General features: G+C 59.3%; 57 protein-coding genes and 7 pseudogenes (1 of these 64 running past the window's edge). 34 read left to right on the top strand and 30 right to left on the bottom strand.

Annotated elements, in window-relative coordinates; translation table 11 throughout:
• Positions 1-1025, top strand: the 3' portion of a protein-coding gene (locus FHX16_RS28060; protein ID WP_183758603.1) for an indolepyruvate oxidoreductase subunit beta family protein. Its footprint begins 523 nt before the window's first position; 1025 of the gene's 1548 nt are visible here — the last part of the coding sequence; its start codon lies off the left edge, out of view; it ends in the stop codon at positions 1023-1025.
• A 12-nt stretch (positions 1026-1037) separates the two neighbouring features.
• Here the strand turns inward: FHX16_RS28060 and FHX16_RS28055 are convergent, their stop codons facing one another.
• The 3 genes from FHX16_RS28055 to FHX16_RS28045 form a co-directional block, all read right to left on the bottom strand.
• A complete protein-coding gene (locus tag FHX16_RS28055) occupies positions 1038-1544 on the bottom strand; it encodes a MarR family winged helix-turn-helix transcriptional regulator (RefSeq protein WP_016558305.1) in 507 nt (168 codons plus the stop codon).
• A 25-nt stretch (positions 1545-1569) separates the two neighbouring features.
• Positions 1570-3159 (bottom strand): NAD(P)/FAD-dependent oxidoreductase, encoded by a 1590-nt coding sequence (locus FHX16_RS28050; protein WP_183758605.1) that lies wholly within the window; start codon positions 3157-3159, stop codon positions 1570-1572.
• 65 nt (positions 3160-3224) lie between these two features.
• A complete protein-coding gene (locus FHX16_RS28045; protein WP_183758607.1) occupies positions 3225-4010 on the bottom strand; it encodes a cyclase family protein in 786 nt (261 codons plus the stop codon).
• Positions 4011-4340: 330 nt separating this feature from the next.
• Here FHX16_RS28045 and FHX16_RS28040 point away from each other — a divergent pair, with 330 nt between their 5' ends.
• Together FHX16_RS28040 and FHX16_RS28035 are read left to right on the top strand one after the other, a co-directional pair.
• The gene (locus tag FHX16_RS28040) at positions 4341-5912 is read left to right on the top strand and encodes an NAD(P)/FAD-dependent oxidoreductase (RefSeq protein ID WP_183864846.1); all 1572 of its coding nucleotides are present in this window, start codon (positions 4341-4343) and stop codon (positions 5910-5912) included.
• An 87-nt stretch (positions 5913-5999) separates the two neighbouring features.
• Entirely contained in the window at positions 6000-6509 is a 510-nt protein-coding gene (locus tag FHX16_RS28035) for a MarR family winged helix-turn-helix transcriptional regulator (RefSeq protein WP_183758611.1), read from the top strand.
• A 17-nt stretch (positions 6510-6526) separates the two neighbouring features.
• On the opposite strand, the gene FHX16_RS28030 is transcribed toward FHX16_RS28035, so the two are convergent.
• The 6 genes from FHX16_RS28030 to FHX16_RS28005 form a co-directional block, all read right to left on the bottom strand.
• Complete coding sequence (locus FHX16_RS28030; RefSeq protein WP_183758613.1) at positions 6527-7201, bottom strand: amino acid ABC transporter permease; 675 nt, start codon at positions 7199-7201, stop codon at positions 6527-6529.
• Between the two features lie 77 nt (positions 7202-7278).
• Complete coding sequence (locus FHX16_RS28025) at positions 7279-8076, bottom strand: ABC transporter substrate-binding protein (RefSeq protein ID WP_183758615.1); 798 nt, start codon at positions 8074-8076, stop codon at positions 7279-7281.
• Positions 8077-8156: 80 nt separating this feature from the next.
• The gene (locus FHX16_RS28020) at positions 8157-9365 is read right to left on the bottom strand and encodes a pyridoxal phosphate-dependent aminotransferase (RefSeq protein WP_183758617.1); all 1209 of its coding nucleotides are present in this window, start codon (positions 9363-9365) and stop codon (positions 8157-8159) included.
• A gap of 161 nt (positions 9366-9526) precedes the next feature.
• Positions 9527-10810 (bottom strand): cysteine desulfurase-like protein, encoded by a 1284-nt coding sequence (locus tag FHX16_RS28015; RefSeq protein ID WP_183758619.1) that lies wholly within the window; start codon positions 10808-10810, stop codon positions 9527-9529.
• Between the two features lie 118 nt (positions 10811-10928).
• Entirely contained in the window at positions 10929-11621 is a 693-nt protein-coding gene (locus tag FHX16_RS28010; protein WP_183758621.1) for a GntR family transcriptional regulator, read from the bottom strand.
• A gap of 93 nt (positions 11622-11714) precedes the next feature.
• Positions 11715-12806, bottom strand: a complete 1092-nt coding sequence (locus FHX16_RS28005) for an LLM class flavin-dependent oxidoreductase (protein ID WP_183758697.1) — start codon at positions 12804-12806, stop codon at positions 11715-11717.
• Positions 12807-12935: 129 nt separating this feature from the next.
• Between FHX16_RS28005 and FHX16_RS28000 the strand changes: the two genes are divergently transcribed.
• Positions 12936-13703 carry an HpcH/HpaI aldolase/citrate lyase family protein gene (locus tag FHX16_RS28000; RefSeq protein WP_183758623.1) on the top strand — a complete coding sequence of 256 codons (768 nt, stop codon included), beginning with the start codon at positions 12936-12938 and terminating at the stop codon, positions 13701-13703.
• Positions 13704-13784: 81 nt separating this feature from the next.
• Here FHX16_RS28000 and FHX16_RS27995 read toward each other — a convergent pair whose 3' ends face one another.
• Positions 13785-14720 carry a HEPN domain-containing protein gene (locus FHX16_RS27995; protein WP_183758625.1) on the bottom strand — a complete coding sequence of 312 codons (936 nt, stop codon included), beginning with the start codon at positions 14718-14720 and terminating at the stop codon, positions 13785-13787.
• A 172-nt stretch (positions 14721-14892) separates the two neighbouring features.
• Here FHX16_RS27995 and FHX16_RS27990 point away from each other — a divergent pair, with 172 nt between their 5' ends.
• Entirely contained in the window at positions 14893-15633 is a 741-nt protein-coding gene (locus FHX16_RS27990; RefSeq protein WP_183758627.1) for a tetratricopeptide repeat protein, read from the top strand.
• A gap of 531 nt (positions 15634-16164) precedes the next feature.
• Here FHX16_RS27990 and FHX16_RS27985 read toward each other — a convergent pair.
• The 7 genes and pseudogenes from FHX16_RS27985 to FHX16_RS27955 all read right to left on the bottom strand — a co-directional run.
• Positions 16165-16605, bottom strand: a pseudogene (locus FHX16_RS27985) (hypothetical protein); the annotation flags it as partial.
• Positions 16606-16681: 76 nt separating this feature from the next.
• Positions 16682-17560 (bottom strand): SIS domain-containing protein, encoded by an 879-nt coding sequence (locus FHX16_RS27980; protein WP_183758629.1) that lies wholly within the window; start codon positions 17558-17560, stop codon positions 16682-16684.
• Positions 17561-17651: 91 nt separating this feature from the next.
• Entirely contained in the window at positions 17652-18515 is an 864-nt protein-coding gene (locus tag FHX16_RS27975) for an MBL fold metallo-hydrolase (protein WP_183758631.1), read from the bottom strand.
• An 8-nt stretch (positions 18516-18523) separates the two neighbouring features.
• A complete protein-coding gene (locus tag FHX16_RS27970; RefSeq protein WP_183758633.1) occupies positions 18524-19453 on the bottom strand; it encodes a phosphoglycerate dehydrogenase in 930 nt (309 codons plus the stop codon).
• 2 nt (positions 19454-19455) lie between these two features.
• A complete protein-coding gene (locus tag FHX16_RS27965) occupies positions 19456-20409 on the bottom strand; it encodes a shikimate dehydrogenase (RefSeq protein ID WP_183758635.1) in 954 nt (317 codons plus the stop codon).
• Complete coding sequence (gene eda / locus FHX16_RS27960) at positions 20406-21059, bottom strand: bifunctional 4-hydroxy-2-oxoglutarate aldolase/2-dehydro-3-deoxy-phosphogluconate aldolase (RefSeq protein WP_183758637.1); 654 nt, start codon at positions 21057-21059, stop codon at positions 20406-20408. Before eda ends, FHX16_RS27965 begins: the two co-directional genes overlap by 4 nt.
• A 29-nt stretch (positions 21060-21088) precedes the next feature.
• A complete protein-coding gene (locus tag FHX16_RS27955; protein WP_183758639.1) occupies positions 21089-21712 on the bottom strand; it encodes a glucose-6-phosphate isomerase in 624 nt (207 codons plus the stop codon).
• A gap of 201 nt (positions 21713-21913) precedes the next feature.
• On the opposite strand from FHX16_RS27955, the gene FHX16_RS27950 reads away from it, so the two are divergent.
• The 8 genes from FHX16_RS27950 (at position 21914) to FHX16_RS27915 (ending at position 30354) form a co-directional block, all read left to right on the top strand.
• On the top strand, positions 21914-22885 hold the full coding sequence (locus FHX16_RS27950) for a substrate-binding domain-containing protein (protein WP_183758641.1): 972 nt from the start codon (positions 21914-21916) through the stop codon (positions 22883-22885).
• Positions 22886-23015: 130 nt separating this feature from the next.
• Positions 23016-24527 (top strand): sugar ABC transporter ATP-binding protein, encoded by a 1512-nt coding sequence (locus tag FHX16_RS27945; protein ID WP_183864848.1) that lies wholly within the window; start codon positions 23016-23018, stop codon positions 24525-24527.
• Between the two features lie 12 nt (positions 24528-24539).
• Positions 24540-25517, top strand: a complete 978-nt coding sequence (locus FHX16_RS27940) for an ABC transporter permease (protein ID WP_405049331.1) — start codon at positions 24540-24542, stop codon at positions 25515-25517.
• A 30-nt stretch (positions 25518-25547) separates the two neighbouring features.
• Positions 25548-27050, top strand: coding sequence for an FGGY-family carbohydrate kinase (locus FHX16_RS27935; RefSeq protein WP_183758645.1), 1503 nt, complete (start codon positions 25548-25550; stop codon positions 27048-27050).
• A complete protein-coding gene (locus FHX16_RS27930) occupies positions 27047-27742 on the top strand; it encodes an HAD family phosphatase (protein WP_183758647.1) in 696 nt (231 codons plus the stop codon). Before FHX16_RS27935 ends, FHX16_RS27930 begins: the two co-directional genes overlap by 4 nt.
• On the top strand, positions 27729-28505 hold the full coding sequence (locus FHX16_RS27925; protein ID WP_183758649.1) for an SDR family NAD(P)-dependent oxidoreductase: 777 nt from the start codon (positions 27729-27731) through the stop codon (positions 28503-28505). The genes FHX16_RS27930 and FHX16_RS27925 overlap by 14 nt, the downstream gene beginning before the upstream one ends.
• A complete protein-coding gene (locus FHX16_RS27920) occupies positions 28496-29587 on the top strand; it encodes a glycerol dehydrogenase (RefSeq protein WP_259131569.1) in 1092 nt (363 codons plus the stop codon). The genes FHX16_RS27925 and FHX16_RS27920 overlap by 10 nt, the downstream gene beginning before the upstream one ends.
• A gap of 20 nt (positions 29588-29607) precedes the next feature.
• Positions 29608-30354: an SDR family NAD(P)-dependent oxidoreductase gene (locus tag FHX16_RS27915; protein ID WP_183758653.1), complete on the top strand. Its 747-nt coding sequence runs from the start codon at positions 29608-29610 to the stop codon at positions 30352-30354.
• A gap of 240 nt (positions 30355-30594) precedes the next feature.
• Here the strand turns inward: FHX16_RS27915 and FHX16_RS27910 are convergent.
• Positions 30595-30690 (bottom strand): annotated as a pseudogene (locus FHX16_RS27910) (LysR family transcriptional regulator); the annotation flags it as partial.
• Between the two features lie 2 nt (positions 30691-30692).
• On the opposite strand from FHX16_RS27910, the pseudogene FHX16_RS27905 reads away from it, so the two are divergent.
• The 6 genes and pseudogenes from FHX16_RS27905 to FHX16_RS31715 all read left to right on the top strand — a co-directional run.
• Positions 30693-31348, top strand: a pseudogene (locus tag FHX16_RS27905) (DUF1612 domain-containing protein); the annotation flags it as partial.
• Between the two features lie 936 nt (positions 31349-32284).
• On the top strand, positions 32285-32803 hold the full coding sequence (locus FHX16_RS27900; RefSeq protein WP_183758655.1) for a Dps family protein: 519 nt from the start codon (positions 32285-32287) through the stop codon (positions 32801-32803).
• 30 nt (positions 32804-32833) lie between these two features.
• Entirely contained in the window at positions 32834-33301 is a 468-nt protein-coding gene (locus FHX16_RS27895; RefSeq protein ID WP_183758657.1) for a DUF992 domain-containing protein, read from the top strand.
• Between the two features lie 21 nt (positions 33302-33322).
• On the top strand, positions 33323-34303 hold the full coding sequence (locus tag FHX16_RS27890; RefSeq protein WP_183758660.1) for an alpha/beta fold hydrolase: 981 nt from the start codon (positions 33323-33325) through the stop codon (positions 34301-34303).
• Between the two features lie 136 nt (positions 34304-34439).
• A complete protein-coding gene (locus FHX16_RS27885; RefSeq protein WP_281412093.1) occupies positions 34440-34691 on the top strand; it encodes a zincin-like metallopeptidase domain-containing protein in 252 nt (83 codons plus the stop codon).
• Positions 34681-34902 (top strand): hypothetical protein, encoded by a 222-nt coding sequence (locus tag FHX16_RS31715; protein ID WP_405049332.1) that lies wholly within the window; start codon positions 34681-34683, stop codon positions 34900-34902. Before FHX16_RS27885 ends, FHX16_RS31715 begins: the two co-directional genes overlap by 11 nt.
• A gap of 542 nt (positions 34903-35444) precedes the next feature.
• Here the strand turns inward: FHX16_RS31715 and FHX16_RS27880 are convergent.
• The 3 genes from FHX16_RS27880 to FHX16_RS27870 form a co-directional block, all read right to left on the bottom strand.
• Complete coding sequence (locus tag FHX16_RS27880; protein WP_259131566.1) at positions 35445-36446, bottom strand: NmrA/HSCARG family protein; 1002 nt, start codon at positions 36444-36446, stop codon at positions 35445-35447.
• The gene (locus FHX16_RS27875) at positions 36430-37389 is read right to left on the bottom strand and encodes an NAD(P)-dependent alcohol dehydrogenase (protein ID WP_183758662.1); all 960 of its coding nucleotides are present in this window, start codon (positions 37387-37389) and stop codon (positions 36430-36432) included. The genes FHX16_RS27880 and FHX16_RS27875 overlap by 17 nt, the downstream gene beginning before the upstream one ends.
• Positions 37390-37519: 130 nt before the next feature.
• Complete coding sequence (locus FHX16_RS27870) at positions 37520-37930, bottom strand: DoxX family protein (protein WP_183758664.1); 411 nt, start codon at positions 37928-37930, stop codon at positions 37520-37522.
• A gap of 113 nt (positions 37931-38043) precedes the next feature.
• On the opposite strand from FHX16_RS27870, the gene FHX16_RS27865 reads away from it, so the two are divergent.
• On the top strand, positions 38044-38949 hold the full coding sequence (locus FHX16_RS27865) for a LysR family transcriptional regulator (RefSeq protein ID WP_183758666.1): 906 nt from the start codon (positions 38044-38046) through the stop codon (positions 38947-38949).
• A gap of 267 nt (positions 38950-39216) precedes the next feature.
• On the opposite strand, the pseudogene FHX16_RS27860 reads toward FHX16_RS27865, so the two are convergent.
• Positions 39217-39338: pseudogene (locus FHX16_RS27860) on the bottom strand (bifunctional methylenetetrahydrofolate dehydrogenase/methenyltetrahydrofolate cyclohydrolase); the annotation flags it as partial.
• Positions 39339-39401: 63 nt separating this feature from the next.
• On the opposite strand from FHX16_RS27860, the pseudogene FHX16_RS27855 reads away from it, so the two are divergent.
• Positions 39402-39666 (top strand): annotated as a pseudogene (locus FHX16_RS27855) (type II toxin-antitoxin system RelE/ParE family toxin).
• 139 nt (positions 39667-39805) lie between these two features.
• Here the strand turns inward: FHX16_RS27855 and FHX16_RS27850 are convergent.
• The 3 genes from FHX16_RS27850 to FHX16_RS27840 are packed head-to-tail and all read right to left on the bottom strand — an operon-like array spanning position 39806 to position 41303.
• On the bottom strand, positions 39806-40153 hold the full coding sequence (locus FHX16_RS27850) for a nuclear transport factor 2 family protein (RefSeq protein WP_259131561.1): 348 nt from the start codon (positions 40151-40153) through the stop codon (positions 39806-39808).
• A 4-nt stretch (positions 40154-40157) separates the two neighbouring features.
• Positions 40158-40547: a VOC family protein gene (locus FHX16_RS27845; RefSeq protein ID WP_183758668.1), complete on the bottom strand. Its 390-nt coding sequence runs from the start codon at positions 40545-40547 to the stop codon at positions 40158-40160.
• Positions 40548-40562: 15 nt separating this feature from the next.
• On the bottom strand, positions 40563-41303 hold the full coding sequence (locus tag FHX16_RS27840) for an SDR family NAD(P)-dependent oxidoreductase (protein ID WP_183864850.1): 741 nt from the start codon (positions 41301-41303) through the stop codon (positions 40563-40565).
• 1021 nt (positions 41304-42324) lie between these two features.
• Between FHX16_RS27840 and FHX16_RS27835 the strand changes: the two genes are divergently transcribed.
• Both FHX16_RS27835 and FHX16_RS27830 read left to right on the top strand, forming a co-directional pair.
• The gene (locus FHX16_RS27835; protein ID WP_015633362.1) at positions 42325-42603 is read left to right on the top strand and encodes a DUF1778 domain-containing protein; all 279 of its coding nucleotides are present in this window, start codon (positions 42325-42327) and stop codon (positions 42601-42603) included.
• Positions 42600-43127 (top strand): GNAT family N-acetyltransferase, encoded by a 528-nt coding sequence (locus tag FHX16_RS27830; RefSeq protein ID WP_259131557.1) that lies wholly within the window; start codon positions 42600-42602, stop codon positions 43125-43127. Before FHX16_RS27835 ends, FHX16_RS27830 begins: the two co-directional genes overlap by 4 nt.
• 125 nt (positions 43128-43252) lie before the next feature.
• On the opposite strand, the gene FHX16_RS27825 is transcribed toward FHX16_RS27830, so the two are convergent.
• The 4 genes and pseudogenes from FHX16_RS27825 to FHX16_RS27815 form a co-directional block, all read right to left on the bottom strand.
• Positions 43253-44353 carry a hypothetical protein gene (locus FHX16_RS27825; RefSeq protein WP_246712819.1) on the bottom strand — a complete coding sequence of 367 codons (1101 nt, stop codon included), beginning with the start codon at positions 44351-44353 and terminating at the stop codon, positions 43253-43255.
• Between the two features lie 383 nt (positions 44354-44736).
• Positions 44737-45069 (bottom strand): annotated as a pseudogene (locus FHX16_RS31710) (AAA family ATPase); the annotation flags it as partial.
• Positions 45070-45086: 17 nt separating this feature from the next.
• Positions 45087-45572 (bottom strand): ABC-three component system middle component 2, encoded by a 486-nt coding sequence (locus FHX16_RS27820; protein ID WP_183864851.1) that lies wholly within the window; start codon positions 45570-45572, stop codon positions 45087-45089.
• On the bottom strand, positions 45560-46507 hold the full coding sequence (locus tag FHX16_RS27815; RefSeq protein ID WP_246712820.1) for an ABC-three component system protein: 948 nt from the start codon (positions 46505-46507) through the stop codon (positions 45560-45562). The genes FHX16_RS27820 and FHX16_RS27815 overlap by 13 nt, the downstream gene beginning before the upstream one ends.
• Positions 46508-46787: 280 nt before the next feature.
• Here FHX16_RS27815 and FHX16_RS27810 point away from each other — a divergent pair, with 280 nt between their 5' ends.
• The 6 genes from FHX16_RS27810 to FHX16_RS27785 all read left to right on the top strand — a co-directional run bounded on the left by FHX16_RS27810 (position 46788) and on the right by FHX16_RS27785 (position 51146).
• Positions 46788-47378, top strand: coding sequence for a TetR/AcrR family transcriptional regulator (locus tag FHX16_RS27810; protein ID WP_183758676.1), 591 nt, complete (start codon positions 46788-46790; stop codon positions 47376-47378).
• Positions 47379-47445: 67 nt separating this feature from the next.
• Complete coding sequence (locus tag FHX16_RS27805) at positions 47446-48072, top strand: hypothetical protein (RefSeq protein WP_183758678.1); 627 nt, start codon at positions 47446-47448, stop codon at positions 48070-48072.
• A 109-nt stretch (positions 48073-48181) separates the two neighbouring features.
• Complete coding sequence (locus FHX16_RS27800) at positions 48182-49033, top strand: cytochrome b/b6 domain-containing protein (protein ID WP_183758680.1); 852 nt, start codon at positions 48182-48184, stop codon at positions 49031-49033.
• Complete coding sequence (locus tag FHX16_RS27795; protein WP_183758705.1) at positions 49033-49809, top strand: molybdopterin-binding protein; 777 nt, start codon at positions 49033-49035, stop codon at positions 49807-49809. Before FHX16_RS27800 ends, FHX16_RS27795 begins: the two co-directional genes overlap by 1 nt.
• 414 nt (positions 49810-50223) lie before the next feature.
• Complete coding sequence (locus FHX16_RS27790) at positions 50224-50808, top strand: DUF308 domain-containing protein (RefSeq protein ID WP_183758683.1); 585 nt, start codon at positions 50224-50226, stop codon at positions 50806-50808.
• A 41-nt stretch (positions 50809-50849) separates the two neighbouring features.
• A complete protein-coding gene (locus tag FHX16_RS27785; RefSeq protein ID WP_183758685.1) occupies positions 50850-51146 on the top strand; it encodes a chorismate mutase in 297 nt (98 codons plus the stop codon).
• Positions 51147-51213: 67 nt separating this feature from the next.
• On the opposite strand, the gene FHX16_RS27780 is transcribed toward FHX16_RS27785, so the two are convergent.
• A complete protein-coding gene (locus FHX16_RS27780) occupies positions 51214-52077 on the bottom strand; it encodes a LysR family transcriptional regulator (protein WP_183758687.1) in 864 nt (287 codons plus the stop codon).
• 108 nt (positions 52078-52185) lie between these two features.
• Between FHX16_RS27780 and FHX16_RS27775 the strand changes: the two genes are divergently transcribed.
• The 5 genes and pseudogenes from FHX16_RS27775 (at position 52186) to FHX16_RS31705 (ending at position 55155) form a co-directional block, all read left to right on the top strand.
• The gene (locus FHX16_RS27775) at positions 52186-53010 is read left to right on the top strand and encodes an oxidoreductase (protein ID WP_183758689.1); all 825 of its coding nucleotides are present in this window, start codon (positions 52186-52188) and stop codon (positions 53008-53010) included.
• Positions 53011-53056: 46 nt separating this feature from the next.
• Positions 53057-53905, top strand: a complete 849-nt coding sequence (locus tag FHX16_RS27770) for an alpha/beta fold hydrolase (protein ID WP_183758691.1) — start codon at positions 53057-53059, stop codon at positions 53903-53905.
• 65 nt (positions 53906-53970) lie between these two features.
• The gene (locus FHX16_RS27765; protein WP_183758693.1) at positions 53971-54495 is read left to right on the top strand and encodes a VOC family protein; all 525 of its coding nucleotides are present in this window, start codon (positions 53971-53973) and stop codon (positions 54493-54495) included.
• A gap of 2 nt (positions 54496-54497) precedes the next feature.
• Positions 54498-54871: pseudogene (locus tag FHX16_RS27760) on the top strand (L,D-transpeptidase); the annotation flags it as partial.
• A gap of 35 nt (positions 54872-54906) precedes the next feature.
• On the top strand, positions 54907-55155 hold the full coding sequence (locus tag FHX16_RS31705; RefSeq protein ID WP_348649651.1) for a Rid family hydrolase: 249 nt from the start codon (positions 54907-54909) through the stop codon (positions 55153-55155).
• Positions 55156-55265: the final 110 nt, after the last annotated feature.

Raw genomic sequence — 55265 nt, 5'->3', positions numbered from 1 at the left:
CCCTGGCGGCGGCCGGTGTGCTGCCCTTTCCCAAGGATGCTTTCGAAGCCATGATCAGGGCGGGGGGCAAGGGCATCGAGCCCAGCCTGCGCGCCTTCAACGCCGCTTATCAACGCACCGTGGAAAAACCGCGCGATCCGGTCTCCGACCGGCCGCACAAGCGGCTTGATCCCTTGCCGTCAAGCACTGGCCATGCGACGCTCGATGCTCTGCTCGACAGGATACGCGGCGAGTTTCCCGAGCCGGCACGCGCATTGCTTTTCGCCGGTGTCAAGAAGCTGACCGACTTTCAGGATCCGGCCTATGCCGACGAGTATCTGAACCGTGTCGGCGCGCTTCTGATGAACGACCGGGCGGCGGGCGGTCCGGACAAGGACTACGCCTTCACCTGCCAGGCGGCAAAATATGTGGCCGTGGCGATGGCCTATGACGATGTCATACGCGTGGCCGACCTCAAGGTCCGCGCTTCGCGCTTCGACCGCGTCCGCAAGGAAGTCGGCGCCAGAGACGACCAGATCGTCTACATGACAGAATACATGCATCCGCGCATGGACGAGGTTTGCGGCACCTTGCCGAAACGGATCGGCCTCTGGATCGAAAGTCGGCCGGCCGTCTTCAATCGCCTCGATCGCTTCGTCAACAAGGGTCGGCGCGTCAAGACGGGCACGCTGTTCTGGTTCTTTTGTCTCTATGCGGTGTCAGCCCTGCGCGGCACACGCCGCGGCACGCTGCGCAACATGCGAGAGATTGAACATAGAGAAAACTGGCTCACGCAGGCGCAACGGCTGCTTCCAGACGATTATGACCTTGCCGTCGAGGTCCTCAACAACCGGCGTTTGGTGAAAGGTTACTCTGACACCCATACCCGGGGTCTGTCCAAGTTCGACCGGGTGATGTCGGCACTGCCGCTGTTGAAGGGGCGCGAGGATGCAGCGGCATGGATGCGACGGCTGCGGCAGGCGGCATTGCTCGACGAGAACGGGATCGCACTGGATGGAGCGTTAAAGACGGTTGCGACGCTCTGACGCGTGGCGATCTCAAATCTCATGCTTGCGGATATTGTGCAGCACCTTGTGCAGCGTCGACAGGAAGGCGCGGTACTCGACTTCGTCCACGCCGTCGAACATCTGCAGGAAGAGGTCATACATGCTCGGCCAGAGCTTTTCGAACGCTGCCCGCCCTTCTTCCGTGATCGAAACGTCTCGGACGCGCATGTCCTCAGCCCGAGGCTGGCGCCTGATGTAGCCTTGTTCCTCGAGTGAATCGAGTGTTCGGCTCATGGTCGATTGTTCGGTCACCGCGAAGACGGACAGTTCGTTGATCGTAACCGACGACGCAATGCTCAAGACCGCGAGCGTGCGCATTTTGGCGGTTGTCACGTCCTGTTCCTTGAGCTCTTCTGCCAGATTGGCGTTCCAGCGCGCCATCAGTCGGTTCATCAGGTAGGGGGCGAAATGGTTGAGGCCGATCTCGCCCATCGTCGGACGCGTCTCGTAACCGTCTTCCTTGCGTCGCAGAACCGTACCCGAAAACCGTTCTTCCATGGATGAGCGTTTCCTTGTCCTTGCGTCAGGGGAGGGAAGATGCGAGCAAAAATCCGGAGCCGCCTGACAGACCGGGGCCGGGATGGGCCGATGCGCCGATATGGTAGAGACCCGGAATGTGGGTGCGGTGGTTAACAGAAGACTTAAACGGGCGCCAGAGGAAAAACTGGTCTATTCCGCAGTAGCCGCCATAGGGATCGCCGCCAACGAGGTTGATGTTCATTGCCTCGAGATCAGCGGGAGAATAAGCCGCGCGAGCCAGCTTGATCGATTGGAAATCCTCGATGTGTTGCGACAGGATTGCCTCGATGCGATCGGCGTAGCGCTCGCGAATGGCTTGCGTCCAAAGACCGTCGGATGTGGTTGCGATCTCGCCCGCCGCATCGCCCTTGATGAAGCGCGGCGCTTCGGGCAATTGCAGCCAGAGGATCGATTTTCCGTCTGGTGCACGGCTCGGGTCGAGAGATGCAGGCTGGCCGACGCAGATCGTCGGCTCTGCGGGCAGCAGGCCACGCTCGCATTCGTTGGCGGCGCGTGACACCCCGTCGAGACCGGGTGTCAGATGCAGTAGTGCGACCTTCCCGAGTTCCGGATTGGCCTTCCACCTCGGCGGCTCAGCCAGTGCGTAGTGGATCTGCATGTTGCCCTTTCCATAGCGGAAGCGCGCAACGGCCTCTGACGTCTCGGCGGGCAGAGGCTGCGGCCAGTCCTTCGTGAGACGCCCGTAGAGCTGGTTCGGCGTGGTTGAGCAGATGACACCGCGGTTGGCTGCGAGGATCTCGCCGCTCGCAAGCCTGACGCCGCCAGCCTGGCCTGAAGGGGATGTTGTCACCTGCGCGACGTCGGCTCCGGTTCGGATCTTGCCGCCATGATCGGAAATCAATCTTTCAAAAGCATTGAGCAGGGAGACTGCGCCTCCCTTGGCGATCGGGCAGCCGGCAAGTTCAATCGCAAAGCCGATGACCTTCAGCATTTCGGCGGAATACGCGGCTTCCGGTCCCAAGCCGCAATGCAGCACCCAAGGAGCCCACAGGGCATGAATATCCTCGGACTTATAGGTGGTTTCCAGATAGCCGCGGGCAGGGACCAGCGCCTCGCCGAACCAGGCGGCAAGTTGGCGAAGACCGCGTCCCCAGCCCTGCTTTGCGACGGCCTTCAGCGTCGTGCCAGACCACAGCGCGCCACCGAGAAGTGAAAACAGGAAAGGCGCGTCTGCACCGAGCTTGTTCATCTCGCTCGAGAAGACCATGCCGTCACCGGCGTGGAGCTTGTCGAAGGTCGCGACGTTGCGTTGCCGGTCCATGGAGAAGATGACATGCGAACCATCCGGCCGCAGGACGCCGGTCGGCAGATCCGCATGTGCGAATTCCAGACCGCGGGCTTCAAGATCCTTGCCGAGCACCCCATAGGCGGGCGAGGTCACAAACAGCACCATCGTCGTCGCCATCAGGTCGTGGACAAAGCCGGGCTCGGTTATTTCCTCGCTGCGCAGGCAGCCGCCGATTTTTTCATTCCGCTCGAGAACGAGGACCTTGCGGCCCTTCTTCCCGAGCATCGCGGCTGCCACCAGCGCGTTTATGCCACTCCCGACAACGATGTAGTCGTATTCAGCCATTGTGTCGCCTCGGCGCAGCCAGAAATGTCAAACGGGCCGGAGTCTGGCTCCGGCCCGCACGAGCTTTAAGTCGTGACAAGCGCCAGCGCGCGCACGGGTGAACCGGTGCCCTTGACGAGCTTCAGCGGAGCGGCAATCAGGACCGCACCTTTTGGCGGCAACTGGTCGAGCTGACAAAGGCTTGCAAGTCCGTAGCGGTTGGCCTTGTGCATCAGGTTGTGCGCGGGAAAGGGCGGGTTCATCCCACCGGCCGAGCCTGCATCGGTTCCGATCGTTTCCTGACCCCAGCCGATGATGTTCTTGGTCAAAAGGTATTCGATGGCCTCCGCCGTCGGGCCTGGGGAATGAGGTCCATTTTCATCGGCATTCAGGAACGTCTCGCTCGAGCCGTTGCGCTTGTACCAGTCGGTGCGCAGCAGCACCCAGCTGCCGGCTTCGATCTCGCCGTGCTCGGCTTCCCATTCCTTTATGCTCTCTACGGTGAGCAGATAGTCGGGGTTGGCGGCAGCTTCCTTCGAGCGGTCGATCACGTTGACGGGCGCGACGAAGTTCTGCGGCGCAATGGTGTCGGTCGTATTGTTCGGATTGTCCTTGCCAGTGATCCAGTGACAGGGCGCATCAAAATGCGTTCCGGTGTGCTCGCCGAGTTCCAGCCAGTTCCATGCCCAGAATGGCCCGTCCTGGTCATAGGCCGAAATGGTGTGGACCTTGACGTTCGGTGTGTTCTTGCCGAACTGCGGCGGCAGATAAAGCACCGGCGTGTCGGGTCCGAGTGGGGCAGTGAGATCAACGACCTTCACGGCGCCTGACACAAGTGCGGTTGCGAGGTTTGAAAGAGCTGTAGTCGACATTTCATGGTTCCCCTTGGCGAGATGCCAGCGCGACGGTGCAAAGGGCTTTGGAGGCTTCTTGTCTGTTGCCCGTGATGGCTGGATAAGGGGAGCGTATGTCACGAAATATGATATTGCAAGTATTTGGATGTTCCGAGAAGGTCCCGGGGCGCCGACAGGTCAACGGGGCTAAAACCGCAGTGACTTCACCTGAATATCAGACTTTCAATAGCAATCAGAGGTCTCCCGAGGACGTTGTTGGTGACCTCGAGGCTTTCCGGCCCTTGAACAGGTTCGTCTAAGATGTATGCATGTGCGAATAAAAAGGCAAAGTGAACGAGGGGTTCAAGCATGAGTTACGATGCAGTGGTGGTGGGCGCCGGTCACAATGGTCTTGCTGCGGCCGTCCACCTGGCGGCGAAGGGATGGAAAGTAGCGGTCGTCGAGGCCAAGGGAGAGCCGGGCGGAGCTGTGAAAACCCGCGAACTGACCGTCCCCGGCTTCCGTCACGACGTTGCAGCCATGAACCTGTCAATGTTTGCCGGTTCCCCCTTCTTTGCCGAACACAATGAAGCACTGATCGCACACGGCCTTGATTTCGTGCCTGCGGCTGATTGTTTTGCGACAGTGTTTCGCGACGACACCTTTCTTGGCGTCAGTTCCGATCTTGAAAAGACCAGCGACGGTATTGCGGCCCTTTCGCCGGAAGACGCCCGAAGGTGGCGCGCGATGCTTGCCGAATTCGGATCAGACGCACCCCATATTTTTGCTCTTCTGGCGACCCCAATGCCGTCGTTGGCGGCATTGAGGGTTGTCTGGAAAGCATGGCGGCAGAAGGGAACCGGCTGGCTCTACGACACGCTCAGGCTTCTTTTCGCCTCGCCCCGAGATTTTCTGGATGGACGCTTCACGCATGCCAAGGTCAAGACGATGATGGCGGCGTGGGGCTTACATCTCGATTTCTCCCCCGATATCGCCGGCGGGGCCCTGTTCCCCTATCTTGAATCGATGGCAAACCAGGCTTTCGGCATGGTGATCGGCAAGGGCGGCGCCGACACGATGATCACAGCGATGACAGGACTTCTCCAGGAAAAAGGCGGAGAACTGATCCTTGATGCACCGGTCGACAGCATCAGCGTTTCATCGGGACGGGCAACCGGCGTGGTCCTGGCTGACGGGCGAACCCTCGAGGCGCGCAGGGCTGTCATCGCCAATGTTCATCCCAAGAACCTGTTTGGCCGGCTCGTTGCGTCAGACCCGGTGCGCGCCGAGTTCGATCGCAGGCTCGGAAAATTCCGCGAGGGGCCAGGCACGATGATGATCCACCTCGCGCTCGAAGGGTTGCCCGATTGGCGGGCGGGGGAAGAACTCAAGCGCTTTGCCTATGTGCACGTCGCCCCCGACCTGGAAATGATGTCGCGGGTCTATGCAGAGGCAGCGGCCGGATTACTTCCGACGGAACCCGCCCTCGTCGTCGGCCAGCCAACGGCAATCGATCCTACCCGGGCGCCGCACGGAAAGCATGTTCTTTGGTTGCAGGTGCGTGTCTTGCCGGCGAATTTCCATGGTGACGCCGCAGGCAACATCAGCGCCCGGAACTGGGATGAGGCAAAGGAAGCCTATTGTGAGCGTGTCCTCGACATTCTCGAGCGCTATGCGCCGGGCCTGCGTTCGAAGGTGCTCGGGCGCGCGATCTTCTCGCCGACTGACCTGGAGCGTGAGAACCCGAACCTGATCGGCGGCGATAATCTTTCGGGAAGTCATCATCTCGATCAGAATTTCATCTTCCGACCCGTTGCCGGATATTCGCGCTACGCCACGCCTGTGAGGTCGCTCTATATGTGTGGCGCCTCGACCTGGCCGGGCGCAGGAACGGGAGCAGGATCGGGCTTCATGCTTGCAAAAATGCTTTCCCGGTCGTAACGGCGACCGCCAAAGCAATTCCTTTGACATTTCAAATATTGGTGCCTAGACCAACGGGACTTATCCAGATGGTTCGGGCGGAGTGACATGGCAGACGCGGAGGTGGATACCGTCGACCTGGAGACAATTGTCCAGGGCGCGCATGAAAAGCAGGAGCTTCGGCTCTGGCTGCGGATGCTTTCCACAACGAAGCTGATCTCGCAGGAGGTTCGACGTCGCCTTCGAAACGAATTCAAGGCAACCCTTCCGCAGTTCGATCTGATGGCCCAGCTTTATCGCGAGCATGACGGATTGCGCCTTGGTGAATTGTCCAGGCGCACCATGGTGACGAACGGAAACGTGACCGGGCTGGTGGAGCGACTAGAGGCCGATGGCCTTGTCGTTCGTGAGACGCCGGACGACGATCGCCGCGTCACGGTCGCCAAGCTGACGCCCAAGGGCGATGAGCTTTTCACCACGATGGCAGCGGCTCACGAGAGCTGGCTGCGCGATATGATGGCCGATGTCGACCCTGCCGATATCAAGGCGCTCTGGTCGAGGATCGGCGCCGTCAAGGTTTCCGTCAGCAACCACCTTTCGGATCCCAACTTCGACTAGCAGGGCGTTTGCGGGGTTTAGCGGGTCTTTTCAGCCTTGAAGCGTTTTTCCAGCAGGCTGACGAGGCGCACCATCGGCCACAGGAAAAGGATGTAGACCAGCGCAGCACCGATCAGCGGCGTCGGGTTTGCGTAGAGCGCCTGTGCGTCTGTTGCTTCCTTGAGGAGTTCGGGAAGCGCCACTGTCGAGGCAAGCGACGTGTCCTTGAACATCGAAACGCAGTTGCTGGTGGTGGGGGGGATAACAATGCGCAGTGCCTGCGGCAGAATGACTTTGCGCAATGTCACGACAAAGGGAATGCCGAGAGCGGCCGCCGCCTCGAACTGCCCGCGTGGGACGCTTTCGATGCCGGAGCGGAAGATTTCCGCCGAATAGGCTGCCATGACGATCGAAAAGGCCAGAACCGCGGAGGCCCACGAGGAGAGGCGGATGCCGAGGAACGGCAGCGCGTAATAGATCAGGATAAGGACCACAAGCACCGGAACTGCGCGGAAGACGTCGATGTAGATCGTCGTCAGCAGGCGCAGCGGCTTTGGCGCATAGAGGCGGATCAGGCTTACGATGAGGCCGGCCGGAACGCCGACGGCAATCGCGAGAAGACCGAGCAGGAGCGTGTTCCAGAGACCGCGAAGAAGTGCCGGCAGGCTGGACATCAGGACATCGGAGTTGAAGAAGGTCTCGACCAGCGACATGGGCATTCCTTGCAGGTACGGGGTAGGCATCACGCCGGCCAGGGGCCGGCATGACAGATCCAAACTCGGTTGCGAGCTTATGCCTTCGGGATCGGCAGTTCGGTGATCGTTGACGAGCCGGCCGGTGCGTCGCTGCCGAACCACTTCTTGTGGATCTTGGCGAGCGTGCCGTCCTTCTTCATTTCGGTGATGGCGCCATTGATCTTCTCAAGCAGAGGATGATCCTTGGACATCATCAGGCCGTACTGTTCGCCGGTCTTGATGCGATCCTTGATGGCAAAGCCCTTCATCTTGACGAAGAGATACTCCATGCCCGGGATGTCGCTGACAACAGCGTCCACACGGCCGGCCCCGAGGTCAAGGAACATTTCCTGCTGGGCGTTGTAGCCCTTGACGTCGGCAAAGCCGTTGGCTGCCGTATTATCCTTGACCCACTTGTCGCCGGTCGAGCCGGAGAGCACGCCGATTGTTTTTCCCTTGAGATCGGAAAGACCCTTGATGGCGCTGTCTGCCTTTGTGGCCACACCCATGTCGGAGTCGTAGTAAGGCTGGGTGAAGGACTGAGATTTCAGACGATCAGGGGTGATGGTGATCGAGGAGATCGCCACGTCGATGCGCTTGGAGGTCGTGCCTGCAAACAGTGCCTGGAAGCCGTAGTCGGCGATTTCGGGCTTCAGGCCAACACGCTTGGCAGCTTCGGTGACGATATCGACCTCGAAGCCTTCGAAGGCGCCGCTGTCGTTCTTGTATTCGAAGGGCGGATTGCTCGGGTAGGAACCGACATTGAGGACATCGGCGGCATAGGCGGTGGAGGCTCCGGCGGCAAGGCCGATGGCGGCCGCAAGGGCCAACAGGTTACGACGGGTCAGGCTCATTTTTATCTCCCTCTGGTTTATTGGCCTGCGCCGGGTTTTTGCCGGCGCCGGTGTATCCCGTTCCGCCCTGGGGCGGAGCGTCATTTCATCGCGTCGACCATGCGATCGAGCGCAATCCTTATCTGTTCGATGTCGCGGAATACGCACATGCGCAGGAATGCCGCGGAGGAATTGCCGAAGAGATGGCCCGGCGCCAGGCCGACACGGGCCTTTTCAAGAATGTCGGCACAGGCCTCGCGCGCGTCGGCGCGGCCCTTAAGGGCAAAGAAGGCATACATGCCACCCCGCGGCTTGTCGGGGAGGATCATGCCAGGGATCCTCGCGAGCCGTTCGTAGGCAAGGTCGAGGCCGGCCTTTGCCTTGTTGCGGATTTCCGCCACGAGCGGTTCACCTTTGGTCAGGGCGGCAACGGCGCCAGCCTGGATCATGCCTGCAGTACCGCTGTTCATATACTGCGTCATGGCCGCAAGCTGATCGGCGATGCCGGACGGATGAGACAGCCAGCCGATCCGCCAGCCGGTCATCGCCCAGGCCTTGGAGAAGCTGTTGATCGAGATCACACGATCGGTGTCGTCGGCTATCTGGAGGATCGAAGGTGCAACGTTGCCCTCGAAATAGAGGCGACCGTAGACTTCGTCGGATATGATCCAGATGCCGGTACGCCGGCTGAACTCGAGGAGCGCCTGCATCTCTTCTGCGCTTGCCGTCCAGCCGGTGGGATTGGACGGGGTCGACAGGAAGATGGCTCGCGTACGCGCATCGCAAGCGGCAAACAGCTTGTCGAGGTCGAGGCGCCAATCGGTATCGAAGTCAAGCGAAACGGGGCGGGGCTCGCCGCCGATCAGATGGATCGCATTGTGGATGTTCGGCCATTGCGGCGCGACGTATACGACATTGGTTCCGATGTCGACGAGAAGCTGCAGGGCGATGTAGAGCGCCTGCATGCCGCTCGGCGCCACGGTCGTCCGTTCGATTGCGATCGGTCGGTCGTGCAGGTCGGACTGATAGCGGCTGAGGGCCTGGTTCAGGGCGTCGAGCCCGCGCATGTTCGGGATGTAGAATGTCTGTCCTTCGTCCAGCGCCGCCTTGGAGGCCTCGCGGATGAAGGCCGGCGTCACCAGATCACCTTCGCCGTACCAGAGCGGGATGACATCTCCGAGTTCGCGGGCCCGCATCGCCAGGGCTGCGATGTTATCCGTTCTGAGATCGCGGATTTGCGCGCGGATGCCATCGAAGGCGTGGCGGGCCTTTTTCGTTTCCGCGGAGAGTGGTGATGACCAAAAAGACAAGGATCAGTCCTTACATGTCTGGCCTAGCGCCTGCAGCTTGAAGCGAGGCCAGCGCCTGGCGGGAGAACGTTATTCGAAGTCGGGCGCAATTCAAGGGAAATTTTAAGTTTCAAAGGTCTCGTAGCGCCCGAGACAGTTTTGCCGCGAGCGGCTGCCCGCCGCTAGGCTTTTCGTTTTGCAAGAATCTCGCCAAGCACCCTGTCGAACCGTGCGATTTCCTCTGGCTTGTTGTAGTGAACGAGCGAGACGCGAACAGCGCCGTGCTCCATCGACAAGCCAAGCCGTTTCATCAGTCGGGGCGCAAACATGTGACCATCACGCAAGCCGATGCCGGCCTCTCCCATATCCGCTGCGATCTGCTGTGGCGTGACACCTGGAATGTTGAAGCAGATGGTTGGAACGCGGTCTGAAAGCCGGGCTTCGTCAGACACCCCGTAGATGACTGCGCCGTGTTTTTTAAGAACGCCGATCATGTCGCGAGACAGCGTCAATTCATAGTCGCGGATCGCGCCCATCGCTGCCGCCAGCGCCTCGCGGCGCGAATGACCGGCGCCGGCCAGGAAGCGGCGACCGAGCGCCTCGAGGTATTTCACGGCAGCATTCATGCCTGCGACGTTCTCGTAAGTGAACGTCCCGACTTCGATCTTGTAGGGCGGCACATCGGGGATGAAGTCTTCCTTGAACGTCGGAAGCCTGCAGAGCGCGTCGTAGCGTCCCCAGAGGAAGCCCATATGCGGGGAGAAATTCTTGTATCCGGAACAGACCAGATAATCGCAATCCCACGCCTGTACATCAATGAGGCCGTGCGGACCGTAGTGGACGCAATCGAGAAACACCTCCGCGCCGACGGCATGTGCGAGTTTCCCCACGGCTTCAACGTCGACGATAGTACCGATTGAATGGGCCGTGACCGTACACGCGACGAGACGCGTCTTGTCGTTGAGGAGCGGCTTCAGATCCTCAACGTGCAGAGTGCCGTCGTCGCGCATCCGCCACCAGACGACCTTGGCTCCGTCCGCCTCAAGCGCAAGCCAAGTGGCTATGTTGGCGTCGTGGTCCATGTCGGTGACGACGATCTCGTTGCGGTCGCCGAGCATCTTGGCAATGCCGAGGCTGACAAGCCGGATGAAGGAGGTCGCGTTGAGGCCGAAGGAGATTTCTTCCGGGCGATAGGCGTTGACGAGGAGTGCCACAGTTTCGCGTGCCTCGTCGAGATTGCGGTCTACGCCCTGGCTGTGCCGGTAATTGGCCATCCGCTGGACGTTGAAGTCGACAAGATGGGTCGCTACCGCGTCAACGACGGCCTGTGGGACCTGCGCGCCACCGGCATTGTCGAGGAAAATGAAGTCGCCGGCCTTCTGAATGGCCGGGAACATTGCGCGGATTTCGTCGACCGGGAAGCCATTCTGGCCAGTAACCTTCAATGGGGATGCCGATAGGCTCATAATTGCTCCTGCAATTGACTGTTCCGCATGGCCGTCTTCGTCACCGCGGCCTGTTTTGATCATTTGATCACAAACAATTTTAGAGTTCAACTAATTTCGGAGCTCCACATGTCAACCGTCAGCGAGCGTTCCAGCCGCCCTTGCCACCGCAATAGCTCCGCAGCGTCTCGTGCGTGTGCCGGATGTCGTTGCCGATAGCCTCGCGGGCCGCGGCAAAGTCCTGAGCCTTGATCGCTTTTATGATGACATCGTGCAGACCCGCCGGATCGAGCTCACCCTTGTCGATGAGCGGCGCTACCACGCCCGACAGCAGCCGCATATAGGGTCCGAGACGGAGCCAGAGCGTATCGATCAGCTGCAATAGGACCTCCGATCCCGAGGCCCGGTAGATAGTGAAATGGAACCGCTGGTTCATCTCGATGAGTTCGTAGACGTTCTCACGGGCTGTCGCATGCTGCTGCTCGACGATTAATTCAAGCTGCGCGATATCGGCAGCTGTCAGACGTGGACCACCGAGTTCGGTGGCGAGGCCCTCGACGGCGATCCGGGCGCGGGCAAGATCATCCAGCCGGGCGGCGGTCACCGGTGGAATTCGCGCCGAACCGTTCGGGGCAACCTCGACAGCATTTTCGGCTGCCAGCCGGCGCAACGCTTCACGAACCGGCATGTTGCTGGTGCCGAATGTTTCTGCGAGCGAGGCAATCGTCAGCGTCTGTCCGGGATCAAATCGGCCAACCATGAGGGCATTGCGCAGCTGTTGGTAAACTGCCTCCTGGATCGTCGTCCGCGATGAAACAGGGCCAAGGGCCATTCGTACTATCCTATTCTTCCTGCGATGGAGTTTCGAGCCGGAGAGGTCGATTCAATCTGCGCGTTGAGCCGGTCTTCAAGCGCCTCTGATCGGTCACTGTCTGTAGCCGGCTCCTATCAGAAGCGGGAGGACGCGATCGCAGAAGAAGGGTAGCTCCTGCGTATAGTTGACGAATGAAAGCGCGATGCCGGCGTAACCTTGCCGTGAGATCGCAATCATCTCTTCGGCGATGCGCTCCGGTGTTCCGACCAGCGGATAGCTGCCGGCACCGCCGGCAAAGCGCTGGCGATAGCGATCGTAAGCCTCGCGATCATGCGATTGCGAGAATTCCTTCTTGCCAGCCATGTGGGTGTCGACCGCCTCGTGGTCGGCCATAGCGACGGCATAGCGATGATAGTAGTCCTCAGCCTCGGTCTGGGTTTGCCGGCAGACGACGTGGCACACGGTATAGACGCCGACCTCGCGGTGGTGCTGCTGGGCGCGGTCGCGGATGTCGGCCACATGTTTTCCTGCTTCGTTGATCTCCGAGAAGGTCGTAAACAGGTAGTCGCAGTTCCTCGCTGCAAAATCCCGACCCGGTCCGCCGAACGCTGCGTTCATCGTGACCGGACGCGGCGTTTGCAAGCTGGCTGGACGGCTGATGGCCTCCTTCAGTTTGTAATAGGTGCCATCGTAGTCGAACGGTATATCCGACGTATAGGCACGCTCCAGCACCTGAAGCCACTCCTCCGCCTGGTCATATCCCTTCTCGACCAGCGACGTGCCGAACATGGCAAACTCCTTTGGATTCCATCCGCAGACAATATTCAGCCCGGCCCGGCCATTGCTGACGTGGTCGACCGTTGCCAGCGCCTTTGCCGCATAGAGCGGGTGGACAAGCGGCACATGCACCGTCATGAACAGCCCGATCTGCTTGGTGGAAGCCGCAAGGGCGGCTGCCCAGGTGAACGTCTCGAAAGACCATTCGCGCACCCGGTTCTTGCCCCCGAACCCGCGCCAGCGGGCGATTGGAAGCAGGAACTCCAAACCGGTGCGATCGGCGATCTGTGCGGCGGTGAGGTTGTCGGCCCAGCTGGCAGTCCAGCGCTCCGGGACGTCCGTGATCGCAAGGCCGCCATCCGCGTTTGCGGAGAAAACGCCGAGCTTGAGGCGGTTTGCCCCTTTGAGCGGATGCTGCTTCACGATGGTCCTCCCTCTGTCCACGCAGCTTTTGCGCTGCCTGGCTCTCAGCTTGACCATGTTTTAAGCTTGAGAGCAAATTGCTTTATGTCTAAACCTTTTTTGGACCTTGGATTCTGGATGGGAGATGCTCAGATGGATGATTTTCGCACGAAGTGTCTCGAACGCGCGCTGCTCGTCGGCACCTTTTCGGCGATCCCGCATCCCGTCGCCGTCGAGGTGATGGCGCAGTCCCAACCAGATTTCATCTGCATTGATTGGGAGCATGCCCAGATCGGACGCGAGCGCATCGAGGATCTCGTGCGTGCGGCGGATGTGCATTCGGTAAAGGCGATGGTGCGTGTTCCCGGCCACGCGCCTGAAGCGATCGCGGCCGTCCTCGATGCCGGCGCGGGCGGCGTCCTCGTTCCGAGAGTTTCGACCGCCGAGCAGGCAAGGGCCGCCGTCTCTGCCACTCGCTACCCGCCGATCGGCAGCCGCGGCGTTGGCCCCGGCCGGGCGGCGGGTTACGGCTACCGTATTCCGGACTATCTGGCGAAGGCCAACGACATGCTCGTACTGGCGATCCAGGTCGAGACCGCCGAGGGATTGGCCAACATCAAGGAGATCGTTGCCGTTGAAGGCGTGGATCTGATCTTCATCGGTCCTGGAGATTTATCGGTCTCTATCGATGCCATGGGCCCGGCCGGCCAGGACAAGCTGGACCGTGCGATCAGGACGATCACGTCAGCGGCTTTGAACGCGGGTCGCGCCGTTGGCATCTTCCGCCCGTCGCCCGCCGATGTCGGCAGATGGCGCGGAGCAGGGATCAGCTTCTTTGTCCTCGCCAGTGACACCATGTTTCTCGGTGCGGCGGTTCTTGATAGTCTGGATGCAGCCCGCAAGGCCGGCTCGTCGAGCTGACGACACGCGTGGTTACAGGCTTCCCTTGCTCGACATGCTGGGTCTCTTCGGCCGCAGCGCCATACGCGGCCTGGGAGGCAACTATAAGGCAAGCCGTTCTCTGCAGATTGTTTCCACCCGTGTCTGCAAGACCTTGACGCGCTCAACCAGCCAGGCGAGTTCCTCGTTGGTGATTGTGTATTTCGAGGAATATCGGGCTTCCACATAGGCCCGCGCCAGCAATTCGAAGCAGCGCCGTGAAAACCGGCTGTCGCGCGGCCAAGCCTCTACCAGCCTGAGATCTATCCCCTCGGCCTGAGAGCGAAGAACCTTCAGACGATGGGATTTGGGGCTGTAGAGCGTCAGCGTCAGCAGGATACTATGGTACGATTTCTCAGTCGCTTGATGAAGATTAAAGGCGGCATGACGCGGTACACCGTCGGCCATGCTGGTTTCGGCGAGCTTGACCGAATGCCGAGCTAGCTCGAACCATTCGTTGAAATACTGGCTTGCTTCATAGTGTTGCTCCTCCGCCGTCAGAGGCTTCGGCTGCGCCAGCGAATGACCGGGCTGCTGGTAGAGGACAACGCCGTCCCTGGCGATGTCGACGAAGAAAGGCCGGCCGCGGGAGAGCTGGTCATTGACATCGGCCAGCGTGTGGATGATCGGCACGACCGGTGTTTCGATACGATGCGCGATCTGCTCCTTTAAAAGCTGCTCTTCAATGCCTTCCCAGAGCTCCTGCTCCTCTGCAAAGGAATTGCTATTGACGACAATCAGGAGGTCGTAGTCGGAACGGTAGCCACTCAGGTGATCCTCGACCCAGTCGCCACGGGCGTACGAGCCGTAGAGCAGGACCATCAGGATCTTGCCGGTCTGGCGCCTGGCCGACAATTTGCTCGCCCGGAAGCGCTCGACCTCGGCAAACAGGATCTGGAGGATGCGCGCCAGTTCGCGCCGCTTCCTGTCCGGCAGATGTTCGATATGGTCGGTCAGGGTCAAAGCTGCGTCAAAGCCTTCAGTCAGAATCGTATCCATCGTAGCGGCTCCGTTACGATTGCGCACTCAAACCTTTTACGAGATTGTCGTTACAAATGCAATCTTAGGATGCGCATGCTATGCGGGACATCCGCATGCGAGCAGGCGAGTAGCCATTCGGTCCGAGTAGGTTTCGGCTATCGACTTATCTGGTCTGGACGCATACGACTTCGTGTTGAGAGCGTTCCCGCTCGTCTGGTCGCTTGACAAGGATCAGAACGAAACGGCCCGCTCGCTTCTCACTCAAGCGCTTGCCCATGACGTTGACTATCCCTTCGCTCTGTCGTTGCTCGCATGGTGCCACGCGCAACGCGCCGTGTATGGTTGGACCGACGCTCCAGGCCGTGACCGGGATGAGGCCTTGTGCCTTGCACAGCGCGCTGCCTCGCTCAGCCACGATGACCCGATGGTTCTCGCGATCCTTGGAGCGGCGCATTCGTTTGCACGGGACTTCGACGTGGCAGAGACACACCTTGAGCGAGCGCGTTCGCTCGATCCGAATTCAGCCTGGGCCTGGCTGCGTAGCGGTTGGCTTGATGTGTATCGCGAACGCTCCGCGTCCGCGCTCGGACATTTTGCGCGGTTCCGTCGGCTGAGCCCGCTCGATCCGATCGCCTATATGGCGGACGTCGGCGTCGGCGCCGCCCATTTCGTTGACGGGCGATACGACGATGCGATTACCTGGATCCAAAGAGGCCTTAGCCAGCAGCCTGACGCGAGTTGGGCTCTGCGGTGGCTCGTCAGCGCCTATGTCCACGCCGGCAGATTGGATGAGGCACGACGTGCCTGCCTTCGATTGCGAGAGAGCCATCCCGACCTTACGCTTGCCAAAGTCAGGGTTACATGGTGGCCCTCTGCTATTATGGCCCGTATCTTATCGGGTCTGCGTGACGCTGGCTTGCCCGAAGGCTGACTGGATCGGCTCAACCAAAGTCTTCACCGAGATCGACAAACTTCATCGAAGGTCATGAATCCCCCAGTGCTTGAGAGCTCCTGCCACGCAAGATGCCATTGAAGCGCATGGGCAAGCCACGCATGACGGCGAACGCTCGAGACTGAATGCATTGACCTTTCTGGCCTGAGGATCTGTGAGCAGGTCGGGCGGTTTTATGCGCGAAGCTGCAGCCACCACAGACGAGAATGGACTCCATCGATCTCTACCGGCACGGACGGGCATCGCTCAAACTTCGGTGCCCAGGCTTCGCGTCTGGGAGGGCCAGCAGGCCAAGTTAGAGAATCGTTTGCGGCCAAAGACTGATACAACCCAGCCCGAGGTCACTCGAAACGCTTGAGGATCTCACGAGCCTGAAGGTCGCGATCATTCATTAGATCGACCAGATCGGTTGCCTCTCCCCGTGTTAGGGCATCAAGGGGAACCTCGCGGACGACCACCGCCCAGCCCGTAAAAGAATCGATTACCGACCATAACCCGTCAAAGGCGCCGGATGGCCTTTGCCTGATCGAGTACCGCCGGGCTGACCTCGCCCGTTTTGCTTGCCGAAGCCAGTGCATCCTCCAGTGCCTCATCGCCGAGGATCGGATCATCTTCGGATGGCTCGACGCCGTTGTCGATTTCATATCGGGCGTAGGCCACCGCGTAGGCTGCAATCGCAGTCAAGCGCGGGTCCGAGCTGTTCAAGTAGGCTCTGTAGTTGCGCTTTAGCGAGTTCAAGCCAGCAAGCTGCGCAGACGCGTTCTTCTCCTTAGTGACGGTGACGCTCTTGTCAGTTTTCGCGAAATGCGACTTGTCGCCCGCCTCGCTGGACTTGCCCTTCGTGCTCTGCTGTGTTTTTGGGCTGCCATGGCTTGAGTTGCCGCCTCGGGCCCCATTGTTGCTATGCGTGCCATTGTTGCTGTGCGAGCCGCTGTTGCCATGGCTGTCGCCCTCCTTCCAAGAGCGCCCAAAGCACCGTTAAATCCAGCCGCGAGACGGGACTATTTTCTCGAAACCGTGTCTAGCGCTAGATAGGCTGCATTTTGCGCATATCACTTAATTGCCGCTTCATCTGATGAATACGTGCCTGATCATCCGACGGGCGGCGCATCGCGACGCTGGTCGACAATATGTCGATGACCACAAGTGCGGCGATCCGAGAGATCGTCGGCGTATACATGTTAGTGTTCTCGAGTGTTTCGACGATCAGCGAAACGTCGCAGTAATTAGTGAGCGGCGATTCCGATCCGGTTAGACAGATCACTGAGGCCCCGTTTTCCCGAGCGATGCGGGCGATCTCGATGATCGAGCGCGTGGTGCCTGTATTAGAGATCACGAAAGCCACCTCGCCCGGATTCATCATCGAGGCGACCATCAGCTGCTGGTGGGAGTCCAGTTCCGCGCCGCACGGCACGCCGAACAGAGGGAATTTCTGCTGGGCGTCGCGGGCGACGATACCCGAGGCGCCGAAACCGAAAAACACGATCGAGCGGGCATTCGAGAGGATTTCGATCGCCTTATGCAGTGCCGCCTTGTCCAGCCGGGTTCGCGCCCAGTCGAGGCTCGTCATCGTGTAGTCGAATATCTTTTCGGCGACGATTTCAGGCTCGTCGGTGTCGAGCAGGACCGAATGCGTTGCCGGTGTCCCAAGCGCGAGGCTCTGGGCCAATCTGATCTTGAAATCCTGAAATCCGCTGCAGCCGATCGCCGTCGCAAAGCGCAGCACGGTCGGCTGGCTGACCTCCGCAAGCGCTGCCGTTTCACCAACTGTCGCGTTCATGATGCGGCGGGGATCGTCAAGCACCACGTCCGCGACCTTTCGATCCGACTTGCGCAATTCCGAACGCATCGTCCTGATGATTTCGATAATGTTCCGGCCGCTGTTGGTCCGGATGTCGCTATCCATTCGGATCGCCTTTCCTGCATGTCTGACGCAAGGCTAGAAGCTTCAATCTTCCAGAGCAAGACCGCCCCCGCCAGAACAGAGGCGCTTCATTTCATTCCGCGCGCCACGACAGGCTCAGTCCCGTTTGAGCGCGATGAATTCTTAGGTCGGCGGTCGACGCAATCGCGGCATCGATCGTTTCCGGCTCTTCGGTATTGAAAGCGAAGAGGCCATAGTGATGGGCCACCATATCCCGGGCGCCGATCCGCCGGGTAACGCCGATTGCCTCGTGCAGCGAAAAATTTCCGGCCACGCCGTTTTGCGACAGCTCGGGGCGCCGCCCATTGACGGGCAGCAAGGTTATATCCGGCCGATGCGCCAAGACGTCACGCTCGAGGCCAGGGAAAGGAATACAATCGCCGGAGTGCCACAGGCGAACGGCATCCGCCGCTATGACATAGCCGAGGAAACGGCAGTCTCCCGCAGCGTCGATTTCCATCGCTTCGTGCGCAGAGGCGGTCGGCAGGATCGTAAGCTCGGGGAGGGGCGACACGGTCTCACCGGCATTGGTCAGAACAATCCGGGATTCGGCCACGCAGGAACGATCGATCGCTTGCTGGCGCATCGCCCGCGGGGCGAGCAAACCCGCAGACGGGTTTTTCTCCAGCAAGGGCTTGAGCGTCCCCGGGTCCATATGATCGGTATGCGCATGCGTGCAAAGCACTAGATCGACAAACGCGATTTCATCGGCTGAAACCGGCGGCGGCATCATCCTCTCGTGCGGGCGCTCGGTGCCTCTATATTTTTCCGCCAGCGTGTCCGACAGATACGGATCGATCACCAGTCTGCGGCCGTCGATATCGATGACGAAACCCGCCTGTCCCAGCCAGTACAGCCGGAGACCCTTTGCCGGCGGCTTGCTTAGATAGTCTGCCAGCGGGGCGCTGAAAGTAGTTTCTTCAAGGCGTCCGGTCATGGCCGATCTCAGGCCTTCAACGCGAAGAGCAGGTTGTTTGCCGCGATACGCGTGGCACGATCGACGCTCTCTGCTGTAAAGCCGCCGATATGGCTCGTTGCGATGACGTGCTGGTGCGAGGCAAGCGACAGCGAGAGCGGCGGCTCCTGTTCAAACACATCCGTCGCATAGCTGCCGATCTGTCCGGCATCCAGCGCCTCGATCAAGGCGTCCTCATCGACGAGGCGGGCGCGGGCCGTGTTGATCAGGACCTGACCGTGCTTGCTCGAAAAAATCCGGTTCCGATCGAGGAATGTCGAGCCGTCACGCGGGAGCGGGCAGTGAAGGGAGACGATATCGGCCTTCGCGATGATTTCATCGACCTCGGCATAGGCAAAAGCCTGGGACGGCAGGTCCAGGTTGGGCCGGGCCGGGTCGAAGGCGATGACGCGGGCGCCAAGGGCAATGACCATTCTGGCAACTTCGCGGCCGATCGCCCCGCAGCCGATGATGCCGACGGTCCGTTCATGGATTTCCGCGCCGCGCATCCGCGGCCAGCCACCGGACTTGATGCCTGCATCCGAGAGCGGAATTGACCGGAGAGCGCTGAAGATCAGGCCGATCGTCAACTCCGCCACGCCCATCGAATTGGCACCTTCGGCAATCATGATCTGCACGCCACGCTCGTTGAGAACGTCGAGCGGAAGGTTGTCGACGCCCACGCCGTTACGGCTGATGACCTTGAGATTTTCCGCAGCCTCGATGATTCTCGGCGTCACCGGTTCGACGCCGGCCAGCCAGCCGACGCAGCCCGGCACCAGATTGATCAGCTCTTCCTCGGTGGGCATGGCGCCGGCAGTCGAATAGACGATTTCAAACCCGCTTTCCTTCAGCTTCTCGACCTCCGGGTGCGGTTCTGCGGTCAGCGATCGCGGGGTCACAAGGATGCGCTGGTTCATTTTTACCTCCCCGCCGCAGCGAGTGCGATTTCCGAAATGCGATCGAAAGATGGTCCCGACGGCGGAATTTTCACGTCGAAGACTTCCGCCACGACCTGCGTCCAGCCGTGGATGAAATAGGTCCAGCCGTCCTCGACTTGCAGCGCCTTTTCGGCTTGCTGCCGCCGCGCCTGATCGAGAAAGACGAGGTCGCCGCGATAGTTCAGATCCCAGACGACGGATCGCTCGGGGAAAATGGCGGCGTCAGTCAGCGGCGAGCCAGGCGCGTCTTTGCCGAGGCCTGTCGCATTGATGACAAGCGATCCCGGCTTCAGGGATGCTAGAACGGCGTCGTTTGCCGCCGGCGTCTCCGCGAGCAGATATTCGATCGGGACCGCGGTCTCGACCTGCTGGTGAATGCGCCTGATCTCGTCCAGACGGTGCTGGCTGCGATTGGTGACGACGATACGCGCGGGAACGTTGCTGCCGCGGGACTTGCGCATCAGGTGCCAGGTCAGCGCGATCGTCGAGCCGCCGGCGCCCATCGAAAACAGGTCCGCATCGCTGTGTTCGAAATAGTCTTCGCCGAGGAAGGCATCGATCGACAGCCCCGACGAGATCGGATCCTTCGCATGGCAGATCAGCTTGCCGCCGCGCTTGGAAATGCAGCTCGTCTCGTCCATCAGAAGCGCATGCGGATCGATGACGTCAAAAAGGTGCCGGCATGCGTGGAAAAGGTCGATCTTGTGAGTCGTGACAAGCGCGCCCATCGACAACGGGTCGTCGCGGATGAATTCGACGGCTTTCCGGTAAGCGGCCGGATCGGCGTGCAGCTTGAAATCGATGCCCTTGATCACCGCATCCTTGAGGCCGAGATATTCGGCCCATGCAGGAAACACCTTCATGATCGAACTTTTGCCCGTCGTGACGCCGATGAAATAGAGCGTCGGCTGGGTGGCTGGCTGATAGGTGCTCACGCGCGCTTCTCCAAAGCTTCCTTCGCGACCTTGACGGCTGCGGCGGCATTGCGGGCAATATCGGCAAAGCGGCCGTCGCGAATATCTTCAGTCTTGGCGATCCAGGTTCCGCCGACCGCGATAACCTGCTTGATGGCCAGCCATTCACCGATCGTGGCTTCAGTCACACCGCCGGTTGGTATGAACCGGATTCCCAGATGGGCAAACGGTGCGGCGATGCCCGAGAGGGCCTTCGGGCCACCGGCGACGCCTGCGGGAAAGAATTTGGCAAGCTTCACGCCGCGAGCCGACGCAAGCGTCAGGTCTGACGGCGTCATGATGCCGGGGCAGAATGGCAATCCGGCATCCTTGGCGGCATCAACGATTTCAGGATCGAAGCCGGGCGCCAGCCCGAAACGTGCACCGGCGTCGATCGCCCGCTTGAGATTGGGCTTGTCGAGAACCGTTCCGGCGCCGATGCAAAGCTCGGGACGGGCATCGCGCAGGGCAGCCATAACTTCGGCTGCCGCTTCCGTGCGGAACGTGATTTCGGCAACCGGCAGGCCGCCCTCCAGAAGGGCGTCGGCAAGCGCCACGGCATCGGAGGCGCGCTCAATCGCGATAACGGGGACGACACCAAGGCTGGCGATCAGATCGATAGGGTTTTTCATGGCTGGTTTCCTCTGCCGGTGAGGCTGTTTCAGGCGTATGTCTTGATAAGGGTGCGTGCATGCTCTGCCGAACGCGGCAGGTAGGCCTTGTTTTCCACAAGCTCCCAGCCGCCGCCGGGCATGGCCACGACACGATGGCGCATCCCGTTCGACGCTTCGATGATGCCGTAGTCCTGGCCGCTATCGGACGGGTAGGCGAAAACCATGACCAGATCTTCGTCGCCGACATTGATGGAGCGGTGAATCCAGTAGGGCGGCACATAGCAGATCGTCTGCGGCCGGATCTCGATGATGCGCGTCTGGCCTTCCGGCGATTCGAGCTGCATCAGGCCATGTCCCTTCTGGCCGTAGTAGATTTCCGGCCGGTCGGCCTTCGCGTGAATATGGCCGCGGGTCAGGAAGAACTCGTCCCCGACACGCCCAGGGCTCATCCGCGTCACGCCGTAGATAAGATCGCCGCTATGCGTGCCCGGCTTGAAGTCCTCGACGTCGTAGACGACCGGATCGCTCAACGTTTGCAAAAGCGCCGTATGCGCATCCTGATCAGCATATAGCCCTGCCAGATCGCTCAGCCGCTTTTCGTACCGGCCCGTATTTCCGCTCATTCCGCCGCCGATCGGATCGACGACGCTCGAGACTGGTTCGCGCATCATGAAAGCACCTCCATTTGGTAGTAGAATTACATAAATAGAAGAAATGATACGTGCAAGATAAATTTTTAGGCAAAATAAGAGCGATTGTTTGCGCAAAATGCTGAAAAAATATATTGACGTAAAAATTCTACGTAATTACGCTACATAACAGCCAATACAAACTGGCTCGCGAATTTCGCGCCTATCTGGAGGAGAAGAGAAATGAAGAAAACAGTTGTGAAGCTCGCGCTCGGCGCGGCTGTGTCCCTGCTGGCCATGTCCGCAGCAAACGCCGCCGATTGCAAGATCGGTATTTCCATGAAGACCCTGGACGCGCCTTATTTTGCAGCACAGGAAGTCTCGGCAAAGAAGCATGCGACGGAACTCGGATGCGAAGTCATCTCCGTGGACGGCCAGAACGACCTGAACAAGCAGGTCGCCGACGTCGAGGACATGGTTGCGCAGGGCATCCATGCGCTGATCATCAACCCGCGCGACAGCAAGGGCCTCGTTCCTGCGGTCAACGCTGCGACCGCAGCCGGCGTGAAGGTTTTCGTCATCGACTCGACCATCGATCCGCAGGCGAATTTCGTGACGCTCGTGCAGTCGTCGAATTCGCAGAACGGCCTGCTGGTCGGCCAGTGGCTTGCCGACAATACCAAGGGCAAGGATCTGAAGATTGCGCTGATTTCCGGCGACAAGGGCAATGAGGTCGGCCAGGAGCGCCGGTTGGGCGTGCTTGCCGGTCTGCTCGAAGGTCAGTTGCGCAACGAGGGTCGTGCCCGTTTCGAAGTCGTCGGCCAGGGCTGGGGCGCATGGGGTAACGAAGGCGGCCTCAAGGCCATGGAAGACCTCCTGACGGCAAACCCCAACATCAACGTGGTTCTCGGCGAAAACGACTCGATGGTCCTCGGCGCCCAGAAGGCGATGGAACAGGCCAACCGCACCGACGGCGTCCTATTCCTGGCGGCTGCCGATGGCCAGAAGGAAGCGCTGCAGGAAATCAAGGACGGCAAGTACGGCGCAACCGGACTGAACGATCCGGCGCTCGTCGCGTCGACCGCGGTCGATCTCGCAAAGAAGGCAATCGACGGAAGCCTTCCGAAGGATATTTCGAAGATCACCTACACGACGCCGACGGCAATCACCAAGGACAACGTCGACAAGTATCTCAAGAAGGACGCGGTATTCTAAGAGCCGATCCTCCCAGCGGCCGGCAGCGAAAGCCGCCGGTCGCACTTGTTGCATTTGTGACTCGCACGCAGCCTCTTGCGGCTGTCAGGATCGGATGGATCCTGCCGTCACTCATGATGAGATGTTGCATATGGAAACTCTGGTAGAACTGGCCGGCATTCGTAAATCCTTCGGTGGGGTGCGCGCGCTGCAAGGGGTCGATTTCGCGCTGCGCGCCGGCGAGGTGCACGCGCTTCTCGGCGAAAACGGCGCCGGCAAATCCACGCTGATGCGCGTACTGGGCGGGGAATACATTCCCGAAGCCGGAAGCGTCATTATCCGCGGCGAGGAGCAGCAGTTCCGTGGTCCGACCGACGCTCTGGACAAGGGCATTGCCATCATCCACCAGGAGATGGCGCTGGCGACCGATCTGACGGTTGCCGAAAACATCTTTCTTGCCGAGATCCCCTCGGTCATTTCCTGGCGCGATCTCAACCGCCGGGCTGCAGAACTGATTTCCAGTCTCGGCTTCTCCATTTCGCCCTCGGCGACCGTGTCCGATCTGTCGGTCGCTCATCAGCAGGTCGTCGAGATCGCCAAGGCGCTGTCGCGCAATGCCAGCGTCATGGTCTTCGACGAGCCGACCGCGGTTCTGTCCGTCCGCGACGCGGAGCGCCTGCTTGGCATCATCCGCACGCTGCGCGAACGCGGCGTCGGCATCATCTACATTTCCCACCGGCTGGACGAAGTGTTTCGCATCGCCGATCGCATCACCGTGATGAAGGACGGCGCATCGATCTCGACGGTCCAACGCAAGGACGTCGAAGTCGACGATGTCATTCGCATGATGGTCGGCAGATCGCTCAAAGCCCTGTTCGGCGAGGATGTCGAGCGTACGATCGGAAGCGAAGTTCTTCGCGTCGAGAAGCTTTCCGACGGCGCCCGCATCCGCGATATTTCGCTCAGCGTGCGGGCAGGGGAGATCGTCGGTCTCGGCGGGCTTGTCGGTGCCGGACGGACGGAACTGGTCCGGATGATTTTCGGCGCCCAGAAGGCTGCCTCGGGTAGTATCTTCCTGCATGGCAAGCAGGTGCGCATCAACACCCCGTGTGATGCGGTGAGGGCCGGCATCGGGCTTGTGCCGGAAAGCCGCAAGGAGCAGGGGCTCGTTCTCGACTTCCCGATACGCGTCAACGCCACGATGTCCAAGCTGGCGCCACTGGTGAACGCCTTGGGTTTCGTCCGCCGCTCGGCCGAGATGACGACGGTGCAGACGCTTGCATCTCGTCTGCGCATCAAGGCCGGCAGCCTCAATGATCCCGCATCGAGCCTATCGGGCGGAAACCAGCAGAAGGTCGTTCTGGCAAAATGGTTTCACGCCGGCGGCGATCTGCTGATCTTCGACGAGCCGACCCGGGGCGTCGATGTCGGCGCCAAGACTGAGATCTATGCGCTGATCAAGTCGCTGGCCGCCGAAGGCCGCGCCGTTCTGGTGATCTCCTCCGAACATATCGAACTTTTTGGGCTGTGCGACCGGATCCTCGTCATGCGCGAAGGCGAACTGACGGGCTCGCTCGAACCAGAAAATTACACCGAAGAAAAACTGCTGAAGCTCGCGATGGTCAATACCGTCACGCAGGCTGAAGCCCTCGCGACCAACTGATTGGGTAACGCCGTGACCGATTTGACCGAAACAGCCCGCCATCCAAGCTCGCTCAATATCAGCAACATCCTGCATCGCTACGGAACATTGGCGATCCTGATCGCCCTGCTGATCGTGGCAACCTCGATGTCGGACGTGTTCCTGACACAACGCAACATCATCAATGTGCTCCGGCAAAGCGCCGGCACTAGCCTGATGGCGATCGGCATGTTGTTCGTCATCCTGACGCGGGGCATCGACCTGTCAGTCGGCTCGGTCGCTGCGCTCGGCAGCATCCTGTCGGCCATCCTCATCCAGGATTACGGCACGGGCGTTTCGATCGCCGGCGCTCTGCTCGCCGGTGCGGCCTGCGGCCTTGTTTCCGGCAGCCTGATCGCTTTCCTGAAATTGCCGCCATTCGTGACGACGCTTGCGATGATGACGGTTGCCCGCGGTCTGTCTCTGATCATATCCGGCGGACAGCCGATCCAGATGGGTGATGCCGGAAGCTTCATCACCAGCTTCGGATCCGGTTTGATCGCCACCATTCCTTATCCGGTCGTTCTGATGGCCGTCGTCTTCGTGGTTGCCGGGACCGTGCTGGTCTTCACGCGCTTCGGACGCCTGGTCAAGGCAATCGGTTCGAATGTCGAGGCGGTCAGGCTTTCCGGTATTCCGGTCGCCTATTACACGACGGCCGTCTATGTCATCTCCGGCGTTCTCGCCGCTGCAGCCGGCATCGTTTCGACCAGCCGTACAGGCATCGGATCGGCCAATATCGGCGTCGGCGCCGAACTCGACGCCATCGCGGCCGTCGTCATCGGCGGCGCGAGCCTGATGGGCGGCCGAGGCGGTGTCCTCAATACTTTCATCGGTGTACTTGTACTCGGCATCATCGCTAATATGATGAACCTCGCCCGCGTTCCCGGCTATCATCAGCAGGTCTTCATGGGCTGCATCATCATCGGTGCGATGCTCCTGCAATATGCCTCGAACTGGTTCCGCAAGTAGCATCGCGCCTCTTGCCGGGAATGGACCCCAATGTCTCAAGATCTCTTTCTCGCCATCGATGTCGGCACCGGCAGCGTTCGTGCCGCACTGGTCGACACCAAAGGCAAGATACTCTCGGTCGCGAGCCGTGAACACGAACAGATCGTTCCCCAGTTCGGCTGGTCCGAACAGCGGCCGCGCGATTGGTGGCACGGTGTCGCGCAGGCCATCCGGGATGTTCTTGAAACGATACCGGACGCACGGTCGAGAATTGCCGTGGTGGCCGCATGCGGCCAGATGCACGGCACGGTTCTCGTCGATCAACACGGAGAACTGACGCGCGACACGGCGCCGCTTTGGAACGACAAGCGGACCGTCAACTACGTGACGGCGTTCGAGCGCACCCATGCGCCGGAAGGCTATCTCGCCGACAGCGCGAACCCGCCGGCGCCAGCCTGGCCCGGGTTCAAGCTGCAATGGCTGCGCGACAACGATCCGGCCGCCTATGGCAGGGCGGCCGCGGTGCTGATGTCCAAGGACTACATCAATCTGCGCCTCACCGGCGAGATCGCCATGGATCGCAATGATGGCGGCGCCAGCTTCCTGATGGATCCCCGGACGGGACAATGGTCGCCGAAGATGATCGCGCTGCTCGGCCTCGACGTTGAAAAGCTTCCCCCGCTTCGCGATCCGGTCGAGATCCTCGGCCATGTCACCGGCAAGGCGGCGACGGAAACCGGCCTTCGCGAAGGGACCCCGGTTCTGGTCGGCGGTGCCGATTACCCCGTCGCTCTGCTCGGTTCCGGCGTCTGCCGCCCGGGCATCGGCTCGGAGGTCATGGGAACGTCGGCGATCATCACCGCGATCGCCAGCCAGCCGCTTCTCGATCCCTCGGTCTGCAATGTCGGGACCGTCGATGGCAACTGGGGCGCCTTCATGCTTCTGGAATCCGGCGGCGACGCGATGCGCTGGGCCCGCCGTGCCTTCCACGAGAAACAGGCTTCATACGAGGAAATCGTCACCAAAGCCGCCGAAGCGCCTGCCGGCTCCGAACGCCTGTTCTTCATGCCCTATCTTGCCGGCGAACGGCTGGGTGATCATCGCAACGCCCGTGCCCAGTTTTTCGGCATCGGCGCCGCCCATGGGCTTGCCCACATCCACCGTGCCGTTCTCGAGGGCGTGGCGTTCGCCGTCAAGCGCCACATCAACATTCTCGACCGCATTTCCGGGGCGCCGCTCGAGCGGGTGATCGCGTCGGGCGGCGGCGCCAAGACCAAGCTCTGGATGAAGATCAAGGCAAGCGTCTATGGCATCCCTATCCTGGTGCCGGAAGAACCGGAATGCGGCCTGATTGGTTGCGCGATCATGGCTGCCACGGCGACGGGGCAATACGGGACCGTCCGACACGCGGCCGACGCCTATGTTCGCTATTCGGAAGAAATCCTGCCGGACCCGCGCTGGATGGATGTCTACCGGCCGATGCAGCAGTTCTTCGAGAAGCTCTATGCGCATAGCCAGGCGCTCTACGACGATCTCGACAGGTTGCCGCAATGACCCGCCGCGCCGTACTCTTCGACATGGACGGAACGCTGGTCGACAGCGAACCGCTGCATTTCGACGCCATGTCGCGGGCAGTGACCGCGATGGGCTATGTGCTGCCGGAGGAGTTTGCGAATGTCCTGACGGGCATGAGCGGCGCCGACTGCCACGCCCTGCTGCAGCAAACGATCGGCTTCAAGCCATCGCTTTCCGAATACACCGGGGCGAAATATCGGTCCTATCTCGAGGCAGCGCCCACACTGCACAGGCGCCGCGGCGCGGATGCGGCGCTGGCGCTGCTCGCCGATAATTCGGTACCTTTCGCGATCGTCTCCAATTCCGACAGGATGATCGTCGACGCCAATCTGCGGGCCGTCGGCCTGCAAAGCCCAGGGTTGATTTCCGTCAGCCGCAGCGATGTCCGCCGGGGCAAGCCCGATCCCGAGCCGTTTTTGCGGGCCGCCTACCTGCTCGGTATCGATCCTGCGGATTGCATCGTCGTCGAGGACAGCATTCCGGGTGCGACTGCTGGCCATGCCGCCGGCATGATGGTCATAGGCTGGCCTGAACCGCATCGGGACGATCTTGTCTTTCCCGAGGACACGATCGTTGCGGCCCCGCATGACCTCGCGGCGACGCTCGCCGCTCGTCTTAATGAAAACCACACCACCAAAAGCATCAAGGATGCATCGCATGTATCTCGATAAGTTCAAGCTTACCGGCAAGTTTGCCGTCGTCACCGGCGCCGGCCGCGGCATCGGCCTTGCCGCAGCCGAAGCGCTCGCCGAAGCGGGCGCGACCGTCGTGCTGACCGATATGAACGGCGATCTGCTGGCGACCGCCAAGGCGGAGTTGTCGGCCAAGGGCTATAAAAAGGTCGATAGCGAAGTACTCGATGTCACGGATGCGGGCAGGGTGCAGGCGGTCCATGATGCGATCATGGCGCGTCATGGCCGTGTCGATATCCTGGTCAACAACGCCGGCATCGCCATCAGCAACCACCCGGCCGAAACGATGGCCGACGACGTCTGGAACAAGGTGATCGACGTCAATCTCAACGGTGTCTTCTGGTGCTGCCGTGCCTTCGGCAAGTCGATGCTCGAAAAAGGCGGCGGCAGCATCGTCAATGTCGGATCGATGTCCGGCTTTATCGTCAATCGCCCGCAGGAGCAGGCGAATTACAACGCCTCGAAGGCTGCTGTCCATCATCTGACGAAATCGCTGGCGGCCGAATGGGGTGCGCGCGGCGTACGCGTCAATTCGGTCGCGCCGACCTACATCGATACCGAGATGAACAAATATGTCTACGAAGATGCCGAGATGTACCGGCACTGGGTCGGCGGTACGCCGATGAACCGTCTGGGGCGCACCGATGAAGTCGCTTCGGTCATCCTGTTCCTTGCTAGCGATGCCTCCAGTCTGATGACCGGTTCTATCGTTCTGGCCGATGGAGGTTACGTATGTTGGTAGAATCTGCACCGGACATCACGCCGCGCGGCGCACGGTTTCCCGGCCGCTATATTCAGGCCAAGGGCGCGATCGGCCTTCTGGGGCAGGAGGCGGCCGGATTCGGTAAGCGTGCTGTGGCGCTTCTGGATCGCGGCATCTTCGATCTGCTTGAGACGGATATTGCGGCTGCGCTGTCCGGGCATGTCGAAGCCAAGCTCATCCGCCATGGCGGTGAATGCTCCGAGCACGAGATCGGGTCGCTGGTTGCGGCTGCGCGCAATGCGCAGGCCGAGCTGATTATCGGTGCTGGCGGCGGCAAGGCTCTCGATACGACCAAGGCCGCGGCGAGGGATCTCGGCCTGCCGGTCATAATCGTGCCGACGATCGCCGCGTCCGATGCGCCCTGTAGCGCGCTTGCGGTGATCTACAACGAGGACGGCACGGTCGCCTATGACACATTTCTGCCGAGCAATCCCAATCTCGTGCTTGTCGATACCGCGCTGATTGCCAAGGCGCCGGCCCGTTTCCTGGCTGCGGGGATCGGCGATGCGCTCGCCACCTGGTACGAAGCCGATTCCTGCCGCCAGAGCGGCGCGTCCAACTGCATGAGGATGCCGGGCGTGTCCCTGGCCTTCGAGATTGCGCGGTTTTGCCGGGATACCATTTTCAAATACGGCGCTGCCGCGCTTAAAGAATGCGATGCCGGACAGGCAGGCCCTGCGCTTGAGCGCGTTGTCGAGGCCAACATCCTTCTCTCGGGGATCGGTTTCGAGTCGGGCGGTGTGGCCGCCGCCCATGCCATCCATCACGGCCTGTGCGAACTTGAGGATGTGCATCACCACTTGCATGGCGAGAAGGTGGCGATCGGCGTGCTTGCCGGCCTGAAAATTCATGGCCGCGAGGACGAGTTTCTGAAGGTGCGCGACTTCTGCCGCAGCGTTCGCCTGCCGACGCGCCTTGCCGATATCGGCATTGCGGATGCGACAAGCGACAAGCTGGCGACCGTGGCGCGCCGCGCGTGCCGTCCGGGAGAGATCATCCACAACGAACCGATACCGGTCAGCGAAGCGGCCGTTCTCACAGCATTGAAGGAACTGGTCTGAGCATGACGGGAGAAACGAAAATGGACGGCGTAACGGCATTCGCACCGGACCTCTTGAAGGAAAAGATGGTCGTCGTTTCTGGCGGCACGAGCGGGATCGGACTGGCGGTGGCGAATGGTTTTGCCGCCGCAGGGGCGACCGTCATCGCAACCGGCAGCTCGCAACAGCGTCTGCGCGACGCGCGCGGGGAAACGACCCGCCCAATCAGGTTCGAGCAGCTTGACGTCAGGGATGGCGCGGCAGTCGAGGCGTTTTTTGGTGGCCTCGACAGCCTCGACGTTCTCGTGAACTGCCAGGGCATCGCCCGGCCGGACAACGAATGGAACGAGGAAATCTTCCTCGATGTCATGGATGTCAATCTCAACAGCGCGATGCGCCTGTCCCGCGCGGCCTTTCCTCTGCTCAAGCGCAGCGGCGGCAGTATCGTCAATTTTGCCTCGATGCTGAGCTATCTCGCCGACGAAAGCGTCCCGTCCTACACCGCCAGCAAAACGGGAATTGTGGGCTTGACTCGGGCGATGGCCCATAAATATGGCCGCGATGGCGTACGCGTGAATGCGGTCGCGCCAGGGTATCACCGGACCGAAATGACCAAGGCGCTGTGGTCGGTTGCCAAAAGCGAGCAGAAGATCGCTGAGCGTTCCGCATTGAAGCGATGGGGCACAACAGAAGATCTGGTCGGACCGATCCTGTTTCTGTGCTCGAATGCCGCCGCGTTCGTGACCGGCGTTACTATACCAGTCGATGGCGGATATCATGTAGGTTAATTCGGTAATCGCTGAACTAACGTTTTGCGCTGCCCGTATTTTCCGCTCACAGTTGAGCCGCCTGGGCGACGATACTGATACTGGCCGGGCGCTACGCGTTTTCTTTCCTAGCGACAGTCAGCAGAATGTGGCCGTGGGTCGACGTTCGGCGTGGAACGGATCGAAATCGACTTGCAGCTTTAGCGGCCTAGCGTAAGGCGGGCGAGTTGTGTCTGACAAGAAGATCTCAATCGTAAGGGCTCATACGCGAAATCGCATGGCATCCACAAAAGCCGAGAACGCCGGCGATTTCTGTTTTCTGCTGGGATAAAATAAGTGATATCCTTAATATATCGGGCACCATTCAGCGCGATGCGCTGCGCACCCGTCGTCGCATCTGTGGCCAGTTACCGGATTGGGCGCTGTCGGCGGACGGCGTTCGGACGCTGCGACAAACCTCCGAAATTATGTCTGCTGACACCGGTGATACGCTGACTGTCGCCGCGACCTGACGGGCGGTTGCGATGGATGCGGAGGGGGAGGAGGATGATGGTGATGACACCAAAGATCTGCCCGGGGTCGACTACGCTGCCATAGATGCCCTGCTGGCCCGATCGGAGGCAGCGATCGAACGAGCCAGGAAGCCCGGCCGGGCTCCGGCCGATCCGATGATCTATGATCTCGACTGGGATGAGGACGCCCGGCTTGATGAATGGCGCGGCGTGTGGCACCAGGCCGAGCATCTGCCGGCGGTGCTGCAGGCGATCATCGCCTTCGATGCCTGGAACGAGCTTTCCGTCCTTCAGTACGCGCCCTGGCTCGGCCGATTGTCTTCTCCGCGTCGATTCTCCGGGAGGCGGGCATCACCACCGACGCCTATCTCGCCGCCATCAACCTTGGGCTCAAAACCATCCCCGTCGATCGGCGCCGGCATCACGATCGTGAAACCCGGCTACTTGCCATTGCTCGGCCTGCGCGAGATCACGGGGTGGGGGAGGTTTCGAGCATGGGGATAATGTGAACATTATCTCTCGCCTCCTCTGCGGCTTTAAAGGGAGGCAATTCAGACAAGAGCCTTAGTGTCGTCGTTCGGGACGCTGAGCGCGTAACCGAACGCCGACATTCGAGTAAACAGTAATTGAGGACACCATGCACGAGACATTCCGGGCATTCACCGAAAACTTGGACCCGAAATTCGAAGCTCTTATGGCTCAAGCGCCGGTCACAGACACAATCTTGCGTCCGGACTTTAAGGGTTCGGGCATCTATATGTTTTCGGGAGGCGGGAATAGCCTCTACGTCGGCCGCACTCGCGATGTGCTCAAGCGCTACGGCCAGCATACCCGTCGATCCAGCGGCCACAACAGCGTCCTCAATGCGTTGAGCGCTGGACAGCGGGGTCTTCACGAAGTTAGCGAGCCACGCCCCGCAGCTTTGCCACGAACACGCAAAGGTTTATCGCAGTAGGCGGAGCGACCGCACTTTCAACGGCTTTCAATGCATCCCAGCGGCCGGGGTGATGGTCGTACCGTTCGACACCGTCCGGGCGTGATCTTTCATGTCGGTACGTCTTGAGGATTGTGGCTCTTAAATGGCAGCGGGTGCGGGCGCGTCCATAAAGAAAACAGCGGCGACGGCACCCGGCAAACGCGAAACCCGGGCATAGGTTACCGAACCGTCAGTGCGTCAAGAAAATGGCCGGCTCCGGACGTGGGAGAGGACTCCGAAGCCCACAGCTTGTTCAAGCCGATCGCCCCGGGGGAGGAGTGAAGCGATGGGCAAAGACTAGTTTGGTCCAGCACCTCGGAAAACTACACTAAGGTATTGGCCCGCCTGTATGAATAGCCGATTTCGCCGCTGCCGCTCTTCTCCATATCCTCCATGCCGATCAGACGGCCGCAACCACTACCGTCTCGTGATTGTCCAGTAGACCGCGCCAAGGAGAATGATTATGGATACGATCACAGCCACCAGAACCCGCACGCTTCCGCTCGCCACCCCGACCGATCTCGGCGTCGATGCGACCCGCGAAGTATCCGCCGCGCTGACCGCGTTGCTGGCGGACGTTTTTACCCTCTACATCAAGACTAAGAACTTCCACTGGCATATCTCCGGTCCGCATTTTCGCGATTACCACCTTCTGCTCGACGAGCAAGGGGCGCAGATTTTCGCAATGACGGACGATATCGCCGAGCGGGCCCGCAAGATCGGCGGGACGACCGTCCGCTCAGTCGGCCATATCAGGCGCCTGCAGCGTCTACTCGATAATGACGCAGATTTCGTTGCGCCCGACGACATGCTTGCCGAACTTCGCGAGGACAACAAACAACTAGTAGCAATCCTTCGGCAACTGCACACCCTGACTTCGTGTTGCAACGACCACGCCACAACCAGCCTGATTGAAAACTGGATCGATGAAACGGAACGCCGTGTGTGGTTCCTTTTCGAAACGACGCGCCGCGCGCACTGAACCCCCGATTTCTCCAAAAAGGATTACCCGATGAAACATTCCGTCTTCTATTTGCTGGCTGCTGGCATGCTCGCCGCTCCCGGCGTTTCCCGCGCGGAGCGTGCCGAAGTCGGTCTGCTGGACTGCGATGTGTCTGCCGGGATTGGCGTCATCGTCGGCACCAAACAGGACCTGCACTGCACGTTCAGGCGGAGCGATAGCGGGCCTGTCCAGCATTACTCGGGGAGCATCACGGAGTTCGGCCTCGATGTCGGAACCGTCGAAACGGGCCGCATGGCCTGGCTGGTCTACAACGCCACACGCGAATCCGTGGGCGGTCTGCAGGGCACCTATGATGGTGTGACCGCCGGCGCCAGCGTGGGCGTGGGCGCAGACGCCCACATCCTCGTCGGCGGAAGCTCCAGGACCGTAGCGCTGCAACCCGTGTCCATCGAGGGAGACACAGGGCTCAACCTCGCCGTCGGCGTTGCCTCGCTAACGCTGCACCAGACCCCGTAAATCCCAACCGGAGCCAATGCGATGAGCGACAATTCGGTTGAACCGGCGATCACCAGAAGGCACGCCCTGCTGGCCGGCGCCGGCCTTTCCGCGACGATGACAATGCCGTCGCTCGCCTTTTCCAAAACCACCAAACCATCGAAAGAAGGAGTATTGCCAATGACCAGCAGCTTCGTGGAAACCCAGGACGGCGTCCAGATCTTCTACAAGGACTGGGGCCCAAAGGAGGCGCGACCCATCGTATTCCACCACGGCTGGCCGCTCTCCTCCGATGATTGGGACGCCCAGATGCTGTTTTTCCTGCAGAACGGCTTTCGTGTCGTGGCCCATGACCGCCGCGGACACGGGCGCTCCTCGCAAGTCAGCGACGGGCACGACATGGACCACTACGCCGCCGATGCCCACGCTGTGGTCGAACATCTCGATCTTAAGGGCGCCGTTCACATCGGCCATTCCACAGGTGGCGGGGAGGTCGCCCGCTACGTGGCGAAATTCGGTCAGCCTGCGGGGCGCGTCGCCAAGGCCGTGCTCGTCAGCGCTGTTCCCCCGCTGATGCTGAAGACCGATGCCAACCCCGAAGGCCTGCGCCTAGAAGTCTTCGACGGCTTGCGTTCGGCGCTTGCGGCAAACCGCGCCCAATTCTTCCGCGATCTTCCGTCCGGGCCCTTCTATGGCTTCAACCGCAAGGGTGCGATCGTATATGAGGGCGTCATCCAAAACTGGTGGCGTCAGGGCATGATGGGCAGCGCAAAGGCGCATTACGAAGGCATCAAGGCGTTTTCGCAAACCGACCAGACGGAAGACCTAAAGGGGATGTCAATTCCAACGCTGGTGCTCCACGGCGACGACGACCAGATCGTGCCGCTTGCTGATGCCGCGCTGAAATCGATTAAGCTTCTCAAGAACGGCAAGCTGAAGGTCTACCAGGGCTATCCTCATGGCATGCTGACGACCCACGCAGAGGTTGTCAATCAGGATCTGCTGGCCTTCGTTAAGGCTTGAGACCAAAGCATCCGCCGCCGGACAAGAAGCTGACTGTCCGATGAGCCGGCGTTCACCACCTTCCGCTAGGTCGGTAGGAGCGATAACGGCGTCCGCCGCAAGATGAAATGGATCTTGCTGCGGCCGTTGTCGCTGTCTGACCCCCGCCATCGCCAGGTTCTTTGCTAGGTCCTTAGCTGTTCGCTACGGCGGCAACCAAGCCTTCTTCAGCCCGGCCGGGGATCATATCAAGATGCCGCTTTTTGGTAGCTTCAGGGATGTGGCTTCTTCTATGCGACACCGGGTCATGAGGTGGCTTACCGGACGGCGCTCCCGCACCGGTCGGCCGCGACCTCACCTGGTGTTCGGAAGACCGGAGCAAGAGAGCCCGGGAAGAACTGGTAGCTGAAGCTTCGAGTTGCTTCCTTTCCGCCAATTTCGGGACTAGTTCGAGAACTGGAGCCGCGGCCGGACCGTGTGTCCTATTTTCAGTCGTGTGGTTGAAGGTGGTCTCCGACGACAAGCGGGCGATCTTTCAGGCGCCCGCGAATGCGCAGCGCGCTGTCGCCTACCTGCACGGCCCTCAACCGGCTGCAGGCAAAGAACGGGAGGCCGCATGATAGCGACGCCCTCGTCCTTCCGCCTGTTAATGCTCGTCTTTTCGGCCATAAAATGCTGCGGTGTCGGCTCCATGCCCCCCTCGTTATTTGCGACAGGACTCCCCGAGCCGCCAAAGTCCGCCTTACCCGTACCTCTGGGCATGGCAGCGCGAAGAGGGCGAAAGGGAAGGCCGGAAGCCTGTCTCGATTTTATGGTGCTGGCCATTCAAATGTTGGTCAGACCACCTTCTCATCCTGGCGCTTTCCAGCACGCAGCCGCGCGCCGGCCAGACGGAGCTCGAGATCCCGCAGCTTGAATGCCGGCGCGCTGGAATGCGCGACTTGAGACGCCTGATTACCATGTCGAAGGTCAACCACGATATCGCGGAGCTACTACAAGCCGAACTCGCCGCTCATGAGCGCACGGCCAAGCATTCCGCACGACCGGGAGCGTGCGCCAGGCCCAGCGACATAGCCACGTCCGGAAGCCATAAGCCGCCGGCGTGTTGTCGTTGTCATCGGCATTGCCGTATCTCGGTTATTAACCCCTATGCCGAGCCCTTTTACATCGGTCCAGTCGGATGTCGGAAGTGCTCTCGCGCCCACGCGACAAACTTCGTCGGCTGTTTGCCAGATACAACGTTTGCGAGCTCGAAGTCAGCGACGGTGAACGTGCCCATGTAGGTATGCGCCTCAAAGTAATCGAAAGTGGCTTCCACCTCAGCTGGAAAGACGCCACGCGGTGCACGGGCAAACGAAAATTCGTGTTCGAGCTGCCGAAGGGTATCGATCACCTCGTTGAAGCTTAGAACGTCACCGACAAGAGGCAAGTATTGTCCATTGCCTACCTCTGCAGGACGGCTGAACGCCCCTGCAACAATGTCGCCGAACTCGTTGATGTCGCCCATGTGAATGCTGCGCGAGTTCGGGTTGAGCGGAAGGGTCCAGCCACAAGAACCGTCTGGACGCTGCTGCGGCGCCATGACCGATAACAAATTTTGATAATAAAAAGGTGGCACTACGAACGTGTGGTGCGTAAATCCGGCGGACCGCACGATATGGTCAACTTTAGCCTTACCGGTGTAATGGGGAACGTGGAAACGACCCCCACTTATTGTATCAACATTCGGCAAGGTCGACCAAATTAGGTGTTGAACACCGGCCGCCTTGGCGACCTCAATTGCGGTTGTTGCCTGCTTGATCTCGTCGGTTCCCTCTTGCCAGAAATTCGTCACGAGGAAGAGCCCGTGCGCACCTGAGAGCGCCGATATAAGAGTTTCGGGTCGGTCAAGATCAGCCTCGACGACTTCGTCGGCAATGTCGCTATGCTCTCTGGGGTGACGAGTGAGGGCACGGGTCTTGAATTCATTGTCGGTCTTGAGGGCGCGCAAGACAGCCCCTCCCTGCTGGCCGGTTGCGCCGACGACGGCGATAGTCTTCTCAGTTGTGGAGGACATATTCGTTCCAAAATCCAGATTGAGTTTACGGGTCGGGGTCGCATTTCGCGGCGTTCCCGATTTTCGCGAGTTCGAAAAAGCACTCTTTCGTCTAGGCTTGGCGGTCACCTTCAATGTCGACGATGATCTTGCCAAAAGGCGCGCCGCGAACCTGTTGTTCGAATGCGTCTCGTGAGCTCTCGAATGCGAAACGCTTTCCGATAATTGGATGGATGTCGCGCCTTTCGATGAAAGCATTCATTTCCTCAAAGAGCTTACGCGAGCCGACCCGGACGCCGCGCACGTTGACCGTGCCGCCAAGGATGAGCATGGGGTTCAGCACTCGCTTAGGGTTCATCAAACCGACAAAATGCACCGTGCCTTCCCGAGCTGTCGCGGCGATTGAGCGCTCTAACGTGTCAGGCCCGACGGCATCGACGACGTGCTCGACGCCCCATCCCCCGGTGAGTTCGCGGGCGCGCAAGTGCCAGTCAGGTTCGTTCTTGTAGTTGACGACGTGGCTGGCGCCGACGTCTTTGGCGCGGGCCATTTTTTCATCACTAGAGGAGATAACGATTGTCTTTGCTCCAAGCGCGTTTGCGAATTGCAACGCAAAGAGGGCGACGCCACCTGTTCCAGTGATGAGCACTGTTTCCCAGGCGCGAACATTTCGAACTGCGTTCCAGGCGGTGACCGCGGCACATGGAAGTGTAGCAGCTTCCTCGTAATTGAGGTTCTCAGGCAGTCGGACCAAACCCTCCTCATGGAAAGCTCTAAATTCTCCAAGGACCCCATCGATCCCGTGTCCCAGTGTCGTGCTGGAATCAACCGCATGTGAGGGGATGGGGCCATAGATCCAGTCCTGGACGAAGTTTCCCACTACCCGGTCGCCCACCGCGAAACGACGGACCAGTGGGCCGACGGCCACGACCTCACCTGCGCCGTCCGAAAGTGGGATTGTGGCGCGGGAGAGTTGAATTCCATCCTCCCCGTTGAGGTAGAAGCTATCCTTGTAGTTGACGGACGCAGCTTGCATCCTCACCAGCACTTCGTTTTGTGCGAGTTCGGGCATGGGCTCCTCGGATAGACGGAGCCCGTCAATATGCGGAGTTGTAAGTCTGAAGACACGCATTTTAGATGCTTTCCTTGGCTTACCACGGGCTCCGCCGCGGTGCAGCGGATGGCCTGTGGCAAAAGATAGATTATGCGGCGGGGGAGCGATCGGAGGTTGGTCGTCCGTCCAAGCTAAGTGAACCCGAACCGAAGGCGATGATCTGCAACAACCCGCCAGCGATCGCGATGTTCTTTAGAAAATTCGTCGACTGCATCTGGTCCGTCAGGTCGGCGTGAAATGCGAATGCTGTGACGATACAAAAGAGGGCCAGTATGCCCGCCGCCATCCGTGACTTAAAGCCGGCAAGAAGGAGCACGCCACCGCCGACTTCGATAATGATGGCGATCAGATAGGCTAGATCGGGGAGGGGCAGGCCGGCGGAAACGATGTAGCCCTTGACCATGGCGGCGTTGGTGATTTTGGCGAGACCGCTCACCAGAAAAATGATGCTAATGAGCAGGCGACCGATGGCTGGAAGATAGCGCAAATTGTTGGACATTGGAGAGATCTCTCATGTTGAGCAGTCACTGGAATAGTTCTGGCGATTAGCTAGACGGAAACGGACTACACAAAAAGCTGGATAATCTTGCGCAATTTGTTCTAATAACTGGGATGATTACCCCGCACCCACCCACCCTAGAGCAGCTTCGAGTTTTCCTCGCGATCGCGGACACCGGCAGCTTCGCGGGAGCTGCTCGCAGCCTTAACCGAGCGACATCTGTCGTGAGCTACCAACTCGCGAACTTGGAAGCCCAGCTAAGTCTCTCGCTGTTTGATCGTCGAACGGCGAAAAGGGTGAGCCTCACGGAGGCCGGTCGAGCACTATTGCCAAGTGCAAGGGCCATCACAAGAGAGGTCGGCGGGTTGCTAACCCGCACCAGAAGCCTCTTGCAGGGCGAAGAGGCTGAAGTCTCTTTCGCCGTTGACGTAATGATGCCGATCCCAGCACTCACCGAAATCCTCAACGCCTTCAGTGCTGCCTATCCGTCCGTTACCATGCGATTGCATGTTGAAGCTGTCGGCGCGGTAACGCAACTCGTCCGCGACGGGGTCGCCGACCTCGGTATCAGCGGGCCTGTGCCGGCGACGGCAGATGGTTTGGAGTTTGTTCCGCTTTGCTCGATTGCCGTGGTTCCGGTCGCGGCCCCCAGTCATCCCCTCTCTGCGGAGAAAGACGGCGCAATCGCTGAAATTAAGGCGCGCAGGCACGTGCAGCTTGTCCTGTCGGATCGATCCAAACTCTCGCAGGGGCGGGATTTTGGCGTGCTTTCCGAACAAACCTGGCGGCTGGCCGACCTTGGCGCAAAGCACGCACTGCTGCTAGCAGGGGTCGGTTGGGGATCAATGCCTGAGCCGATGATACGCTCGGACATGGAGGCCGGGCGACTGGTGAGGCTACCGCTCAATTTGTGGAAGGACGCTCGCTATCAGTTCAGAGTAGTCCAGAAGTCTGACAAGGATCTGGGACCGGCCGGTCAATGGCTGTTGGATAGGGTTCAACAGGGCGAAATTGGCTGAGCACAAGCCCAAGGTCATGCGATCGAGATCTCCGTGCGTGGTGAAACCGTATACTAATAGACAATCAACCCGTGGCGTAATCCGAATGGCTCCGCACAGCAATCGGCGGCTACCGCCAAGAAAGCAGGAACCAAAACCGCTGCTGCGAGCTTAAACTCGAGCAAGTATTATTCCGCCCCAGATTGACCGTGCCCATTCGCCCGCCGTTGGCGCCGCCGAAAAAGTTTCGCCTGACCGTGCAAACTCTCGAATGGTCGATATGTTTTGTCATGTGGCAAGCCCGGCTGCACGGTGTGCAGTGATTACGGATTGGCCATGAACAATGCAATTGTCACAGGACCGACGCCACCGGGAACAGGGGTGATCGCGGCGGCGACTTTAACTGCCTCCAAGTGGGCTAGCGAGTTTGCCGAAGCCACCGCTCGAGCCGAGACCAGCCGCGGAAGCGATTGATGCCATTCAGCCTTTCGATCCAAGCGGAAGAGGAGCATCTTCGGAGCACTCATTGCCAAACGATATCACGATGAGCTTTTTGCCTTGCTCGAACTCATCGTCACCAACCCAAGAATGGCGCGCGAACGCCATGAGATTTCTCCTCCTGTCAGGATCCATCCGTTCAAGGCGCACCTTGTGGTGTATCGCATCATCGAAGACGGGAGCATGTTCGTGATCCGTATCCGCCACGGCCATGAAGATTGGTCGGGAGACTGTTTCTAATCAAAGCCTTCGACGCATTCATAATGTGCTGGTCGCGAGTTCGAATCCGATCAAGGCGTTCAGATGTAGCACGACTGGGTCTGCCTATCGCTTTTAATCCAGTGATGGGTACCCGCCTAAATGACATTACCACGTCCGCCTATTCAAGATCGGCGTCGATCCGCGAGATTAGCCCTTCCTCGTCGAACGCGATGTCGAGCCGACCGATCTCATGACCAAAATCTCCGGTGAAATCCACGTTGGCACGAACCCGGTTCTCGTCGAGCGCCTCGATCGATAGTAGGCGGGTCACAGTGTGGTAGCCGATGAAGTAGCGCTCGATGTAGTCGCGGATGCCGGCATGGCGGTCAAAGCGCTCGCCGGTTGAAGGATCGTCGATCACGGCGCGCGACGTGAAGAGGGATAGTACAGCTTCGACGTCGAAGGCATTGGTGGCGCCGATGAGGGCGTCAACCTTCGCTCTCATGATGGGAATGTCGGTCATCATCTCACTATCCATGCTGCCAGCTCTTGTTGACGAATTCGAGCGTATGGCCGTCGGGATCTGCAACCTGCGCGGCGTAGTAGCGTGGATCGTAATGCAACTGCGGACCTGGTTTGTGGATTTCGAGCGCGCCCGCAGCAACATGTGCGGCATCGACCATCGCTTCTGAATCGGCAGCGAAGCCGATATGCATCGAGCCTGGCGCAGTCTCGCCCTTGCGCAGCCAAAAGATGAAGCGACCGTTCTTGCCGAAACCCTTGAGGTCGGGATGGCCCGGAGGGCCATCCTTTCCGGCATAGTCCAAGCGCTGGGTGATACCGAGGGGGCCAAGCGTTGCGGTGTAGAAGACAATCGAGCGTTCGACGTCGGCAACCGTGGGAACTATGTGATCGAGCATCGAGAGCCTCCCTTGTCAGATAATGTAGCCGCCGGCCACTTCGATGTTCTGGGCGTTGATGTACCGGTTATCGTCAGACAGAAGGCTGGCGATGACGCCGCCAATCTCTTCCGGTTCACCAACGCGTCCCAGCGCGATCATGCCCGCCAGCGTGGCTTCAAACTCCTCGTTCAAGCCGCCAAGCTCGGTGCGGATAGCACCCGGCGAGACGGAATTTGCCCGGATCTTCCGGTCAGCGAATTCCTTGGCCATATAGCGGGTCAGGACTTCAAGGCCGCCCTTAAAGGAGGCATAGGGCGCCACGCCGGCAAAGGCGACACGCATGGTGGCACTGGTCAGGTTGATGATATGTCCGCCATCGACGATCAATGGCAGCAGCGTCTGGGTGAGGAAGAACGGGCCTTTCAGATGCACGGCGAACAGGCCGTCGAATTCCTCTTCGGTGACGCTGACGATCGGATTGTAAAGGCCATGGCCAGCATTGTTCACGAGGAAGTCGAAGTCGGTGCGGGCGAAGCTCGTCCGCAGAACCGATGCGACCTCTTCGCGGAAAGCGAGGAAGGAGCCGACATCGCCGACATCGAGCTTGAGGGCGACGGCGGTGCCGCCGCCAGCCGCGATCGAGGCAACGAGCGCGTCGGCTGCAGCCGGGTTTCTGTTATAGGTGAGGACAACACCCATGCCGCGCGCGGCGCAGATTTTCGCCGTGCTGGCACCGGTGCCGCGGCTGCCCCCGGTGATAATGACGACCTTCATTTTGCTTCTCCATTGCCTCAGTGACGATGGGCAAGGGATAGTTCGTGGCGGGAAAAACCGCTGTCCGGGTTCTCTTCCGTTATTGCCTATTTCTGCTTCATGCTTGCGATGTGCTCTCTTGAAGTCCGTTGTCTTAACGCCGCGAACTTGAAAGGAACACAATCCGTGGCTATCTATAATGCACTGGCGTCGCTGGTGAGTGTCCGAAGGGATGTTCGCGATAGCTAAAGTCGTTTCCTGCTTTTGACCACGGATGTACTGGCACTGGTATGAGGAGCGACATGAGAAGGTCGGTGCGAATTCGCCCCGGCCTTTTTTGTTGCGCCAGCATCCAACGCCTGTCAGGGCTATCGGTTTTTCTTGTTGATCCCGAGCAACGCCAAACCCATCTATACAGTATGCCGAAACAGAAGATTATCATCGCTCCCGCCCTCGTGGAGACCTGGACACTGTCGCCCGCCGCCACGTTCGGCTCGGCTGTCCGCGCCATTTAATCGTAAGAATGCGCCCGTTCCGGCTGGTAATGGCACCTAATTGGAGATTTTTCGGTGCGATTTTCGACGCTTGACGCCTACCAATTCGGAAATAACCTTTTGTAATCTTTGGAATTTCTGATTAAGCTTAACCGTAGGCAGCCATCTTTTCCCCGGCGGCGAATCTCACATTAAGTGCCAAAATCGAAACCAGAATCTCAACTTAAGTGTCCAATCTCAATTTAAGTGCCGCGCTATCTTGTTGAAATAATTGCATGCCGAATCTTACGATTAAATGCCAAACGACAGCAGACTTTGCGTCCGTACTGGGCGTCAATTGGCGAGATCAGGCGCCCATTGCCCTTGAGGGCGTTCGCGATGGTCTGCAGATCGCTGAACAGCTGACCGGTGATCCCAACGTTCTTCACGCCCTGAGGCGAGCCAAGAAGATATAGAGGTGCGCCTGGGCGATCTGTACGCCTTGAAGGCGCACACCATTGACGACGAGGAGACTTTCGCCTATATTCCATTGAGAGATGGAGGCCGACATGCCGAGCATAGCGAACGAGAACAGCGAGCGTATGAGTTTGAGGGTGCCTGCCACGGCCAAAGCTAAACTCGTGCGCGCTGCGGCACTTCGTAATACCGATCTGACGGATTTCGTGACGCAATCCGCGCTGCGAGAAGCAGAGGCTGTGATCGAGGAAGCCGAGACGATCAAAGTGTCGAAGCGCGATCATCTTCGCATTCTTGAGCTTCTGGAAAATCCGCCTAAACCTAACGCCAAGCTGCGCGCGGCGATTGCCGGTTTGCCTGGCAGCCTATGACTTTACCTGCATGGCATGAGGAACCGATCGCTAAGTCTCACGGTCGGGCAGTCTTCGATTGCGGCGACGGTCAGATGAACGAGTTTTTGCTCCGGTTCGCCCGACAGAGCCATGAGCAGAATGCCTCGAAAACCTTCTGTGCTATCGACGACGCAGTGCCCGGCCGTATTCTTGGGTTCTATACGATCGCGCCCTCGGCAGTCGAGCATGCGACTGTGCCAGATGCAATGACACGCGGTCTTGCCCGCCATGACGTGCCAGGCTTCAAGCTCGCGCGATTGGCTACCGACCGCGCGGTTGCCGGGCAGGGACTGGGAGGCCGGCTCCTAGTCGCCGCAGCGCTCCGCTGCCTGCGACTTGCAGGAGAGGGCGGGGGACTTTTACTGATCATCGATGCTAAAGGCGAGCGAGCGGCCAACTGGTACGCTTCCTATGGTGCCGAACCGCTGAAGGACAAGCCGCTAACTCTCGTAATGCCGCTCATCACCTTTGCGGCCGACTTGCGTGCTAAAGGTCTCCTTTGATCCCGTATGGCGCCCGAATACGGTTGATTTCGCCGCAAGCGAACTATCGCATCGTGATGATCATCTTGAGGATAAGCTATATCACCAATGACCATATGGCGAGCCGGGCGCCTTCGGCGGCCCGGCTAGAGAGGAAAAAGGCCTAAGCGGCCTTCATCAGCCATTCCGGAGAAATGAATGACCCGATTGCCGAGTTCGACATCGGACGGTGGATCCATGTTCTCAACGATGATGGCTTGTCGGTCGCTCTCTAGGCCGAGAAGGTATCTGTAAAAGTTCCCATTTAGGTTGGTTTCGCTGAGATCGTCCTCTGCACTGTCGGGCTCGCGGTAAGACAGCAGAGGAGAGTCAAGCACAACGATCCCGGGGTGAGGGAGATCGTTGTCGGCGCAATATTGAATAAGAGAAATCGTAAACGCCGACTGCGTAATGGCCCTGAGCCCTTTTCCGTAGGACGTTCTCGCTTTCCCGGACACCACAAAATCTTTGGCGGTTGTGTCGAAGTGCACATGCTCGACCGTCGGGAAACCCCATTGCCGGAGCACGCTTTCAACACGTTCCGCGAACGGGGCGACCACGGTACTTGTTAGGCGATTGTTGGATGTGGCATCGCCCGCTCCCCCTTCGTTCTGCCGTTCCAGGTTGGCCTTGCGACTGGTGAGATCATTCAGATTTCTGAAGAGACCGAGCGCTTCGCGTACATTCGCGCCCTTGTCCGCGAGCTCTTTGTATGTCGCGCGTTGTCTTCTAAGGTCCGGTGACACAACGGTCTCGATCTCAATCGAGAGTTCGCTCAGTGAATTCCTCATATTGGGAAGGGATTTCCGAATTGATTGCGCCTCCGCGTTCAACGCGGCGATTGTCGTCGTCAGCTCGGATTGCCGAGACTCGATTTTTTGCATCTCCGCCTCGGCCGCTGCGACGGTCACCGCTACATCGCCGTGGCAGACCGCACTGGGATTGTGATGGTCGGGCGAAGCACCGCATGTCGCGCAGACCTCCTGTCGGAGAACCGAAAAAAAGCTACCCGCCTCGCGGATACCTAAGAGGCGCTCATAGTCCGAATCGTAGTGGTCCCGTAGAAGATTGAAGCGGTCAAGCAGAGTGGCAATTTCCGTGTATCGATCGTTGGTAATCTCGAGCTTTTGGATGATGGCCCGCCTTCTGGACGAGATCGCCTTGAATTTTTCCTCGGTGAAAGCGAGCTGCTCGGCGCGATTGTCCATCGCTCTCGTAAGCCGCTCCTCCTGATCAGACAGTCGCGTGAGCCGGATATTGTCGTGATACGTTTTTGAGCGTCCGCGATCAGCTGATCGAGAAGATCGATTTGGGCCAGTCGCTTCTGATCTTCGGTGGACGTGCTTTTGCGTGACAGGAGCGCTGTGTCATCGACGCCGGTCAACAACATCGTGAAGACGGACGTATTTGCCGTATTCGCCGTATAGTTGCCATTGGACAAGGGCGAACGCTTCTGGATGATCTCCTCCTCGTTGACGATCGCCAGCCGCGCAATGTTTCGGAAGCTCAGCGCCTGCGTTTCATCCTTTGCGTTCTTTTTGATCCGCTTACCTGAAAGGCCGATCTTGGAGAGAAGAAACGACGAGAGGTTCGCCTCATCGCGGTCGTTGTGAATTTCACCACTCCCCTCAGCATCCGGGATCGACGTGTGCAGGCCCTCGAATGACTGGAACTGTCCACCGGCCATGCTTCGAAGCAATGTCGTTTCCGATCCGTCGTCGAAAGCAATCGCAAGCAGTACGCGACCATAGCCGTTCGCCTGCGGGATATCGGGGAGAGGGCCTTTGCCACCGAGCATAAAATCGATAGCTTCGACAACATAGGACTTCCCGGTGTCGGAAGCCCCATAGACGACGTTAAGGCCGGACTGAAACGAAACGACCGCCGGTTCTTTTCCTGAGCCGTAAAAGGAAAGGTGACGGATCTGGAAGCCTGAATACGTCAGGGTCCGGATGCTTCATCTTGAAATTCAGAGACCCAGTTGGTGAGAAGATCGCGCATCAGATCGTCAAAAGCCTCATCGTTGTAGTCCTGGAAGTAACCTGCGAGCCATTCGGCGCGCTCGTACAATTGGCGGAGATATGGCGTCTGAAGCGCGGTGACAAAAAACTCCGCATTGTCTCCGGCCTGAAACAGGATCCCACTTGCATCGATAACCTGCTCGACTAGCCTTCGGGACATCATCAGGGCTACGGCAGATTGAACGGACTTTCTACGGACCTGCGTGACAGGTGACATAATCGGTGTCGGGGGATGCAGGTCCGCTGGTCCGTCGAGGACACTGGTTCGCACGACAAGATAATCCATCGCGGTCAGCCGGTTCAGATCTACCGCCTGGGGGAAATGCGCGTGCAGAACGAAGACGGCCCTCACCCCCGTTTCGAGCGAACCGTTGAAAGCCGAGGCCGTAGACATTAGCGACGCCATGTCAGCTTCCCATCGTTCGCAAGCTGATGACAGATCCCCCGACGGTCGGTGGGAAAAGCGCTTCTGTTCAGAGGATGAGCGTCAAGAACCAAGGACTGCGCTTTCTCGGTTACGGCGACGACGCGCGCATATCCGTCCGAGTGTTCGCCGTCGTGAGTGTCCAGGACTCCGCCGAGTATCTCGGTCTGCAAGCCCTCGAAAGTACCAGGCTCCACTTTCTCACGCACGAAGACCCGCAGGGACTCCGCATGATAAAAGGCCTCGCGAGAGCGATGAAAATGGAATTTCAAATTCCCCCACTTATCGAGATGCGAGACCGAGGCGATCGTCTCGCCTTTGTGCTCTGCATAGGCATCGAGCAGCTTGCTTGTATAGGTTGCCTCCGTCTCTCCGATCTCGACAGGGACAGTGTCGGGCCGCGGACGGGAGGGCAATCCGCCACCGAAGCGGCCGATGTGATAGGGCGTTCTGGAATGGGCTTCGATGATCGTTCGAGGTTGCTCGGCCGAAAAGATCCAAAAATCGAAATCCCTGACGGAGTCGAGAAATTTTCCCTCCAGGGCGACCGACCCAGTCGAGGTGATTTTTCCGGAGATGGCTTTGTCCCATTCCGCAAGAACCTTCGCTTTCAGCTTGTCCGCATTGGAGAGCAACAGCGACAACGATGTCGAAGCGCCTTTAGGCGCGATGAACCGGCATGCTCTCGGAGCTTTGTATTCTCCTGAGAAAGAGTACCAGAGCATCTTCCCGATCTCAGGCGCGACCACGCCGAAACTCAAGGGTGAGGTGTAGTGCTTGCACTGGTGATTGTCCCAGATGCCGAGCAGCTGGTCCGCGTCACAGAAGCCAGCAATATCGATGCCTTTGTCTCCTGCACCGGTCGGCCGCATAACGTTGACATATGTGGTTTTGAGCGAATGGACCCATTTCGTCAATGAACGTTTCCCATTCGCTGGCTTCATAAATCTGGATGATCTTGACAGGGTCAATCTTTGGCCCGTTCTCGAAATCGCGTGCCAGAAGGATTCTAGCTGACGGCAGGTCTTTCATCGCATTCTCTCTGCACTTTAATGCCCGGACCGGGCGACCATTTGGATCTCGTTCGCATGCCCGCCCATAGCGCCGTGGCCACTAACGATTTGTTAACCACACAAATTGAGGAACCCGCAAATACTCGCTATTGACGGCCTGCCTACTAGAAGGTAGATCAGCTGTATGAGCAATCTTTCGACCACCTCGGACGACATTCTGGCGTCCACTAGAAACCTTCTGATAAGCGGCGGCTACAATGGCTTCAGCTACGCCGATATCTCGGAGATTGTCGGTATCCGCAAGGCAAGCATTCATCATCATTTTCCTAGCAAGGTCGATTTGGTGCGTGAGCTGGTCAAGCGTTATCGGGAGGATGGCCAGGCAAGCGTGGCAGTCCTTGAGCAGAAGGTTCCGAATGCTCTGGACATCCTCAAGGCTTATGCAAACCACTGGGCTGCATGCATTGAGGATTCCAGCAGACCCTACTGTGTCTGTGCTATGCTTGCCAGTGAACTGCCTTCCCTCCCCACGGAAGTCGCAACCGAGGTGACGAACTTTTTCCGCTTCATCTCCTCGTGGCTGGCTTTGGTCATGGAGCGCGGTTCCAAGCAGGGCGAACTGAGTCTAACCAGTGCGCCGCATGTTGAAGCCGAAACATTTCTAGCAACCGTATACGGGGCAATGCTTTCGGCGAGAGCCTATGGGAAGCCGGAAGTGTTCTCAATGATACTCGAACCTGCCCTCAATCGTCTCACGCCAACAGTCTCTCACTAATCCTGCGTGGCAAGGCTACTCGGGTCAAATGCGTCCATTTAAACTACCAACTAGTAGGAAGATAAAAATGAGAAGTGTTTTCCCTCCTTTGGCCCTCGGGTTGACCAGCATCCTTTCTGTAACTGTCCTTGCGGCACCCGCATCTGCCGAAGATAAGAAAGCCGCGCCGATCCATGTCCGCGGCAGCATCGTCGACTACCAGGGGTCAACGCTCAAAGTGAAGACCCGCGAAGGCGAGCCAATCGATGTCGCGCTTGCCGACGCCTGGAAAGTCGCCGGCGTTGCCAACGCCAAGGTCACCGACATCAAGCCGGGCGATTTTGTGGGTATCGCATCATTGCTAAAGGCCGACGGCGGCGATGGCGCGCTTGAGGTCCTCATTTTCCCGCCGGCAATGAAAGGCACAGGCGAGGGGAGCTACGGTTGGGATCTGAAGCCCGACAGCAGCATGACCAATGCGACGGTCGCGGATGCCGTTAAAGGCGTCGATGGCCGGACTGTCACCGTGACCTATCATGGCAAGGAAAAGAAGATCGCCATTCCGGATGGGACACCGGTCGTGACCATCGCCGCGGCCACCAAGGATGATCTCGTTCCTGGCGCCGTTGTCTTCATCACAGCTGAAAGAGCCGCAACAGGCCCTATCGCCCATCAGGTGGTCGTCGGCAAGAATGGCGTGGTTCCACCCATGTGAAGACCACGCCGTCACTGGCCGGAGCAGCCGCCTTACTGCTCCGGCCAGTGACTACAGATCGACGCTGCTTGGTCTGCAGCCGCGAAATGCACAGATGAAAGACGCTGAGATGAGCGCAGACGCTTCCAATGACAATGTTCAATATCCTCGGACGATCTTTATCCGCCGCCACTCCGTCGTGACCCGGCTCACGCACTGGCTGAACGTGCTTTGCCTGAGCTTCCTTCTTTTGAGCGGGCTTCAGATCTTCAATGCCCACCCGGAGCTTTATTGGGGTCATTATGGCGCGAACGGCGACCCCGCCGTCCTGACAATCGGCTCCGACGACGATGCAGGCACGCCAAGCGGCTTCGTGCGTGTCGCAGGGCTACAGTTTCCTACAACTGGCGTCTTGGGTGTTTCCAATGTTGATGGGGAGCCGACCGCGCGAGCTTTCCCGTCCTGGGCAACAATCCCGTCGTTTCAGGATCTTGCGGCCGGCCGTCGCTGGCATTTCTTCTTTGCCTGGCTGTTTGTGATCAATGGTATTCTCTACGTGGGATTCAGCCTGCTGAGCGGACATTTCAGGCGAGACCTGACGCCAAAGGTGCACGAACTCTCGCCTCGCCATCTCGGCCGCGAGGTTCTCGACCACGCTCGTCTCCGCTTCCCGGAAGGGGAGAAGGCCAGGCATTATAATGCACTTCAAAAGCTCACCTATCTGGCCGTCATTGTCATTTTGCTGCCGCTGATGGTGCTCACAGGTTTGACAATGTCACCGGGCGTCGGTGCCGCTCTGCCGTCCCTTGTCGATATTTTCGGCGGACGCCAGTCCGCGCGCACGATCCATTTCATCACAGCGTCGGCGCTTGTCATCTTCGTGATCGTGCACGTGGCAATGGTGGTCCTGTCCGGGACCTGGAACAACATCTGCTCGATGATCACCGGACGCTATGCGATCCAGGAGAAAGGCCCACAATGATGAGCAAGCTTTTCACCCGACGCCGCTTTCTCATCGGCGGCACGCTCGGGGCCAGCGCCCTTACTCTCTCTGGCTGCGACCTCTTGGACCAGAACGCAGACGTCGCCAATGTCCTTCGCTCAGCCGAGCACCTGACCATGAAAGCCCAGAGGCTGCTTCAGGGGCGCGATGCACTGGCGCGCGAGTTTGACGAAAAGGACGTTTCCCCCTCCTTCCGTGTCAATGGAACGAGTGCTCCCGACAGCGATGAATATGCGGAACTGTTGGAAGGTGACTTCGCAAACTGGCGACTGAAGATCGACGGTCTTGTTGATCGGCCTCGAGAGATTTCGCTCATAGATCTGAAGGCGCTTCCTTCCCGCATCCAGATTACCCGCCATGACTGCGTCGAAGGCTGGAGCGCCATCGGCAAGTGGAGAGGCGGTCCACTCGCCCATCTGTTGCGCCTTACCGGGGTCAAGCCGACGGCGCGCTACGTCGTATTGCATTGCGCCGACGAGCTCGAAAAGACGCTCGATGGAAGCGGCCGCTACTATGAGAGCATTGATCTCATTGACGCGGTTCATCCGCAAACCATCCTCGCCTACGAGATGAACGGCCAGGACCTCAGCGTCGGCCACGGGGCGCCCTTGCGTCTCAGGGTCGAGCGGCAGCTGGGGTACAAACAGGCCAAGTACATCATGCGCATCGAACTGGTCGAGAGCTTCGCCGGCCTGTGGGGCGGGAACGGCGGCTATTGGGAAGATCGCGGCTACGAATGGTACGCCGGCATCTAAGGCCATCAAATGGCGAACCACAGGAAAACAATCCATGAGCCGACGCAAAGTCCAGAAAGTGATGCCGATTTCAGCAATTGCGCCTTCAAGACAGGTCGAAATCAACCAAACCAGTTCGATCCTCTCCGATCCTGAAGGCCGATGGGCGGCGAGGCGGCAGGAGGCGATCAGCGATGCCTTCGAGAAAAACATGCGCATCAAGGGTGCCCACGGCCGCGGGGCAAAGGTTTCCTCTCACTACGGCCCGCGTGACCTCGATAGGTCCAAGAAGTCAACCCGGAAACTCTCCAGCGAAAGCGATCGGATCGGCCGTACTGAATGGGACGAGAACACCCCCTTCGGCAGCATGTCGGCTTCATCTGACGACGCTAGCGCGAACCATCAATCAACCAGTTCAGAAAGTGGAAGAAAGCAATGTCGAACAACCAGACCTCCCGTGCCCCGCGCGGCAACGACCAGTGGCTTAAGAAGTACTACTTTACCAGAGCGGCCTTCTCAGTGCTGTGGGTCGCGGCTGCATTGACTGCCGGAGGGCATTCCTTTGCGGTGGCTGCCGCACTGCTGATCATCTATCCCGCTTGGGATGCAATTGCGAACGTTATCGATGCCACGAGGAGCGGTGGTCTTGCCGCCAACCGGAGCCAAGCGATCAACGTCGCGGCGAGCTCGGCTATGACGATAGCCGTGATGCTGGCGCTGACGATGAACATGAACTGGGTTCTCGGCGCTTTCGGTCTATGGGCGATCTTTTCAGGACTTTTGCAGCTTGGAACTGCGGTGCGGCGCTGGAGAACGAGTCGAGGTCAGTGGGCGATGATTTTGAGCGGTGGCCAATCCTCTGTGGCCGGTGCTCTCTTCATCTTCCAAGCGCAAATGCCGAAGGAGCCTTCTATCGCCACGGTCGCAGGCTACGCTGGTGTCGGTGCATTCTATTTTCTGGTGTCGGCAATTTGGCTGACGATCGCCCTGTCGCGTCGCAACATGCATGCCATCTCATAAGCGCTACCTCCCGCCAATGAAACCACGTGGATTATATTTCAATGATGACAGATGATGCGGCAGAGCAACTTGCTTCCTATCGGAGGACCATCGACAATCTAGATTCAGCACTCCTCTATATCCTAGCCGAACGCTTTCGCTGTACGGAGCAAGTCGGCCAATTAAAAGCCAAGCAAGCGTTACCGGCGATCGATAATGAGCGAGAGCGACGCCAATTGGATCGACTGATGAGCATCGCCCATGATGTTGGCCTCAGTCGGCACTTTGTCGAAGGGCTGATGACAATGATCGTGGGCGCTGTGGTGGAGCGGCACAGGGAGATTGCGGCCAAGAAGTAAGTTGTCTGTCGCGGCTGTACTACCGCAGCCGTGATTGGCGGGGAAAAATCGATCGTCTTCGGGCCGCTTACCATGCAGGGGCATTTGTGAGGTGGTCCGAGACGGTCGAGATAAACGCCCGAAGACGCTGAAGACGTCGCAGGTCCCGGTGATATCCCATCCAGATGTCTCGCGCCGGCGGGGGCTTAGGGAGCTCCAGTCTGCGAATACCCGGTATCTGATTGCCCACTGCGCGGGGCAGGACGGCGATCCCAACGCCCTGCTTGCACATTCGCCCTTGGACGTTTCGGTTATTTGATCGCAGTACGGGTCTCGCGTTCGGGAAACTCTCGACGAGCCAGGTTATATCGGGGAATTGCCCAGTCGAAGTATCGTGGGTGATCAGCCGGAAACCAGACCCGTCGCCATATTTAGGGTCAGGCGACTCCTCGGCGATGTAGACGCCGTATTCGAGCCTGAAGAGCCGCCGTTGAATGACATCGGCAGTGTCGAACGGAACGATGCGAAAGGCAACGTCGGCCTCCCTTTGGGCGAGGTTGAACAGGCGAGTGCCGGTCAGGATCTCGACGTCTACATTGGGGTAGGCTTTCGAGAAATCTGCCAGGATGGGAGGCAGGACATAGGCCCCGAACCAGTCTGCTGACGAGATGCGCAGATTGCCTTTGAGGGTTTGCTCCTGCCCGGCAAGCCGGCGCTCCATAGCCAGCGCGCCTTCTTCCATCTGCTCTGCCAGAGTGATGATCCCATGACCCTCCTCGGTAAGCACGAGACCGTCCGCGGTCCGCTGGAAGAGCGTGTGGCCGATCGCCTCCTCAAGGGCACGCAGCCGTCTGCCGACGGTGGGATGGCTGGTCTGAAGAGCACGCGCAGCGCCGCCGAGCGTGCCGGATCGCGCAATCGCAAGGAAGATTTTTACGTCACTCCATTCCACGGCCAAACCCTTACAAAAATGAACATTGAAAATACAAAACTGTCACTTCAAGTGCAAATATAAACATCTAGATTCAACTCATATTCCGAAAACAAGCGGAGAAACGTCATGAAAACATGGTTCATTACAGGCTGCTCGAGCGGCTTCGGACAACGGCTCGCGCTCGCTGCGGCACAGCGGGGCGATCAGGTTGTCGCTACTGCCCGCAACGTCAACTCGATCGAAGAAATGGCTCGGCCATTCGACGGCCGTATGATCACCTTGCCGCTCGACGTGACGGATGTAGCGGCAGCCAAAGCCGCAGTCTCAAAGGCGGTCGAGACATTCGGCGGCTTTGAGGTGCTTGTGAACAATGCCGGCTACGGACTGTTTGGCGCGCTCGAGGAAGGCAAACCCGAAGAATATCGACCGATGTTCGAGGTGAACGTTTTCGGTCTTATCGAAATCACCAGAGCAGCGCTGCCGACCTTGCGACGTTCGGGCGGAATGATCGTCAATATGTCGTCCGGCGCAGGGATCGCGGGCAGCGGCGGCGCAGCATACTACAATGCCGCCAAGTTTGCGGTTGAAGGGGTTTCCGAGGCGCTCGCCGGTGAGCTGAAGCCGTTCGGCGTCCGCGTGCTGATCGTCGAGCCTGGGCCGTTTCGCACTGATTTCCTTGGACGCTCGATCACGATGGCGGCCAAGGAAATGCCGGAGTACGCCGCGAGTTCGCGCAGGCACTATCGTGAAACGAACAACGGCAATCAAGCAGGCGATCCCGACAAGGCGGTTGCAGTTATCTTGCAGGCGGTCGACGCCGATAACGCCCCGCTTCATCTGCCGCTTGGGCCCGTCGCGCATTCGATCGCTGAGCGAAAGCTGGCTTCCTTCCGCAGCGAAATCGACGCTTGGCGCGATATCTCGATCGCCACCGATTTCGATCAGCACTGAGCGGGTCGTTAGCTCTGTTTAACATCAACATCGACGGGAAAAAGTTATGATCCCAACACTGGAAGGTTTTACCCAGCAACTGGTGCCGGTGAATGGCATCAAGATCAATGCCGTCACGGGCGGCTCTGGTCCCCCGATCCTTCTGCTTCACGGTTGGCCGGAAACCTGGTGGGAATGGCACCACGTCATGCCGCTGCTGGCCGAACAGTTCAGGGTGGTGGCGATTGATCTACGCGGCGCAGGCTTTTCCGACTGCCCGCTTGACGGCTACGATAAGGCGACGATGGCGCGCGACGCGCATAAGGTCATGGTCGCCCTTGAGCATCAACGCTATGCTCTATGCGGCCATGACATTGGTGGAATGGTGGCGTTGCCGCAGGCCGCTATCTATCGGGAGGCTGTTACCCATTTGGCCGTCCTCGATGTTCCGCTTCCTGGCTGGAGCCAGTGGGAAGCGACGACGGCAAAGATTTGGCACTTCGCCTTCCACATGAACCGTGACCTACCGGAACGCCTAATTTATGGCCGCGAATATGACTATGTTTCGGCGTTCATGGCCGAGCGGTTCTATGATCACAGTACCTTTAATCCTGAAGACCTCGAGATCTACGCGAAAGCAATGGCACTTCCTGGTCGCACGCGCGGTGGCATGGAATGGTACCGCACACTGACCGCCGACCATGCGGCCGCGCTCGAGTACAAAAAGCGACCGCTTGAGATACCCGTTTTAGGTCTCGGCGGGGAGCAGCGTTTCGGTGCGCATATGGTCCCGATGCTCAAGGAGTTCGCCAGCAATGTGACAGGCGGCGCGGTTGCGCGGTGCAGCCACTATGTGGCGGACGAGCGCCCGCATGAAGTGGCCGCTGCTCTCATCGATTTCCTCAAGGCCAAGTGAACTCTGCAATCCGGGCAAATTGAGCCCGATCGCGTTCATCGATTGAACAAGAAAGGAAAACTGTCATGACTGCAATTCGCGGCGTCAATCACATCGGCATTACAGTGCCCGATATCGAGGCAGCAAAATCGTTCCTGGTGGAAGCCTTTGGCGGCCAGGTGATCTACCAATCGTTCGGGCCGCAGGATCCGGCCAGGCAGGGACCCGAGTTCGAGCGGGCCACTGGTGCTTACCCGGGAACGGTTGTGCGTGCGCAGGCGATGGTCAAGATCGGAACCGGGCCTGACATCGAGCTCTTCGAAATGCACGGCCCCAGACAAGCGCAACCGGTTACACCGAGCGACTTCGGCATTACGCATTTTGGTATCTATACCGACGACATCGACGCATCGGTAGAGCGCTTTGAGAAGGCCGGCGGAACAGCCCTCACGGCACCACGCGCTATTCCCTACGCAACCGAAAAAGGTCCTGGAAACAAGGTCTGCTATTGCCGCACGCCGTGGGGCGCGATGATTGAGTTTATCACAACGCCCGATCGCATGGCCTATCATGACCAGACGGATCTGCGCAGATGGCAGGACGAGGAATGAGCGTGAGCTTTGATACCTCGTTATCCCGCCGCAGCCTCCTGTCGCTTTCGGCAATGGCTGGAGCCTCTACCCTGGCGGGGTGCGTCTCCACCGCCAGCACGGGCCGGATGGTGGGGCGACAGTCGGCGCCTCTCCAGGATCCGATCGGCCCCTAGCTGTCATGTATGGTCCTATCGAGGATGGCGGCTTTCTGATCCCGGCGGTTCCCTACAAGCAGATCGATCCGCGCTACTAGCGTCAGCAGGTCCTCGACCCGAGTGGGGGCGAGGCGCCCGGCACGATCGTCGTCGACACCCCCTCCCGCTTCCTTTATCTCGTCCAGCCGGGCGGGACCGCGATGCGCTATGGTGTCGGCATCGGCCGCGAGGGCTTTGCCTGACAGGGCAACGGCGTCACTCAGTGGCGTCAGAAATGGCCCCGCTGGAAGCCGTCGTCGGCCAAGTCGGGCGCACCAAGGATCTCAAGATTATTCACGATCCTTCAGAGCAATTCAGAGCTATGTGGGACAATTTACGGATTGTCCTCGAAGCCGCTCATTGCACGTTCGATGACGTCGTGGAAACGACAAGCTATCAGTCGAAATGTCCGAGCAGATGGACGTGTTCCGGACTGTCAAAAACGAGGTGTTTCCGAAGGGAACCTATGCGTGGACCCGGATAGGTGTCTCTGAGCTGGTGACCTTGCCCCGTTGAAATAATCCATTTTGAAGTAAGCTCTGGCCCATTGAGAGGACCAGGGAATGAAGCGCAGCCGTTTCACAGACGAACAGA

The sequence above is a fragment of the Rhizobium sp. BK661 genome, from assembly GCF_024808825.1.
Taxonomy (GTDB): domain Bacteria; phylum Pseudomonadota; class Alphaproteobacteria; order Rhizobiales; family Rhizobiaceae; genus Rhizobium.
Note: the sequence above shows the minus strand (reverse complement) of the source record. Positions and strands in the feature narration are given on the sequence as shown.

Excerpts from the sequence above, each read along its gene's own strand:
- FHX16_RS28055 (WP_016558305.1), bottom strand. The coding sequence starts at position 1,544 with ATGGAAGAACGGTTTTCGGGTACGGTTCTGCGACGCAAGGAAGACGGT.
- FHX16_RS28050 (WP_183758605.1), bottom strand. The coding sequence starts at position 3,159 with ATGGCTGAATACGACTACATCGTTGTCGGGAGTGGCATAAACGCGCTG.
- FHX16_RS28045 (WP_183758607.1), bottom strand. The coding sequence starts at position 4,010 with ATGTCGACTACAGCTCTTTCAAACCTCGCAACCGCACTTGTGTCAGGC.
- FHX16_RS28040 (WP_183864846.1), top strand. The coding sequence starts at position 4,341 with ATGAGTTACGATGCAGTGGTGGTGGGCGCCGGTCACAATGGTCTTGCT.
- FHX16_RS28035 (WP_183758611.1), top strand. The coding sequence starts at position 6,000 with ATGGCAGACGCGGAGGTGGATACCGTCGACCTGGAGACAATTGTCCAG.
- FHX16_RS28030 (WP_183758613.1), bottom strand. The coding sequence starts at position 7,201 with ATGTCGCTGGTCGAGACCTTCTTCAACTCCGATGTCCTGATGTCCAGC.
- FHX16_RS28025 (WP_183758615.1), bottom strand. The coding sequence starts at position 8,076 with ATGAGCCTGACCCGTCGTAACCTGTTGGCCCTTGCGGCCGCCATCGGC.
- FHX16_RS28015 (WP_183758619.1), bottom strand. The coding sequence starts at position 10,810 with ATGAGCCTATCGGCATCCCCATTGAAGGTTACTGGCCAGAATGGCTTC.
- FHX16_RS28010 (WP_183758621.1), bottom strand. The coding sequence starts at position 11,621 with ATGGCCCTTGGCCCTGTTTCATCGCGGACGACGATCCAGGAGGCAGTT.
- FHX16_RS28000 (WP_183758623.1), top strand. The coding sequence starts at position 12,936 with ATGGATGATTTTCGCACGAAGTGTCTCGAACGCGCGCTGCTCGTCGGC.
- FHX16_RS27995 (WP_183758625.1), bottom strand. The coding sequence starts at position 14,720 with ATGGATACGATTCTGACTGAAGGCTTTGACGCAGCTTTGACCCTGACC.
- FHX16_RS27980 (WP_183758629.1), bottom strand. The coding sequence starts at position 17,560 with ATGGATAGCGACATCCGGACCAACAGCGGCCGGAACATTATCGAAATC.
- FHX16_RS27975 (WP_183758631.1), bottom strand. The coding sequence starts at position 18,515 with ATGACCGGACGCCTTGAAGAAACTACTTTCAGCGCCCCGCTGGCAGAC.
- FHX16_RS27970 (WP_183758633.1), bottom strand. The coding sequence starts at position 19,453 with ATGAACCAGCGCATCCTTGTGACCCCGCGATCGCTGACCGCAGAACCG.
- eda (WP_183758637.1), bottom strand. The coding sequence starts at position 21,059 with ATGAAAAACCCTATCGATCTGATCGCCAGCCTTGGTGTCGTCCCCGTT.
- FHX16_RS27955 (WP_183758639.1), bottom strand. The coding sequence starts at position 21,712 with ATGATGCGCGAACCAGTCTCGAGCGTCGTCGATCCGATCGGCGGCGGA.
- FHX16_RS27950 (WP_183758641.1), top strand. The coding sequence starts at position 21,914 with ATGAAGAAAACAGTTGTGAAGCTCGCGCTCGGCGCGGCTGTGTCCCTG.
- FHX16_RS27945 (WP_183864848.1), top strand. The coding sequence starts at position 23,016 with ATGGAAACTCTGGTAGAACTGGCCGGCATTCGTAAATCCTTCGGTGGG.
- FHX16_RS27935 (WP_183758645.1), top strand. The coding sequence starts at position 25,548 with ATGTCTCAAGATCTCTTTCTCGCCATCGATGTCGGCACCGGCAGCGTT.
- FHX16_RS27930 (WP_183758647.1), top strand. The coding sequence starts at position 27,047 with ATGACCCGCCGCGCCGTACTCTTCGACATGGACGGAACGCTGGTCGAC.
- FHX16_RS27925 (WP_183758649.1), top strand. The coding sequence starts at position 27,729 with ATGTATCTCGATAAGTTCAAGCTTACCGGCAAGTTTGCCGTCGTCACC.
- FHX16_RS27920 (WP_259131569.1), top strand. The coding sequence starts at position 28,496 with ATGTTGGTAGAATCTGCACCGGACATCACGCCGCGCGGCGCACGGTTT.
- FHX16_RS27915 (WP_183758653.1), top strand. The coding sequence starts at position 29,608 with ATGGACGGCGTAACGGCATTCGCACCGGACCTCTTGAAGGAAAAGATG.
- FHX16_RS27900 (WP_183758655.1), top strand. The coding sequence starts at position 32,285 with ATGGATACGATCACAGCCACCAGAACCCGCACGCTTCCGCTCGCCACC.
- FHX16_RS27895 (WP_183758657.1), top strand. The coding sequence starts at position 32,834 with ATGAAACATTCCGTCTTCTATTTGCTGGCTGCTGGCATGCTCGCCGCT.
- FHX16_RS27890 (WP_183758660.1), top strand. The coding sequence starts at position 33,323 with ATGAGCGACAATTCGGTTGAACCGGCGATCACCAGAAGGCACGCCCTG.
- FHX16_RS27875 (WP_183758662.1), bottom strand. The coding sequence starts at position 37,389 with ATGCCCGAACTCGCACAAAACGAAGTGCTGGTGAGGATGCAAGCTGCG.
- FHX16_RS27870 (WP_183758664.1), bottom strand. The coding sequence starts at position 37,930 with ATGTCCAACAATTTGCGCTATCTTCCAGCCATCGGTCGCCTGCTCATT.
- FHX16_RS27865 (WP_183758666.1), top strand. The coding sequence starts at position 38,044 with ATGATTACCCCGCACCCACCCACCCTAGAGCAGCTTCGAGTTTTCCTC.
- FHX16_RS27850 (WP_259131561.1), bottom strand. The coding sequence starts at position 40,153 with ATGATGACCGACATTCCCATCATGAGAGCGAAGGTTGACGCCCTCATC.
- FHX16_RS27845 (WP_183758668.1), bottom strand. The coding sequence starts at position 40,547 with ATGCTCGATCACATAGTTCCCACGGTTGCCGACGTCGAACGCTCGATT.
- FHX16_RS27840 (WP_183864850.1), bottom strand. The coding sequence starts at position 41,303 with ATGAAGGTCGTCATTATCACCGGGGGCAGCCGCGGCACCGGTGCCAGC.
- FHX16_RS27835 (WP_015633362.1), top strand. The coding sequence starts at position 42,325 with ATGCCGAGCATAGCGAACGAGAACAGCGAGCGTATGAGTTTGAGGGTG.
- FHX16_RS27830 (WP_259131557.1), top strand. The coding sequence starts at position 42,600 with ATGACTTTACCTGCATGGCATGAGGAACCGATCGCTAAGTCTCACGGT.
- FHX16_RS27825 (WP_246712819.1), bottom strand. The coding sequence starts at position 44,353 with ATGGACAATCGCGCCGAGCAGCTCGCTTTCACCGAGGAAAAATTCAAG.
- FHX16_RS27820 (WP_183864851.1), bottom strand. The coding sequence starts at position 45,572 with ATGGCGTCGCTAATGTCTACGGCCTCGGCTTTCAACGGTTCGCTCGAA.
- FHX16_RS27810 (WP_183758676.1), top strand. The coding sequence starts at position 46,788 with ATGAGCAATCTTTCGACCACCTCGGACGACATTCTGGCGTCCACTAGA.
- FHX16_RS27805 (WP_183758678.1), top strand. The coding sequence starts at position 47,446 with ATGAGAAGTGTTTTCCCTCCTTTGGCCCTCGGGTTGACCAGCATCCTT.
- FHX16_RS27800 (WP_183758680.1), top strand. The coding sequence starts at position 48,182 with ATGAGCGCAGACGCTTCCAATGACAATGTTCAATATCCTCGGACGATC.
- FHX16_RS27795 (WP_183758705.1), top strand. The coding sequence starts at position 49,033 with ATGAGCAAGCTTTTCACCCGACGCCGCTTTCTCATCGGCGGCACGCTC.
- FHX16_RS27790 (WP_183758683.1), top strand. The coding sequence starts at position 50,224 with ATGTCGAACAACCAGACCTCCCGTGCCCCGCGCGGCAACGACCAGTGG.
- FHX16_RS27785 (WP_183758685.1), top strand. The coding sequence starts at position 50,850 with ATGATGACAGATGATGCGGCAGAGCAACTTGCTTCCTATCGGAGGACC.
- FHX16_RS27775 (WP_183758689.1), top strand. The coding sequence starts at position 52,186 with ATGAAAACATGGTTCATTACAGGCTGCTCGAGCGGCTTCGGACAACGG.
- FHX16_RS27770 (WP_183758691.1), top strand. The coding sequence starts at position 53,057 with ATGATCCCAACACTGGAAGGTTTTACCCAGCAACTGGTGCCGGTGAAT.
- FHX16_RS27765 (WP_183758693.1), top strand. The coding sequence starts at position 53,971 with ATGACTGCAATTCGCGGCGTCAATCACATCGGCATTACAGTGCCCGAT.
- FHX16_RS31705 (WP_348649651.1), top strand. The coding sequence starts at position 54,907 with ATGGCCCCGCTGGAAGCCGTCGTCGGCCAAGTCGGGCGCACCAAGGAT.